Origin of the sequence: Roseobacter sp. OBYS 0001, from assembly GCF_019654895.1 — a bacterium.
In the GTDB taxonomy this organism is placed as follows: domain Bacteria; phylum Pseudomonadota; class Alphaproteobacteria; order Rhodobacterales; family Rhodobacteraceae; genus Roseobacter; species Roseobacter litoralis.
Genome location: NZ_BPES01000019.1, coordinates 1 through 56,300, shown reverse-complemented (window position 1 = coordinate 56,300; position 56,300 = coordinate 1). Strand labels below are relative to the sequence as shown.

52 protein-coding genes and 1 riboswitch (1 of these 53 running past the window's edge) are annotated in these 56,300 nt (G+C 58.5%); of the genes, 24 read left to right on the top strand and 28 right to left on the bottom strand.

Annotated features, from left to right (window positions below; genetic code table 11):
- Positions 1–157: the 3' portion of a DUF1467 family protein gene (locus K5Q35_RS21700; RefSeq protein WP_220801332.1), read on the top strand. It extends 140 nt beyond the left edge of the window; 157 of the gene's 297 nt are visible here — the last part of the coding sequence; its start codon lies off the left edge, out of view; the stop codon is at positions 155–157.
- On the opposite strand, the gene K5Q35_RS21695 is transcribed toward K5Q35_RS21700, so the two are convergent.
- The 4 genes from K5Q35_RS21695 to trpS form a co-directional block, all read right to left on the bottom strand.
- Positions 93–812: an EI24 domain-containing protein gene (locus tag K5Q35_RS21695; protein ID WP_220801331.1), complete on the bottom strand. Its 720-nt coding sequence runs from the start codon at positions 810–812 to the stop codon at positions 93–95. The genes K5Q35_RS21700 and K5Q35_RS21695 overlap by 65 nt on opposite strands.
- The gene (locus tag K5Q35_RS21690; RefSeq protein ID WP_220801330.1) at positions 809–1,387 is read right to left on the bottom strand and encodes a nitroreductase; all 579 of its coding nucleotides are present in this window, start codon (positions 1,385–1,387) and stop codon (positions 809–811) included. The genes K5Q35_RS21695 and K5Q35_RS21690 overlap by 4 nt, the downstream gene beginning before the upstream one ends.
- 14 nt (positions 1,388–1,401) lie before the next feature.
- Positions 1,402–2,502: a class II histone deacetylase gene (locus K5Q35_RS21685; RefSeq protein ID WP_220801329.1), complete on the bottom strand. Its 1,101-nt coding sequence runs from the start codon at positions 2,500–2,502 to the stop codon at positions 1,402–1,404.
- Positions 2,503–2,626: 124 nt separating this feature from the next.
- Positions 2,627–3,640, bottom strand: coding sequence for a tryptophan--tRNA ligase (gene trpS, locus K5Q35_RS21680; protein WP_013963425.1), 1,014 nt, complete (start codon positions 3,638–3,640; stop codon positions 2,627–2,629).
- Between the two features lie 80 nt (positions 3,641–3,720).
- Here trpS and K5Q35_RS21675 point away from each other — a divergent pair, with 80 nt between their 5' ends.
- Positions 3,721–4,407: a rhomboid family intramembrane serine protease gene (locus tag K5Q35_RS21675; RefSeq protein WP_013963424.1), complete on the top strand. Its 687-nt coding sequence runs from the start codon at positions 3,721–3,723 to the stop codon at positions 4,405–4,407.
- Here the strand turns inward: K5Q35_RS21675 and murJ are convergent.
- The 3 genes from murJ to K5Q35_RS21660 are packed head-to-tail and all read right to left on the bottom strand — an operon-like array spanning position 4,382 to position 9,901.
- Positions 4,382–5,947: a murein biosynthesis integral membrane protein MurJ gene (gene murJ / locus K5Q35_RS21670; protein ID WP_220801328.1), complete on the bottom strand. Its 1,566-nt coding sequence runs from the start codon at positions 5,945–5,947 to the stop codon at positions 4,382–4,384. The two genes, K5Q35_RS21675 and murJ, sit on opposite strands and share 26 nt — an antisense overlap.
- Positions 5,944–8,721 carry a [protein-PII] uridylyltransferase gene (locus K5Q35_RS21665; RefSeq protein ID WP_220801327.1) on the bottom strand — a complete coding sequence of 926 codons (2,778 nt, stop codon included), beginning with the start codon at positions 8,719–8,721 and terminating at the stop codon, positions 5,944–5,946. The genes murJ and K5Q35_RS21665 overlap by 4 nt, the downstream gene beginning before the upstream one ends.
- A gap of 10 nt (positions 8,722–8,731) precedes the next feature.
- On the bottom strand, positions 8,732–9,901 hold the full coding sequence (locus K5Q35_RS21660; protein ID WP_013963421.1) for a penicillin-binding protein activator: 1,170 nt from the start codon (positions 9,899–9,901) through the stop codon (positions 8,732–8,734).
- 85 nt (positions 9,902–9,986) lie between these two features.
- On the opposite strand from K5Q35_RS21660, the gene rsmI reads away from it, so the two are divergent.
- From rsmI to gshB, 3 genes are all read left to right on the top strand, one after another.
- Entirely contained in the window at positions 9,987–10,844 is an 858-nt protein-coding gene (gene rsmI / locus K5Q35_RS21655; protein WP_013963420.1) for a 16S rRNA (cytidine(1402)-2'-O)-methyltransferase, read from the top strand.
- Positions 10,845–10,848: 4 nt separating this feature from the next.
- Positions 10,849–11,229, top strand: coding sequence for a YraN family protein (locus K5Q35_RS21650; protein ID WP_259650631.1), 381 nt, complete (start codon positions 10,849–10,851; stop codon positions 11,227–11,229).
- A gap of 72 nt (positions 11,230–11,301) precedes the next feature.
- The gene (gene gshB, locus K5Q35_RS21645) at positions 11,302–12,243 is read left to right on the top strand and encodes a glutathione synthase (protein ID WP_013963418.1); all 942 of its coding nucleotides are present in this window, start codon (positions 11,302–11,304) and stop codon (positions 12,241–12,243) included.
- A 4-nt stretch (positions 12,244–12,247) separates the two neighbouring features.
- On the opposite strand, the gene K5Q35_RS21640 is transcribed toward gshB, so the two are convergent.
- The 4 genes from K5Q35_RS21640 to cobU form a co-directional block, all read right to left on the bottom strand.
- Positions 12,248–13,762 carry a YifB family Mg chelatase-like AAA ATPase gene (locus K5Q35_RS21640; protein WP_220801326.1) on the bottom strand — a complete coding sequence of 505 codons (1,515 nt, stop codon included), beginning with the start codon at positions 13,760–13,762 and terminating at the stop codon, positions 12,248–12,250.
- A 64-nt stretch (positions 13,763–13,826) separates the two neighbouring features.
- Complete coding sequence (locus K5Q35_RS21635) at positions 13,827–14,510, bottom strand: glutathione S-transferase (RefSeq protein ID WP_220801325.1); 684 nt, start codon at positions 14,508–14,510, stop codon at positions 13,827–13,829.
- A gap of 59 nt (positions 14,511–14,569) precedes the next feature.
- A complete protein-coding gene (locus K5Q35_RS21630) occupies positions 14,570–15,151 on the bottom strand; it encodes a histidine phosphatase family protein (RefSeq protein ID WP_220801324.1) in 582 nt (193 codons plus the stop codon).
- Complete coding sequence (gene cobU / locus K5Q35_RS21625; protein WP_220801323.1) at positions 15,148–15,669, bottom strand: bifunctional adenosylcobinamide kinase/adenosylcobinamide-phosphate guanylyltransferase; 522 nt, start codon at positions 15,667–15,669, stop codon at positions 15,148–15,150. Before cobU ends, K5Q35_RS21630 begins: the two co-directional genes overlap by 4 nt.
- A gap of 97 nt (positions 15,670–15,766) precedes the next feature.
- Here cobU and K5Q35_RS21620 point away from each other — a divergent pair, with 97 nt between their 5' ends.
- From K5Q35_RS21620 to K5Q35_RS21595, 6 genes are all read left to right on the top strand, one after another.
- The gene (locus K5Q35_RS21620) at positions 15,767–16,645 is read left to right on the top strand and encodes an RNA polymerase factor sigma-32 (RefSeq protein WP_013963413.1); all 879 of its coding nucleotides are present in this window, start codon (positions 15,767–15,769) and stop codon (positions 16,643–16,645) included.
- Entirely contained in the window at positions 16,645–17,460 is an 816-nt protein-coding gene (locus K5Q35_RS21615) for a ChaN family lipoprotein (protein ID WP_220801322.1), read from the top strand. Before K5Q35_RS21620 ends, K5Q35_RS21615 begins: the two co-directional genes overlap by 1 nt.
- A 69-nt stretch (positions 17,461–17,529) precedes the next feature.
- On the top strand, positions 17,530–18,723 hold the full coding sequence (gene coaBC / locus K5Q35_RS21610) for a bifunctional phosphopantothenoylcysteine decarboxylase/phosphopantothenate--cysteine ligase CoaBC (RefSeq protein ID WP_220801321.1): 1,194 nt from the start codon (positions 17,530–17,532) through the stop codon (positions 18,721–18,723).
- A 12-nt stretch (positions 18,724–18,735) separates the two neighbouring features.
- Positions 18,736–19,188: a dUTP diphosphatase gene (dut, locus tag K5Q35_RS21605; RefSeq protein ID WP_220801320.1), complete on the top strand. Its 453-nt coding sequence runs from the start codon at positions 18,736–18,738 to the stop codon at positions 19,186–19,188.
- Positions 19,188–20,249, top strand: a complete 1,062-nt coding sequence (locus K5Q35_RS21600) for a molybdopterin-synthase adenylyltransferase MoeB (protein ID WP_220801319.1) — start codon at positions 19,188–19,190, stop codon at positions 20,247–20,249. The genes dut and K5Q35_RS21600 overlap by 1 nt, the downstream gene beginning before the upstream one ends.
- A gap of 60 nt (positions 20,250–20,309) precedes the next feature.
- Positions 20,310–22,325, top strand: coding sequence for a M3 family metallopeptidase (locus K5Q35_RS21595; protein ID WP_220801318.1), 2,016 nt, complete (start codon positions 20,310–20,312; stop codon positions 22,323–22,325).
- 3 nt (positions 22,326–22,328) lie between these two features.
- On the opposite strand, the gene K5Q35_RS21590 is transcribed toward K5Q35_RS21595, so the two are convergent.
- The 8 genes from K5Q35_RS21590 to K5Q35_RS21555 all read right to left on the bottom strand — a co-directional run bounded on the left by K5Q35_RS21590 (position 22,329) and on the right by K5Q35_RS21555 (position 31,645).
- Positions 22,329–23,261, bottom strand: a complete 933-nt coding sequence (locus K5Q35_RS21590; protein ID WP_220801317.1) for a glyoxylate/hydroxypyruvate reductase A — start codon at positions 23,259–23,261, stop codon at positions 22,329–22,331.
- 21 nt (positions 23,262–23,282) lie between these two features.
- On the bottom strand, positions 23,283–24,422 hold the full coding sequence (gene rodA, locus K5Q35_RS21585) for a rod shape-determining protein RodA (RefSeq protein ID WP_013963406.1): 1,140 nt from the start codon (positions 24,420–24,422) through the stop codon (positions 23,283–23,285).
- Entirely contained in the window at positions 24,419–26,362 is a 1,944-nt protein-coding gene (gene mrdA, locus K5Q35_RS21580) for a penicillin-binding protein 2 (RefSeq protein WP_013963405.1), read from the bottom strand. Before mrdA ends, rodA begins: the two co-directional genes overlap by 4 nt.
- A 31-nt stretch (positions 26,363–26,393) precedes the next feature.
- Positions 26,394–26,933, bottom strand: coding sequence for a rod shape-determining protein MreD (locus tag K5Q35_RS21575; RefSeq protein WP_220801316.1), 540 nt, complete (start codon positions 26,931–26,933; stop codon positions 26,394–26,396).
- Entirely contained in the window at positions 26,930–27,814 is an 885-nt protein-coding gene (gene mreC / locus K5Q35_RS21570) for a rod shape-determining protein MreC (RefSeq protein WP_013963403.1), read from the bottom strand. The genes K5Q35_RS21575 and mreC overlap by 4 nt, the downstream gene beginning before the upstream one ends.
- A gap of 74 nt (positions 27,815–27,888) precedes the next feature.
- The gene (locus K5Q35_RS21565; RefSeq protein ID WP_013963402.1) at positions 27,889–28,935 is read right to left on the bottom strand and encodes a rod shape-determining protein; all 1,047 of its coding nucleotides are present in this window, start codon (positions 28,933–28,935) and stop codon (positions 27,889–27,891) included.
- Between the two features lie 173 nt (positions 28,936–29,108).
- The gene (locus K5Q35_RS21560) at positions 29,109–29,945 is read right to left on the bottom strand and encodes an amino acid ABC transporter substrate-binding protein (RefSeq protein ID WP_220801315.1); all 837 of its coding nucleotides are present in this window, start codon (positions 29,943–29,945) and stop codon (positions 29,109–29,111) included.
- Between the two features lie 131 nt (positions 29,946–30,076).
- Positions 30,077–31,645 carry a 2-isopropylmalate synthase gene (locus K5Q35_RS21555; RefSeq protein WP_044025410.1) on the bottom strand — a complete coding sequence of 523 codons (1,569 nt, stop codon included), beginning with the start codon at positions 31,643–31,645 and terminating at the stop codon, positions 30,077–30,079.
- A 257-nt stretch (positions 31,646–31,902) separates the two neighbouring features.
- On the opposite strand from K5Q35_RS21555, the gene K5Q35_RS21550 reads away from it, so the two are divergent.
- Entirely contained in the window at positions 31,903–32,568 is a 666-nt protein-coding gene (locus tag K5Q35_RS21550) for an SDR family NAD(P)-dependent oxidoreductase (protein WP_220801314.1), read from the top strand.
- Positions 32,562–34,091, top strand: coding sequence for a cryptochrome/photolyase family protein (locus K5Q35_RS21545; protein ID WP_308443360.1), 1,530 nt, complete (start codon positions 32,562–32,564; stop codon positions 34,089–34,091). Before K5Q35_RS21550 ends, K5Q35_RS21545 begins: the two co-directional genes overlap by 7 nt.
- Positions 34,092–34,243: 152 nt before the next feature.
- Here the strand turns inward: K5Q35_RS21545 and K5Q35_RS21540 are convergent, their stop codons facing one another.
- Positions 34,244–35,632, bottom strand: a complete 1,389-nt coding sequence (locus K5Q35_RS21540) for an MORN repeat-containing protein (protein WP_013963397.1) — start codon at positions 35,630–35,632, stop codon at positions 34,244–34,246.
- A gap of 175 nt (positions 35,633–35,807) precedes the next feature.
- Between K5Q35_RS21540 and K5Q35_RS21535 the strand changes: the two genes are divergently transcribed.
- Both K5Q35_RS21535 and K5Q35_RS21530 read left to right on the top strand, forming a co-directional pair.
- A complete protein-coding gene (locus K5Q35_RS21535; RefSeq protein WP_220801312.1) occupies positions 35,808–37,466 on the top strand; it encodes an NAD+ synthase in 1,659 nt (552 codons plus the stop codon).
- A 105-nt stretch (positions 37,467–37,571) separates the two neighbouring features.
- On the top strand, positions 37,572–38,381 hold the full coding sequence (locus K5Q35_RS21530; RefSeq protein ID WP_220801311.1) for a PHB depolymerase family esterase: 810 nt from the start codon (positions 37,572–37,574) through the stop codon (positions 38,379–38,381).
- Between the two features lie 19 nt (positions 38,382–38,400).
- Here the strand turns inward: K5Q35_RS21530 and K5Q35_RS21525 are convergent, their stop codons facing one another.
- Positions 38,401–39,330: an MBL fold metallo-hydrolase gene (locus tag K5Q35_RS21525; RefSeq protein ID WP_013963394.1), complete on the bottom strand. Its 930-nt coding sequence runs from the start codon at positions 39,328–39,330 to the stop codon at positions 38,401–38,403.
- A gap of 176 nt (positions 39,331–39,506) precedes the next feature.
- Here K5Q35_RS21525 and gltX point away from each other — a divergent pair, with 176 nt between their 5' ends.
- Positions 39,507–40,832: a glutamate--tRNA ligase gene (gene gltX, locus K5Q35_RS21520; RefSeq protein WP_013963393.1), complete on the top strand. Its 1,326-nt coding sequence runs from the start codon at positions 39,507–39,509 to the stop codon at positions 40,830–40,832.
- Positions 40,833–40,850: 18 nt separating this feature from the next.
- Positions 40,851–42,257 (top strand): MATE family efflux transporter, encoded by a 1,407-nt coding sequence (locus K5Q35_RS21515; RefSeq protein ID WP_220801310.1) that lies wholly within the window; start codon positions 40,851–40,853, stop codon positions 42,255–42,257.
- On the opposite strand, the gene K5Q35_RS21510 is transcribed toward K5Q35_RS21515, so the two are convergent.
- Positions 42,204–42,794 (bottom strand): gamma-glutamylcyclotransferase family protein, encoded by a 591-nt coding sequence (locus K5Q35_RS21510; RefSeq protein ID WP_220801309.1) that lies wholly within the window; start codon positions 42,792–42,794, stop codon positions 42,204–42,206. The two genes, K5Q35_RS21515 and K5Q35_RS21510, sit on opposite strands and share 54 nt — an antisense overlap.
- A gap of 96 nt (positions 42,795–42,890) precedes the next feature.
- A riboswitch (glycine riboswitch) is annotated at positions 42,891–42,979 on the top strand.
- Positions 42,980–43,134: 155 nt separating this feature from the next.
- Between K5Q35_RS21510 and gcvT the strand changes: the two genes are divergently transcribed.
- From gcvT to gcvP, 3 genes are read left to right on the top strand one after another with little or no spacing between them, the layout of a single operon-like run.
- A complete protein-coding gene (gcvT, locus tag K5Q35_RS21505) occupies positions 43,135–44,259 on the top strand; it encodes a glycine cleavage system aminomethyltransferase GcvT (RefSeq protein ID WP_220801308.1) in 1,125 nt (374 codons plus the stop codon).
- 17 nt (positions 44,260–44,276) lie between these two features.
- Positions 44,277–44,636 (top strand): glycine cleavage system protein GcvH, encoded by a 360-nt coding sequence (gene gcvH, locus K5Q35_RS21500; protein WP_013963389.1) that lies wholly within the window; start codon positions 44,277–44,279, stop codon positions 44,634–44,636.
- 51 nt (positions 44,637–44,687) lie between these two features.
- On the top strand, positions 44,688–47,537 hold the full coding sequence (gene gcvP, locus K5Q35_RS21495) for an aminomethyl-transferring glycine dehydrogenase (protein WP_220801307.1): 2,850 nt from the start codon (positions 44,688–44,690) through the stop codon (positions 47,535–47,537).
- 46 nt (positions 47,538–47,583) lie between these two features.
- On the opposite strand, the gene K5Q35_RS21490 is transcribed toward gcvP, so the two are convergent.
- On the bottom strand, positions 47,584–50,100 hold the full coding sequence (locus tag K5Q35_RS21490) for an ABC transporter permease (RefSeq protein WP_220801306.1): 2,517 nt from the start codon (positions 50,098–50,100) through the stop codon (positions 47,584–47,586).
- Entirely contained in the window at positions 50,097–50,786 is a 690-nt protein-coding gene (locus tag K5Q35_RS21485) for an ABC transporter ATP-binding protein (RefSeq protein WP_220801305.1), read from the bottom strand. Before K5Q35_RS21485 ends, K5Q35_RS21490 begins: the two co-directional genes overlap by 4 nt.
- A 51-nt stretch (positions 50,787–50,837) precedes the next feature.
- On the opposite strand from K5Q35_RS21485, the gene K5Q35_RS21480 reads away from it, so the two are divergent.
- Positions 50,838–51,476, top strand: coding sequence for an arylesterase (locus K5Q35_RS21480; protein ID WP_220801304.1), 639 nt, complete (start codon positions 50,838–50,840; stop codon positions 51,474–51,476).
- 62 nt (positions 51,477–51,538) lie between these two features.
- Here K5Q35_RS21480 and K5Q35_RS21475 read toward each other — a convergent pair whose 3' ends face one another.
- Together K5Q35_RS21475 and K5Q35_RS21470 are read right to left on the bottom strand one after the other, a co-directional pair.
- Positions 51,539–51,745, bottom strand: a complete 207-nt coding sequence (locus K5Q35_RS21475) for a cold-shock protein (RefSeq protein ID WP_013963384.1) — start codon at positions 51,743–51,745, stop codon at positions 51,539–51,541.
- Between the two features lie 379 nt (positions 51,746–52,124).
- Positions 52,125–52,589: a hypothetical protein gene (locus K5Q35_RS21470; RefSeq protein ID WP_220801303.1), complete on the bottom strand. Its 465-nt coding sequence runs from the start codon at positions 52,587–52,589 to the stop codon at positions 52,125–52,127.
- Positions 52,590–52,997: 408 nt separating this feature from the next.
- On the opposite strand from K5Q35_RS21470, the gene K5Q35_RS21465 reads away from it, so the two are divergent.
- Positions 52,998–53,261: a hypothetical protein gene (locus K5Q35_RS21465; protein ID WP_148264391.1), complete on the top strand. Its 264-nt coding sequence runs from the start codon at positions 52,998–53,000 to the stop codon at positions 53,259–53,261.
- Positions 53,262–53,337: 76 nt separating this feature from the next.
- Here K5Q35_RS21465 and K5Q35_RS21460 read toward each other — a convergent pair whose 3' ends face one another.
- Positions 53,338–53,544, bottom strand: coding sequence for a cold-shock protein (locus K5Q35_RS21460; RefSeq protein WP_013963380.1), 207 nt, complete (start codon positions 53,542–53,544; stop codon positions 53,338–53,340).
- 525 nt (positions 53,545–54,069) lie between these two features.
- Positions 54,070–54,597 (bottom strand): lipocalin family protein, encoded by a 528-nt coding sequence (locus K5Q35_RS21455; RefSeq protein ID WP_220801302.1) that lies wholly within the window; start codon positions 54,595–54,597, stop codon positions 54,070–54,072.
- 177 nt (positions 54,598–54,774) lie between these two features.
- Between K5Q35_RS21455 and K5Q35_RS21450 the strand changes: the two genes are divergently transcribed.
- The gene (locus K5Q35_RS21450; RefSeq protein ID WP_220801301.1) at positions 54,775–55,164 is read left to right on the top strand and encodes a BrnA antitoxin family protein; all 390 of its coding nucleotides are present in this window, start codon (positions 54,775–54,777) and stop codon (positions 55,162–55,164) included.
- Between the two features lie 82 nt (positions 55,165–55,246).
- A complete protein-coding gene (locus K5Q35_RS21445) occupies positions 55,247–55,717 on the top strand; it encodes a DUF2938 domain-containing protein (protein ID WP_220801300.1) in 471 nt (156 codons plus the stop codon).
- The last annotated feature ends 583 nt before the right edge of the window (positions 55,718–56,300 follow it).

Here is a 56,300-nt window from a genome sequence, read left to right as displayed (position 1 = left end):
TAACATTGGCAAAAAGGCCAAAATCACCACTGTGCTCAGCCTTATACTGTGGGCGATTATTACCACGATTGTCTTGTCTGAGGTGATTACCGTCAGGGATCTGGACTGGTTTGGACGTATGGCCCCTGAGGCGACAGGCGGTGAAACAGATGGGTGAAGGTTGCGGCCCCCAGAATTGGGATGATCAGGTTCAATAGGGGCACGGACAGCGGGATCGCCATCAGAAACCCCGCCGCCCATATCCGCAGCATATAGCGGGATCGCAACACTTTGGCCTGTTGCCGCCCGACGCGCCTAATGGCGGCCAGCGTGAAGTATTCACGCCCCAGCAGGAAGCCGTTCAAGCCCCAAAAGATAAACGGTGCCAAGGGGACGAAGAACAGATAAAGCACCAGCGCGCAGATATTGGCCACGATCAGAACGCCAAGGAAACTGAAGGTATCACGCACTGCATCCGCCAGAGGCACGTTTTGCGCGGGCCCAAGGTTCGGATAGTGTTTGTCCTCAACAGCCTGCGCGACCGTATCCAGAAACATGGACGTAATGGCTGACGCGACCGGGATCATCAAAAAGATCGACAAGACGGCGACCGCGACAACAGCGCCCCAGCTGACCAGATCATTCAGCCATGTCACCTCACCGATCAGCGGCAGGCTCGCTTCTTCACCGACAAGCCCGCCCATGAGCCAGACAAAAAGCGCCGAGGCCCCGATCAGCAGCGCGATGGTCAGCCCGATCCCGGTCAGCAACACATTGCGAAAGCGCGCATCGGTCATCTGGGCTAATGCGGCAAAGAAAGAGTCAAAGATCATTCCGGCATCCAGGATGTAATGGCGTCCAGATCTGGGCGCGGGCGATCGGGTGGCGTCGATGTTTCGGTGGCAATATGGATCAAACCGGCAATACGTTCGTGATCCGCCAGCGCAAAGGCTTCGCGCATGAAGGCACGGTCGTGACTGGGCCAGCCCGACAGCCAATTGGCCCCCCAACCCGCAGACAGCGCTGCATTCAACAAGGCGAGGCAGACCGCCCCGGCGGAATATGTTTGTTCAAGTGCCGGTATTTTCTCGGACGGTTTCGGGCTTTCGATCACTGCCACGGCCAGATGCCCCTGATCGAATTGCGAGCGACCCTTGGCGATCTGATCTGCGTCCAGCCCCAAGGCCTCCCCCCGCCGCTGCGCGATCTCTGCCAAACGTGCCATGGCCGGTTTTTCGATCACGATGAAACGCCAGGGCTCCAGTTTGCCATGATCCGGCGTGCGTGCCGCGGCCTGCAACAAAGGGCGCAGTTGGGCGCGATCCGGCGCGGGGGCCTGCAGGGTCTTGGCAGGTCTTGACCGGCGCGTCAGCAAAAAGTCCAGTGCATTGGGGTTTGGGTTGGGCATGAGAGTCCTGCAGGTTAGAGTTGGCTGGCCAGATGGTCGATTTCACCCCTGATGAAGGCATCAAAGCGGGCGCTCGGTTGGCGCACGCGCAAGGTCTCGGCCAAGGGGTCAGGGGCCGTCTTATCACTCCCCGAAAGCGCTTCGAGCGTGGCATGGCCGCAGAACGGCACGTAAACCTCGGAATAGCCGCCTTCATGCGCGAGCACTAAGCGACCGTCACAGTGTTCCTGCGCGGCGGCTTTGATGCGTTCGGTCATCTTGCGGAAGGTGTCCGCCGTGGCCAGCATCCGCGCGAGGGGATCAATGGCGCTCGCGTCATACCCACAGGCGACGACGATCAGATCGGGTTTGAACGCCGCGATTTGTGGCAGAACAATCGTGTCCATTACATGCAGGTATCCGGTATGCCCGGTGCCGGCGATCAGGGGCACATTCAGGTTGTACCCCGAACCATCGCCCTTGCCGCGATCTGCGATACCTCCGGTGTCGAGCGGGTAGTTGCCCTCCTGATGCACAGAGATCGTCAGCACGTCCGGGCGGTCATAATAGATCGCTTCGGTGCCATTGCCGTGGTGCACATCCCAGTCCAGAACAACGACACGTTTCGCAAACCCCTTGGCCTGTGCGGCCTCAATCGCGATGGCGATATTGGCCAGCAGGCAGAACCCGTTTGGATAGTCGGGCAGGCAGTGATGGCCCGGTGGGCGCGACAAGGCATAGGCGTTTTCCAGATCGCCGCTCACAACCGCATCAACGGCGGCGACAACCAGCCCGGCAGAAAGGGACGCGATCTCATACCCTCCGGCGGCAAAGGGTGTGCGTCGGCCAAGTTCACCGCCACCTGCGTCTGACATGCGTTTGAATTCATCAAGGTACGAGGCCGGATGCACGCGCAGTAAATCCTCACGCGTCGCCAGTGGTGCACGGCGCACATCCAGATCATCCGACAGGCCCGTGACATCCATCAGGTTCTTCAGGCGGCGCTTTGCTTCCTGTGTTTCGGGCAGGCCGGTCGCGTTCAGCGGCTGCACCAGCCCCCCAATCGGCAGGGTTGAGGCATAGTTCCCACCTGCATGCCAAAAACACTGCTCGTCCCAGAAAAAGCCGGTGCTCATATCTCTCTCTCGTTCATTGTCCGCAAGCAGAGTGAAGCAGGGAAACACAAATGTCCACGCGCCATTTTCTGCGCAGCCGCAGTTGCCAACACGCCCGTTTGGCCGGTCATAAAGACTGGCGCGATTAGCGCACCATGCCCATGATCTCGTAAGTCTTGCTCAGGATCGGGGCTGTGATTTCGCGCGCCTGAGCGGCACCCTTGGCAAGGATGCGGTCGATCTCTGCCGGATCATCCATCAAGCGCGCCATTTCATGAGAAATGGGCGATAGCTTTGACACTGCAAGCTCGGCCAACTGCGGCTTGAAGGTCCCGAATTGCTGCCCGCCGACTTCCGCCAGCACGTCTTCCACGGTCTGGTCGTTCAGGGCTGCGTATATGTTTACAAGATTGCGCGCTTCGGGGCGATCTTTCAGCCCGTCGATTTCCGACGGCAAGGCATCCGGGTCGGTTTTGGCTTTGCGGATCTTCTTGGCAATTGAGTCCGCGTCATCGGTCATATTGATCCGGCTGGCATCCGATGGATCGGATTTCGACATTTTCTTGGACCCGTCGCGCAGGGACATGACGCGGGTTGCCGCCCCTTCGATCACGGGTTCGGTTAGCGGAAAGAAGTCAACGCCGTAGTCATGGTTGAACTTGGCGGCAATATCGCGCGTCAGTTCAAGATGCTGCTTCTGATCCTCGCCCACCGGGACATGCGTGGCATGATAGATCAGAATATCAGCCGCCATCAGAGCCGGGTAGCCAAACAGACCGAGCGATGCATTCTGCGCGTTTTTGCCCGCCTTGTCCTTGAACTGCGTCATGCGCTGCATCCATCCCATGCGGGCCACGCAGTTGAATACCCAGCCGAGTTGTGCGTGTTCGGGCACCTGACTTTGATTGATAAGGATCGACTTTTCAGGGCTGATGCCAGAAGCGATCAGGCCTGCGGCCAACTCGCGCGTGTTATGTACAAGGTCTTTGGGGTCCTGCCAGACGGTGATCGCATGCAGATCAACCATACAATAAACACAAGGATACTCATCCTGCATCGAGACAAAACGCTTGATCGCGCCAAGGTAATTGCCCAAGGTCAGACCGCCCGACGGCTGGATGCCGGAAAACACACGGGGGGCGAAGGTAGGGCTGGTCATGATAGGCGTCCGTTCTCGCTGGCAATGAAGTCTGCGCTGGCTTACCCATGAGCCAGAGCATCGTCAAGGAACCCCGCACTATGAACGACCCGCAGAACGCGCCGCCCGTCAACCCATTGCCCCCTGTTGTCATGTTGTTGTGTCTGGCGCTGGTGGTGCCGGAGATCGTGTTCCTGCTCGGGGCGCAGGGTTGGATCGGCGGACCGGAGGCGATTGGATGGCGCCTGAGTGCCGTGCAGCAATATGCCTTCTCGGGGGATATTTTCGACTGGATGATGACCAATGGCCGCTGGGTGCCAGAGCATTTGGTGCGCTTTGTCACCTATGCTTTTGTGCATGGCTCCTTCACTGCGACGCTTTTCTCGGCTGTGCTGATGCTCGCCTTGGGCAAGCTCGTGGGCGAAGCGATGGGGCAGGTGGCGGTGCTTGTGCTATATTTCGGCGGCAGCATTTTCGGGGCCTTGATCTATGCGCTGTTTCTCAATGACCCCGCGTGGCTGATCGGCGGCTTTCCGGCAGTGTATGGGTTGATCGGTGGATATACATTTTTGATGTGGCAGCGGCTTGCAGATACAGGCGGGCCGCAATTTCGCGCCTTTAGCCTGATCGGGATTTTGCTGGGTCTTCAGTTGGTTTTTGGGGCGTTGTTTGGCCCAACGACGGAATGGGTGGCGGATCTGGCGGGTTTTGTGTTCGGGTTCTGTGCGTCGGTTTTGCTGGTGCCGGGGGGGCTGGCGCGGGTTATTTATCACTTTCGGCGCGACTAGGGCTGCGGCGCATCGCGGCCTTGAATTCGGCCAGCCGGAACGCACCCAGCACCTGACCCGACCCGAAATAGGTCACCATGCCAACCCCGATCAGCGCACATAGCGCGAGGGCCCGCCACCATGGCAGGCTCAAGTAAGGCGCAAGCCCGGCTGCAGCGCCCCACAACACAAAACCCATGATCACGGAGGCCCCGACCATGCGCCAGATGCGCCCATGAAAGCGGGCATCAAAGCGGGCCACGTCCCCGTAGCTGCGCGCGCCGTACCACAATAGAAACACCATCGCCCATGCCGCGCTGGTCGTGGCAATCGCCGGGGCAAACCAGCCAATCAGCGGGGCAAGCCCGATGGCAAGGGCGGCGTTAATCACCATGGACACCAGCGCGTAGTGGAACGGTCTGCGTGTGTCTTCGCGGGCGAAAAAGACGGGCTGCATTATCTTTTGCAGCACAAATGCGGGCAGCCCAAGGCCGTATATGGCGACGGCCACCGCAATCGCGGCTGAATCGCTTGCAGTGGCGGCACCGCGTTCAAACAGGACCGACACCAGCGGCAAGGGGATCACGATCAGCGCTACTGCCGAGGGGATGGTGAGGGCCAGCGCGATTTCGCCCGCGCGGCTCAGGGCAATTCTGGCACCAGCGTCATCGTTCGACTTCAGACGTCTGGACAGATCGGGGAGCAGTACAACGCCCACGGCAATACCAACGACACCCAAGGGGAGTTGATACAAGCGGTCCGCCGCAAAGAGCCAACTGACCGCCTTGTCGAAATAGCTCGCCACCTGTTGTCCGACGAGCAGGTTGATCTGCACCACCCCGCCCGCGAGTGCTGCGGGGATCGCGACGCGCACAAGTCTGCGCATCTCTGGCGTCAGGCGGGGCCAGCGGAACGAGATGTTGAAACCCGCGCGTTTGACCGCAACCCAGAGCAGCACAAATTGTGCAACGCCCGCTACAGGAATAGCCCAGATCAAAGCCCGCGCCACATCGCCGCCAAGGGCTGCCGCCGCGGCCATGGCGAGGATCAGCAAAACGTTCAGCAAAACGGGCGCCGCTGCGGCGGCGGCAAACCTGCCCGCCGCATTCAGCATGCCAGACAGAAGTGCCGCCAATGAAATGAACAGGATGTAGGGGAACACAACGCGCCCGAATTCGACGGACAGGCCGAACTGTTCCTGCCCGGCAAAACCAGAGGCCAGCGCGTAAATCAGCCATGGCATCGTGGCCAGTGCAAGCACCGTCAGACCGATCAGAATGGTGGCCAGCCCCGCAAAGGCATCCGAGGCAAAGCCATCGGCATCTTCACCCCCTTCGACCTTTTTCGAAAACATCGGCACAAAGGCCATGTTGAACGCCCCTTCGGCAAAGAAGCGGCGGAACATATTGGGCAGGCGAAACGCCACCACATAAGCCTGATAAAGCGGCCCCGTGCCCAGATAGGCAAGGATCATCGCATCGCGCACAAAGCCGAAAACCCGGCTCATCAGGGTCCAGCCGCCAACTGTGAAAAAGCCCGACAGGAGCCGAATGGGTTTCAACTCTCGGCCCTTTCGACGCCCTGCTCAATCGCGGTGCGCAGGCGGCGTTCCAGCGTGCGCTGTTTGCTCGCCGAATAGTATTTCAGCCCGAACATGTCCTTGACGTAAAAGGTATCTACGACCTGTTCACCATAGGTCGCGATGACAGCATTCGCGATATAGACGTTGGATTCCGCCAAGGTACGCGCCAGATCATGCAGCAGGCCGGGCCTGTCGCGTGTGTCAACTTCGATGATAGTATAGATTTCCGAGCCTTCATTATCAAAGGTGATATGGGTCGGCACCTTAAACGCGCGCTCGCGTTTCTTGACCTTGTCGCGGGATTTCATCGCCTCGGTCGTGACGACTTCGCCCATGAGCGTGCGTTCAATCATCTTGCGCAGACGCGGCAGGCGGGTGGCATCATATGGATTGCCATCCGCGTCCTGTATCCAATAGGCGTCGGTCACAAGGCCATCTTTGGTGGTATAGCTGCGCGCATCCACGACGTTGGCGCCAACCAGCGCCAATGCGCCAGCCAGACGAGCGAAAATACCGGGGTGATCGGACATCACAAAGCAGGCGCGCGTGGCGTCCCGGTCTTCATCCGGGTGCAGGTTGATCTTGATCTCATCATCGCCGACATCGCGCAGCATCTCTGCGAATACCTTGTGTGCCGTGACATGCAAACCCTGCCAATATGGATCATAGTGGCGCCCTGTCTCGACTTGAAGATCTTTGCGCGGCCAGTCGCTGAGCACTTCGCGCAGCGCGCGTTTTGCCTCTGCCCCACGGTTTTCGCGGTTCAACTCTTCCAGACCGGTATCCAGCGCGCGTCTGGTTTGCCGATAAAGCGCGCGGATCAGAACGGCCTTCCAGTTGTTCCACGTATTCGGCCCAACGCCGCGAATATCACAGACCGTGAGCACGCACAGCAGATCGAGCCGTTTGACGGTTTGCACAGCCTTGGCAAAATCCCGAACGGTGCGCGGGTCAGCGATATCGCGTTTTTGCGCCATGTCGGACATCAACAGGTGATAGCGCACGAGCCATTCGACGGTGTCTGTATCTGCTTTGCCCAGACCCAATCGCGGTGCGATCTTGCGGGCCATCTGCGCGCCAAGGATCGAATGATCCTCTGATCGGCCCTTGCCGATGTCATGCAGCAGCAAGGCGGTATAAAGCACCTTGCGATCCACGCCTTCCTTCAGGATGGATGAGGCGACGGGCAGGTCTTCTTCCAACTCGCCCCGCTCAATCTGGCTGAGGTTCTTGATGCACTGAATGATGTGTTCGTCGACCGTGTAGCTGTGATACATGTTGAATTGCATCATGGCCACGATCGGCTCAAATTCCGGCAGAAATGCTGATAAAACGCCCAGTTCGTTCATCCGGCGCAGCGCGCGTTCTGGGTTGCCATGTTTGAGCAGCAGATCAAAGAAAATGCGCCGCGCTTCGGGTGTTGTACGCATATCCTCGTCAATCATATCGAGGTTCGCCTTGACCAGCCGCATGGCGTCGGGGTGGATCAGCATGCCCGTGCGCAAGGCTTCTTCAAACAAACGCAGCAGGTTGAGTTTATCTGACAGGAAATCGGTTTCATCTTCGATGGCGATCCGATTGTTGACGACCACATAGCCCTTTTTGATTTTGGGGCGCCTGCGAAAGATGCGCTCAAGCAAGGGTTCCGCTTTGACGTGGTCCGCTTCGAGTTTGGTCAGGAAAATGCGCGTCAGATCGCCGACTTCGGTGGCATGCAAAAAGAACTCCTGCATGAAAATCTCGACTTCGCGCCGGCCTTTTGCGTCTTGGTATCCCATCGCGTCGGCAACTTGCACCTGCATGTCAAAGGTCAGCTGTTCCGTGGCGCGTCCGGCCTGCAGATGCAGATGGCTGCGCACTGCCCAGAGGAAGTTTTCCGCTGAGATGAATTGTTCGAATTCCTCGGCAGAGAAAACGCCCAAGCCCACGAGATCGGCGGCATCATTCACGCCATGAATATGTTTGGCGATCCAGAAGAGAGACTGCAGATCGCGCAAGCCCCCTTTGCCCTCTTTCACGTTCGGTTCAACCACATATCGCTGGCCGTATTTCACGTGCCGCGCCTCGCGTTCGGAGAGCTTCGCCTCAATAAATTCTTTGCCCGACCCGGCAAACAGTTCTGTGCGCAACCGCGCGGCAAAGGTCTGTGCGAGCGCCTTGTCACCTGCAAGAAACCGGTGTTCCAGCATTGCGGTCTGGATCGTGAAATCCTGCGCACCCAGGCGAATGCAGTCCTTTATCGTGCGGCTGGAATGGCCAACCTTCAGCTTCAGATCCCACAGAATATAGAGCATTGATTCAATCACGCTCTCCGCCCAGGCGGTGATCTTATAAGGCGTCAGGAACAGCAGATCGACGTCCGAAAACGGTGCCATCTCGCCACGCCCGTAGCCGCCCACGGCAATAACCGCCAGATGTTCGCTGGCGGTGGGATTGGGTTTTGGGTGTAGGATATCCGTTGCGACAACAAGTGCCGCGTTCACTAGTTGATCGGTCAGATAGGTATAAGACCGGGTCAGGCGGCGCGCCTCGAATGGCGCTTGGGCAAAACCTTCTGCAATCTCGGCGCGCCCGGAGACTTGCGCCTGACGCAATAAGTCGACTGCGCTTTTGCGAATGTCTGTAGGGCTGCCAGCCGTTTTGACGGCCTCGCTGAGCGCTTTATCAAAGGCCGATCTGTCAAAGATGCATTCCGGGGGACAGATCAGTTGCGGCGGTTCCAGATGGTCTGCCGAAAGAGCAGTCACGGTCATTTAATGTGCCTCAGAACCCTGCGCCGCCAAAGCGCTGCGGTGCGGGGCTTAGGATCTTGACCTGCGCCTCACTGATTGTCGCAACAGCCAACCCGCGCGTGTTTGTCCCATCAGGGTTCAGACGGAAAATGCCGCTCGCACCGCGAAAACCTGCGCCTTGGGTCAATGCCGCGGCTGTCAGCGTGTCGCCTTGTCCCTGACTGGCCAGCGCACCGATTGCGGCAATTGCATCAAAAGCCAGACCTCCGATAGGGTGCGGGGCTGCGCCATAGGCCGCTTGATACTGACCACTGAATGCCGAAGTGGCCCCTTGATCAGGTATCGCAAACCAGCCGTTCTGGACACCGGGCAGGCTCAATGTCTGGGCCGGGATATCCCAGCGGGTCAGGCCCATGAATTGGGTGACCTCGGATGAAACGCCCGCTTCCGGCAGCAATTGCGACAACAATGGCAAGGCGGTTGCTGTATCCGTGGTAAGGAACAGCGCATCCGCCCCATTATCAGTCACAGCGGCGCGGATTGCAGGGATCGCAGCAATCACGTCCTGTTGGGACAGGGCGTATTCGACCGTTCCTACAACGCTCGCACCCTGTGCTGTCACCGCCTGCTGGATCGCGTTTTTGCCCTGCGCGCCTGCGGCGTCTTTGCCAGCGACCACGACAAACCGCTGCTTGCCCTGGGAAACGGCATAGCTGGCCATCCGGTCAGCCGTGTTGCGGAATGTTTGCCCGAGGACAAATAGGTTGCCACCGGCAATTGCTGCGTTGTTTGAAAACGACAGAACGCTGACGCCTTTGCCTGCAACCGCGCGGCCTGCCGCATTGGAGGGAGCGGCATAGACCGGGCCGATAATGATCTGCGCGCCCTCGTTTACGGCCTTTTCGGCATTTGCTGCTGCAAGTGACGCATCGGCTGCGGTGGGATAGACGCGCAGATCAATGGTCACCCCATTCAGGTCACGCATGGCCAGCCGCGCTGCGTTTTCGAGGCTGCGCGCTATGGATTCGGTCGCGCCGTCACCGGTTCCGCTCGGCACCAGCAGTGCCACCTGCACCGGATCCCCCGACGCCACGCCCGAGTTGGTGACCGGTAAGGTGTCGCAAGCGGCCAGCGTCAACGCCAGCAATGGCAAGGTCAAAACACGCAGTCCCTTGCGGGCGGAACGGAAAACGGCAAACATAAGGCGATACTCCAGACAAGGTGCGCCCGCGACAGGCGCGCATCAGATACCGCGATCATAGTCGTCACGAAAGGCGGGTCCAGCGTTGAATTTTCAAAAGGTGTCTTTGGCAGCCGGGCTCTACTTTGTCGGCGTGCCGATCGGGACGGCGCGCGATATTACGCTCAGGGCGCTGGATGTGCTGGCGAGTGCGGATGTTCTGGCCGCCGAAGACACGCGCAGCCTGCGACGGTTGATGGAGATACACGCTGTGCCATTGGCCGGACGGCAGGTGATTTCATTGCACGATCACACGGGTGGTGGGACCTCCACGCGTCTGATCGAGGCAATAACAGCGGGTGCATCGGTAGCCTATGCATCAGAAGCGGGAATGCCCTTGATCGCAGACCCCGGTTTCGAGCTTGGGCGCGCGGCCCATGCCGCAGAGCAGATGGTGACCTGCGCGCCCGGGCCGTCAGCCGTTTTAACGGCCCTTGTGCTTGCTGGGTTGCCGACAGATGCGTTTTTCTTTGCCGGGTTTATGCCCAATGCCAAAGCGGCGCGGCGGCGCGGGTTGGAAGACTTGCGCGATATTCCCGCCACATTGGTGTTTTACGAATCGCCCAAACGACTGGCTGCGTTTCTTTTGGACGCCGCCGACGTGCTGGGCGGTGAGCGGCAGGCGTCGGTGTGTCGCGAAATCACAAAGAAGTTCGAAGAGACCCGAAAGGGAACGCTATCGCAATTGGCCTCTGATTACGTGGATCAAAAGGTCAAAGGTGAAATCGTCGTTCTTATTGATCGAAACCGTTCAGAGAAAATTACGGACTCCGATTTAGAATTGGATCTGACAAAGGCGCTGGCGGCTCATTCCATGCGGGACGCCGTGGATTTGGTGGCCAAAGCGCACAGTATCCCGCGCCGACAAGTCTATCAGATGGCGCTGGCATTGAACGAAGGATAAAATTTTGCCCCGTAGCGACGCAAAGGTTCATGCCGGACGCATGGCATACCACGCGGGCTTGTCGGCGGAGGCATCGGTCATCCGCGAATATGAAACCCAAGGCTACACATTCGAGGCACAAAGGTGGCGGGGGCAAGGGGGTGAAATTGATCTTATCTTGCGCAAATGCGGCGTGGTTGTGTTCGTCGAAGTGAAGAAAAGCAGATCTTTTGAGGCCGCTGCACTGCGCATTTCCTTGAAGCAGAAGCAACGTATCTTTGCCGCCGCTGAAGAGTTCGTGACGACAGAACCAAAGGGGTTGTTGACGGATATGCGCTTTGATGTGGCGTTGGTAAATGCCACGGGTGCTGTGCAAATACTGGAAAATGCGCTGTCTGAGGGCTGAAAACTCCGCTGCTCCCCATTGCGTAGCTGAGCGTGCTGCGCCATTTAAGCTTCACAAACTCAAGGAGCTGCCATGAAAATCGCCTTCCAGATGGATCCAATTGATGCGGTTGATATCAACGCAGACAGTTCATTTCGCCTCGCTGAAGAGGCGCAGGCGCGCGGTCATACGTTGTTTTTCTACACACCGGACCATCTGGCCTATCAGGAAGGGCGCATAACTGCCAAAGGTCAGGACCTGCAGGTCCAGCGTGTTCAGGGCGCGCACGCAACACTGGGTGACATGCGTGAGGTGAACCTCGCTGATTTCGACGTGGTTTGGCTGCGGCAGGATCCGCCCTTTGACATGAATTACATCACATCGACCCATTTGCTGGATCGATTGGCGAGCACGACTCTGGTGGTGAATGACCCTTTCTGGGTGCGTAATTATCCTGAAAAACTGTTGGTTCTGGATTTCCCGGATTTGACTCCGCCGACCACGATCGCGCGCGATCTGGACACGATCAAGGCGTTCAAAGAAAAGCACCGGGATGTCATTCTCAAGCCACTCTATGGAAATGGCGGTGCGGGCGTTTTCCGTCTGGATGCGAACGACCGGAACCTCACGTCTTTGCACGAACTCTTCACCGGATTTTCCCGCGAACCGCTGATCGTGCAGAAATTCCTGCCCGATGTCTCAAACGGGGATAAACGTGTGATCCTTGTTGATGGAGAACCCGTTGGGGCGATCAACCGTGTGCCCGCTGCCGGTGAGACGCGTTCGAACATGCATGTGGGCGGGCGTCCTGAAAAGGTGGGGCTGACCGCGCGCGACAAGGAGATATGCGCCGCCATCGGTCCGCTTTTGAAAGAAAAGGGTCAGGTGTTTGTCGGCATAGACGTGATCGGCGATTACCTGACCGAGATCAATGTGACGTCCCCGACCGGCATTCAGGAACTCGAACGGTTTGATCAGGTAAACATCGCAGCACAAATCTGGCAGGCGATTGAGGCCAAAGCCGCGGCGCGCTGACCCTCTAGGAATTGATGCGGTAGCTGATCGCTTCGGCCACATGCGGTTTGCGCACGTCCGTCGCATGATCGAGATCGGCAATGGTCCGCGCAACCCGCATGACCCGGTGATAGCCGCGCGCTGACATCCGGAATTTCTCGGCCGCGCGCAGCAACAGATCACGCCCTTCCGCATCAGGGGCTGCAATTTCTTCCAGCGCTTCGCCTTCGATATCCGCGTTGGAGCGCATGCCGTCATAGGCCTCAAAACGCGCGGACTGGCGGTCATGTGCGGCTGCTACGCGCTCGGCAACTGTTTCGGAGGTATCGCCGTTTGCAGGCAAATCGAGGTCCTCGTAGCTGACAGGCGGAACATCAACACGCAAATCAAACCGGTCTAGCAGAGGTCCCGAGATGCGCCCCATGTAGTCCTCACCGCAGGTCGGCACACGGGCGCAGGCGCGTTCCGCATCCGTCATATAGCCGCATTTGCAGGGGTTCGCCGCCGCGATCAGCATGAATTTGCACGGGTATTTCACATGCGCATTGGCGCGTGACACCATGATGTTGCCGGTCTCAAGCGGCTGGCGCAGGGTTTCCAGCACATTGCGCGGAAATTCGGGCAACTCGTCCATGAACAATACCCCGTTGTGCGCAAGTGAGACTTCGCCCGGCTTTGCAAGCCGCCCGCCACCGATGATCGCCGCGGTGGAAGACGTATGATGCGGGTCGCGAAACGGGCGTTGGCGGGAAATGCCACCCTCGTCCAGCAGGCCAGCGATGGAATGTACAATCGACGTTTCCAGCGCTTCCTGCGCGCTCAAGGGGGGCAGAATGCCGGGCAGACGCCGCGACAGCATGGATTTCCCTGAACCCGGCGGGCCAACCATCAGCATATGATGCCGCCCGGCGGCAGCGATTTCCAGCGCGCGTTTTGCGCGTTCCTGACCGCGCACGTCGCGTAATTCGAGCGTCTTGTCCGGGGCAATCACTTCGCCGGGTTGCGAATCTGCGATCGTGTTCTGACCGTTGAAATGACGCACGACATCGCCCAGTGATTTGGCGGCGATGATCCGCGCACCACTGACCCAGGCCGCTTCCTTGCCGCACTCGGCAGGACAGAGCAATACGTGCTGTTCTTCTGCAGCTGTCATGGCCGCGGGCAGGGCACCGGTAACAGGCACCAGCTTGCCGTCGAGTGAAAGCTCTCCCAAAGAGACGACGGACAGGATCACGTCATGGGGAATGATGCTCAACTCTGCCAAAAGCGCCAATGCAATGGGCAGATCGAAATGGCCACCCTCTTTTGGCAGGTCGGCGGGGCTGAGGTTGATCGTCACTTTTTTGGAGGGAAAGGCGATGGCCATGCTCGCCAGAGCCGCGCGCACACGTTCCTTGGCTTCGGATACGGCCTTGTCCGGAAGCCCCACGATGCTGAATCCCGGCAGACCAGGCGCCAGCGCGCATTGAACTTCGACCGGGCAGGCTTCGACACCGCGAAAAGCAACAGAGTAGGTAAGCGACACAGATATCCCCGACATTAGCGTGTTATGGTTAACGGCTACGTCAGGTATGTTTACGAAAGGTTAAAGCCTTGCAGCGTTTCTAGCCGACAGGCCAGGCTTTTGTACCGGTACCGGCAGGATAGGGGAAAGGATCATAGGTGATTTCAAGCCCAGCCGCCCGCCACGCGCGAAAAGCCGGATCACGCAAAGTGCGGATGCAATAGGCATGGGCCTGTTCAGACACGGGCAAGTCATATCCGATAATACGCGCGGCGACGGGGGCAAAGAAAACATCCGCAAGGCAATATCTGTCGAACAGCCAACCGTCGTCGCGTCCGGCTATCTCGAATGCGCCTTTCCAAAGCTCTTGCAGCCGGGCCAGATCACCCCGCACAGCGTCACTCGCAAGGAAACCCGTATTCACATGTTGCAGTTGCATCGGGCATTCTGTCCGCAGCGCGGCAAAGCCAGAAGCCATTTCTGCGCAAAGCCACCGTGCACGCATTCTGGCGCTGGGATCGTCCGGCCAAAGACCGGCGTCGGGGTGCCGCTCTGCCAGTGTTTCCGCCATGGCGAGGCTTTCGCCCACGACATCGCCTTCGGGAGTTTGCAGAACGGGTGCCAAGCGTGCGGGTGACAGATGGGCAAGGTCCTGTGCCATTGTACCTGCATAGAGCCCGACCACGTGGGTGCGATGCGCAAGGCCAAAGTTTTCCAACATGAGCCAGCCGCGCAATGACCAGCTTGAAAAAGTCCGGTCGCCGATAAAAAGATCATATGTCATGGCATCAGGCTAAGGCCTACAGGCAATGGCACGCCAATTCTTTTTCGTGGCAAAGGGGATCACGGAAGGTGATTGATGTACGGCACAGGGTCGGTTTTGCACGCCCGGTTGATCTTGGTCACTGAAAAATTGTCGATCTTATGGGAAAGGGTTTCATAAGCTGAGATTTTCAAGGCATGTTGCAGTTGGGTCAGGATCACGCCGAAATGCGCCACTGCGATAATATCACGTCCGGGGTATGCATTGCTGATCCGTGCGACTGCGCCATGGACGCGGGCGGCGGCATCGTTCCAGCTTTCGCCGCCCGGTGCCGTGACGTGACCCGGGTTTTCCCAGAAGTTCCGGCTTAAATCCGGGTCCCGCGCGGCGACATCATCAAAATGCATCCCATCCCAAATGCCAAAATGCATCTCGCGCAGATGCGGATCATGGGGCAGTCTGTGATGTGAGGTGGCTTGCAGTGCATGGGCGGTATCGCGGGCGCGGGCCAGATCCGAGGAAACGAGCACGGCATCAGATGGCAGATGCGCGCGCAGCCGGGCGATTTGATCGCTGTCTGAAAGGTCAGCCGGAACGTCACGCCATCCGACGAAGGACTTGGCATGGGTGGGGCCATGGCGGACCCAGTGCCAGGTGGTCATGTCAGTGTCCCTTTCAATAGTTGAGGCAAGCCTGCAGTGACCAAGATTGCAGTGTCCGCTTGGGCCGCCAGCGCAATGTTCAACCTGCCTTGCGCTTCGCGAAACTCGCGAGCCATCGCGTTATCTGGCACGATTCCCTGACCGACTTCGTTTGAGACGACGACAATGGGCGCATTGCAGTCGCTGAGTGCGCTTAAAAGCTCGGTTTGCGCCAACTGCAGGTTTTGCCCATCCATCATTTGATTGGTCAGCCACATGGTCGCGCAATCGATCAAGACACCTTGAGACGCCGTCAGAGCTGAAAGCGGTTGTCTAAGGTCTGACTCTGCCTCGATATTGAGCCATCGGCTGTCCCTCCGCTTTTTGTGAAGATTTATTTTAAATTTTATTTCGTCGTCAAAAACGCGCGACGTCGCCAGATAAACAGGATCTAAGCCACTGCATAACAAATGATTTTCAGCCCATAGTGATTTTCCGGAGGCGGCACCGCCTAGGACAAAGGACAGTTTTGGCAACATTTTATAAACCTTTGAAGTGAACCAATCGTCTGTAAAGTGCGTATCTATATCAAATGTACACGGCAAGGTGTGCTTCATCTGACTGGGAGATGTCGCTATGGCTTTGGACTCTACAAGAGATATGGCACTGTCGCGTAAGGCGATGAAAGCTGAATTGTTGGACGCGGAGACGGAGCTGAGGTTGGCTTACGCGTGGCGCGACGAACGCTGCGAAAAGTCATTGCACCGTCTAATCACAGCCTACATGCGCCTCGCAATTTCCATGGCGTCCAAATTCAAGCGCTATGGCGCGCCCATGAACGACCTGATTCAGGAAGCAGGTCTGGGGCTGATGAAGGCGGCGGATAAGTTCGATCCAGATCGGGGCGTGCGGTTTTCCACTTACGCAGTCTGGTGGATCAAGGCGTCGATTCAGGACTATGTGATGCGTAACTGGTCAATGGTGCGAACAGGATCGACTTCTTCGCAAAAGTCGCTTTTTTTCAATATGCGTCGTGTGCAGGCCCGGTTGGAACGCGAAAGCGCAGCCTCCGGTGAGCCGTTGGACCGCCACCAGCTACGGCAGATGATTTCCACCGAAATTGGCGTGCCTTTGCATGACGTTGAGATGATGGAAGGTCGGCTGTCGGGTTCGGATTACTCGCTGAATGCGACGCAGTCGACCGAAGATGAGGGCCGCGAGTGGATTGATGCGCTGGAAGACGACAGCGCGCAGGCGGCTGAAACCGTTGAGCACCATCATGATACGGAGCAGTTGCGCGCGTGGTTGCTGCAAGCAATGAACGACCTGAACGAGCGTGAGCGGTTTATTGTGCGGGAGCGCAAATTGCGTGATGCGCCGCGTACGTTGGAGAGCCTTGGTCAAGAGCTGAGCCTGAGTAAAGAGCGTGTACGTCAGCTTGAGGCAGCCGCTTTTGGCAAGATGCGTAAGAACTTGGAAAACCAGTCTCGCGAGGTTTTGTATTTCCTCGACTGATGTCAATTAGCATTTTCCGGAAGAGCGTCTGCGCCGTTGTGTTGGCAGCGACGGCGTCAGTAAGCGCGGCTTCCGAGCCGCCATCAGAGGCGCGCGACGCAGATGTCGTGTTCCTCGGGGAGCAACATGACAACCCAACGCATCATGAGGTGCAGGCCTCATGGGTTGAGAAACTGGGCGCAAGCGCGCTGGTTTTCGAAATGCTGGCCACTGATCAAGCGGCAAAGATCAGCAGCGACAACCGGAGCGATCAGGTCGCGTTGGAAAACGTGCTTGACTGGGATGCGTCTGGCTGGCCCGACTTTGCGATGTATTTCCCGATATTTACCGCCGCTCCGAACGCCGCTGTTTTCGGGGCAGGCGTGCCCCGTGCCGAACTGCGCGACGCGATGAGCAAGGACCTGAACGGTATTCTCGGCGGCGCCGCAGTTCAGCGTTTTGGACTCGACCAACCGCTACCGCCCGCGCAACAACAGGCCCGTGAAGCGCTACAGCGTGCTGCGCATTGCGATGCATTGCCTGAGGATCTGCTGCCCAAGATGGTCACTGTCCAGCGGCTGCGGGATGCTGCCTTGGCGCAGGCGGCTTTGCAGGCGTTTGAGCAGTACGGCGGACCTGTCGTCGTCATTACGGGCAACGGTCACGCACGAACCGATTGGGGTGCGCCGTTTATCCTCCAGCAGGCAGCGCCCGATCTTGCGGTATTCAGCCTTGGTCAGGGTGAGGCAGGCCGAACGCCGGACGGGTCGTTCGCCGCGGTCATCGATGGGCCTGCCGTTGATCGTGGCAATCCATGTGATGCTTTCGCAAAATAATGTGGGCTGGTGGAAGCCTGCATCCCGGCTTAAGGTCGCGGCGTAGGATTTTATGATCAAAGGTTCAGTATGCTGAACGACAAACACATTCTGCTGATCATCGGCGGTGGGATCGCGGCTTTCAAATCGCTCGATCTGATCAGGCGCTTGCGTGAGCATGGTGCTACGATCACGCCGGTTTTGACCAAAGCCGCGGAAGAATTCGTGACACCACTCTCCGTGTCTGCACTGGCGGGTGCGAAAGTCTATCGCGACCTCTTTGATCTGACGGATGAAGCCGAAATGGGTCATATCCAGCTCAGCCGCGTTGCCGACCTTGTCGTGGTGGCGCCCGCAACGGCGGATCTGATGGCCAAGATGGCGCAAGGTCTCGCCAATGATCTGGCGAGCACCCTGTTGTTGGCAACAGATACGGACGTGATGATCGCGCCTGCCATGAATGTTCGCATGTGGGAGCATCCGGCGACGCAACGCAATTCCAGCCAATTGCGCGCCGATGGAGTTCATTTCGTGGGGCCGGTTTCGGGCGATATGGCCTGTGGGGAACACGGTCCCGGACGCATGTCCGAACCGATGGATATTCTGGCCGATATTACAGCGCATTTTCAGGCAGGACCCCTGACGGGCAAACGCATTCTGGTAACATCGGGTCCGACGCATGAACCGATCGACCCGGTCCGCTATATTGCAAACCGCTCTTCGGGCGCGCAGGGTGCGGCCATCGCCAAAGCACTGCACGTCTTGGGCGCAAAGGTTTCATTCATAACCGGCCCGGCGGATGTGCCGCCCCCTGCGGGCGTCGATGTGGTGCGGGTTGAGACTGCGCAGCAAATGTTGGACGCGGTGCGTCAGGCCCTGCCTGCGGATGCGGCAGTCTTCGCGGCAGCCGTGGCGGATTGGCGTGTGGCCTCTGCCAGTGACAGTAAGCTCAAGAAAACGAGCGGCGCATTGCCGGTGCTGACCTTCGCAGAGAACCCGGATATCCTGTACAGCATTTCGCATTCAGAGGACCAGCGCCCGAAACTTGTTGTTGGTTTTGCCGCCGAAACCGATGACGTGGTAGCAAACGCGACGACAAAGCGGCTGCGCAAAGGCTGTGACTGGATCGTTGCAAATGATGTATCGCCCTCGACTGGGATCATGGGGGGGCAGGAAAACGCCGTGACCCTGATAGATGAAAAGGGCGCGGAGACTTGGCCCAGAATGTCCAAAGATGCGGTGTCACAACGCCTCGCCGCATTGATCGCAGAGCGGTTGACGTAGGGGGCCGAAGGTTTGGTATCACTCGAACTGAAATGGGCTCAAGGTGCCGATGTAACGGTGCCATTGCCCGCCTATGAAACGTCTGGTGCCGCGGGCGCTGACATCCGCGCAAACATTCCTGATGGGCCGATCATACTGGCACCCGGTGCGCGCGCGCTTGTGCCAACAGGTCTGCGCATGGCCATTCCGCAGGGCTATGAGGTTCAGATCAGACCCCGTTCGGGCCTCGCGCTGAAGCACGGGATCACACTGGTCAACAGCCCCGGTACAATTGACAGCGACTACCGGGGGGCGGTCGGTGTGATCATGCAGAACCTTGGGGATGCCGCGTTTGAAATTACCCATGGGATGCGGATCGCGCAAATGGTGGTCGCGCCCGTTGTTCAGGCTAGCTTTGCATTGTCCGAAAGCCTGAGCGAAACCGATCGTGGTTCCGGCGGTTTTGGGTCCACAGGAGGCGATTGATGCTATTGGTTTTTGGGCTGTGCGCCGTTTTGTGGGGTATCGGCAGCCTCATGGGTGCACCGCGTTCCGCCCGCGCGATGATGATCGGCATTTTGTATGTTGGTGTTCTGGCAATGCACATCGTGTTGCCAGATGCTCATCCCCTGCGTTTGGCCACAGGTGAAAGCCCGGCGCTATGGTTGCTGATCGGTGGCTTCGCGCTGATGATCTTTTCATACCGTCAGGTGATCACGAGGCTGCGCACGCGCGCGCAAGCGGTCGAAAAACAGAGCGACGACGCCCTCGACAGACCCTTGTTTAATGACAGCGAATTGAACCGCTACGCGCGGCACATGGTCCTGCGTGAAATCGGCGGGCCGGGGCAAAAACGGCTGAAAGAAGCGAAGGTTCTGGTCATCGGTGCGGGCGGGCTTGGTTCGCCTATATTGCAATATCTGGCGGCCAGTGGCGTGGGGACGATTGGCGTTATTGATAATGATGTGGTCGAGAACGCCAACCTGCAACGGCAAGTCATTCATCGCGATGCCTCCATCGGCACGGCCAAGGTATTTTCCGCGCAGGCGGAAATGACGGCGCAAAACCCCTATGTCGAGGTGCGCCCCTACAACCGCCGCCTGACTGCGGATATTGCTGATGCGTTGTTTGAGGATTACGACCTCGTTCTGGACGGGACGGATAATTTCGACACGCGCTATCTGGTGAATGAAACAGCTGTCAAAGCCGGTACCCCCCTGATTTCAGGCGCATTAAGCCAGTGGGAAGGGCAGCTCAGCGTTTTTGATCCCGCCTATGGAGCGCCATGCTATCGCTGCGTTTTTGACAGCGCGCCCGCACCCGAGTTGGCCCCGTCCTGTGCCGAGGCAGGCGTGCTTGGCCCATTGCCGGGGGTCATCGGCACGATGATGGCGGTTGAGGCGATCAAGCTTATCACGGACGCGGGGACACCTTTGCGGGGGCAGATGCTGATCTATGACGCACTTTATGGTGAAAGCCGCACGATTGCCATCAAGCCGCGCAGCGACTGCCCGAGCTGCGGGTCGCTGCAGGCGAAAGCGTCCTGATACACACGGTTGCTCTGGCGCCAGATGCGCCCTAGCTATTCAAGAAAACGGAGAGCCATGATGACGAATCCATTGCTGCAAGACTGGGCGACGCCCTTTCAGATCGCGCCCTTTGATGCCATTTCTGACGGAGATTTCGCGCCGGCGCTGGACACAGCACTTGCGGAGCATCGCAGCGAGATTGAAGCCATCGCGTCAGCCGCCGAGCCGCCCAGCTTTGCCAATACCATCGAGGCACTGGAGGCCGCAGGCACGGATCTCGACAAGGTATTATCGGTGTTTTTCACCGTCGCAGGCGCCGACAGCAACCCGATGCGCGAGGACCTGCAGCGCCAGTTTTCACCCAAACTCGCCGCACATTTTTCGGAGATTTCCAGTAACAAGGCCCTGTTCAGCAGGGTCAACGCGTTGTGGGAAACCCGCAAAACGCTGGGCCTTGGGCCTGAACAGGACCGTGTTTTGATGCTCACCCACCGTGGGTTTATGCGCGCCGGGGCTGCACTGACCGGTACGGAAGACGCCCGCATGAAGGAAATCAAGGCGCGCCTTGCCGTTCTGGGAACCGAGTTCACGCAAAACCTTTTGGCGGATGAGCGCGCGTGGTTCATGCCGCTTGCCGAAGCCGATCTTGAGGGCTTGCCCGAATTCGTGGTGGACACCGCGCGCGCCGCGGGCACCGAGAAAGATGCCGACGGCCCGGTTGTGACCCTGTCGCGGTCGCTCATCGTTCCGTTTTTGCAGTTTTCCCCACGGCGCGATCTCAGGAAAACCGCCTTTGAAGCCTGGGCTGCACGTGGTGCAAATGGGGGGCAGACGGATAACCGCGCCATCGCAGCAGAGATCCTGTCCTTGCGAGAAGAGCGCGCAAAGCTCTTGGGCTATGCCTCCTTTGCGGATTTCAAGCTTGAAACCGAAATGGCCAAAACGCCCGCTGCCGTACGTGATTTGTTGATGTCGGTGTGGGAACCCGCGCGTGCGCAGGCGGATGCCGACGCCGCGCGCTTGGCTGAGATGATGCGCGAGGATGGCGTCAATGATGAATTGGCGCCGTGGGACTGGCGTTATTATGCGGAAAAACGGCGGGCTGCAGAACATGATCTGGATGAGGCAGAGCTCAAACCATACTTCCAGCTTGACCGTATGATCGCCGCCAGCTTTGCCTGTGCAGAGCGGCTATTCGGGTTGCAGTTCAAGCCATTGGACATACCGCTTTACCACCCGGATTGCCGTGCTTGGGAAGTGACTCGCAATGGCGAACATGTAGCAGTCTTTATTGGTGATTATTTCGCCCGTGGGTCCAAAAGATCGGGCGCTTGGTGTTCTGCGATGCGCGCGCAAGCGAAATTCCCCAAACCGCAGGCACCGATCGTCATTAACGTATGCAATTTCGCCAAGGGCGAGCCAGCGCTGTTGTCTTATGATGACGCGCGCACGCTGTTTCACGAATTTGGCCATGCGCTGCACCAGATGCTGTCAAATGTGACCTATGAAAGCATTTCTGGCACCTCAGTGGCGCGCGACTTTGTTGAGCTTCCCAGCCAGCTTTACGAACACTGGCTGGATGTCCCGGAGGTACTGTCGGAGTTTGCCGTTCATGCGGAGACCGGCGCGCCCATTCCATCCGACATGCTCCAGAAAGTGCTGGATGCCTCGACGTTTGATATGGGGTTTCAAACCGTGGAATATGTCGCTTCGGCTCTTGTCGATCTGGCGTTTCACGAAGGCCCCGCACCTGCAGACCCGATGGAAAAGCAGCGCGCGGTTCTTGATGGTATTGGTATGCCGCCAGCGATTACGATGCGCCACGCCACGCCGCATTTTGCCCATGTTTTTGCCGGTGATGGGTATTCCAGCGGGTATTACAGCTATATGTGGTCGGAAGTGATGGATGCGGACGCCTTTGCCGCCTTCGAAGAAGCGGGCGGTGCGTTTGACCCTGAACGTGCTTCGGCACTTGAACGGCACATATTGTCCACGGGCGGCAGTTCAGACGCGGCAGAGCTTTACATCGCCTTCCGGGGTCGGTTGCCGGGGGTGGATGCGCTGCTCAAAGGGCGCGGGCTGGCCGCTGAATAGCGCTCAATAGCCCCGCGCACGGTCAACGAGGTTGAAAAACGGCTCGCCTTTTTCACCGCGGGCGATGTTGCTGGCGATTTCTTTGGCGGAAGTCACCGGACGGGTTGCCGCCGCGATATGTGGTGTCACCGTCACATTAGGATGCGCCCAAAACGGGTGATCCTGTGGCAGTGGTTCTGTGCTGAACACATCCAGAGTGGCATGCGCGACCTGACCGCTGTCAAGGGCTTCGATCAACGCCGCATCCTCGATCAACGGCCCGCGTCCGGGGTTGAGGATAAACGCGCCCTTGGGCAATTGGGCCAGCGTTTGACGGTTCAGCGTATTCTCGGTTTCGGCTGTGTCCGGCAGTAAAAGAACCAGTATTTCGCCTGTCGCCAAAGCATCGCACAGGCCGTCTGATCCGTGGAAGGTCTCGATGCCATCGAGTTTTTTGGCCGATCTGCTCCAACCGCTGACGCGAAAGTTCATGCGGCGCAATTGGTTGCCGACCGCCGTGCCCAATGAACCCAGTCCCAGAATGCAGACCTGTCTTTCCTGTGCCAGCGGGTTGGAATGCCACTCCCATTTGCGCTGCGGATTCACGATATGGCTGTCCATGCCCAGATGATACCGCATGACATGACCGACGACCCATTCGACCATGGATTGGGTCATGCCCGGATCAACCATCTTGATCAGCGGAAAGCTGAGCGTGTCGTTTGTCACGATGCGCTCGACACCGGCCCAAAGGCTCAAAACAGCTTTGGTGTTTTTATAGGGTGAGAAATCCTGCAGCGTCGATGTGGGGGCATAAACGATATAGTCCACATCGTCCGGTGGAGCGTTTGTCACGAGCTCGGCGTTCAGGTCTGCCTCGGTAAAGGCCTTGTTGAGCGCCCGGCTGTAATTGTGCCAGTCCTCATTGCTGGCGGCGAACAATACGGTCAGGGTCATGTCAGTCCTTTTGTCTGGCCTTTATCTGGGGCGGTGCACATGCGCACTTTGCGTCAGCCCGAAGGCAAGCATCAAAACCAGCATGGCGGACCCGCCAAAGCTCACCAGAGGGAGCGGGACCCCGACAACCGGCGCAAGCCCCATGACCATCGACATGTTGACGGCAAAGAACAAGAAGAAGTTCAGCGCAATTCCGAGGGTCAGCAGAGACGAAAATCGGTCTTTGTTCAGCATGGCGGACCAGACGCAAAAGACAATGATCAACGTGTAAAGCGCGAGCAATGAAATCGCGCCGATAAAGCCGAATTCTTCCGCCAGCGTGGTAAAGATAAAGTCCGTGTGTTTTTCGGGCAAAAAGTTCAGACGGCTTTGTGTCCCCTGCATGAAACCGCGCCCGGTCCAGCCCCCGGAACCAAGCGCGATCTTGGATTGCGTGATGTGGTATCCCGCGCCCAGGGGGTCAGTACTGGGGTCCAGAAAGGTATCAATCCGGCGGAACTGATAGTTTTCGATCAGCTGCCACGGTGTGCCGCGGGACTGAAAAACAGCGGTCACAAGGGCCACACCGCTGGCCGTAACGGCCGCAAAATAGGCCCAGTGCACACCGGCCAGAAACATCAAACCGCCCCCGGCGGCCAGCAGCAGAATTGACGTGCCCAGATCGGGTTGACGCAAAACCAGAAGAACAGGGATTATTATGATGATGACCGGTAAAAGCACCCAAAGGGGGCGCGATGTTTTCTTGGCTGGCAGCCAGTCATAATAGGCAGCCAGCAACATCACCAATGTGATTTTCATCAATTCGGAGGGCTGCAGTCGCATGAAGCCAAGGTCAATCCACCGCTGCGCGCCCATGCCCACGGTGCCGAAAAGCTCCACCGCAATCAGCAAAACAAGCGTGCCCAGATAGGCAAGACCCGACAGGCTGCGCCAAAACCAGATGGGAACCATGGCCACCATCAGCATGAGGGCGAAACCGACGACGAACCGCTTCATCTGCGGCTCGGCCCATGGGGAGAAGGACCCGCCCGCAACCGAGTAGAGCATCAAGAACCCGACGCCTGCAACAGTGGCCAGCAGGATCGCGACAGGCCAGTTGAGGTGCAAAATCTTGCGCAACCCCACCGGCGTGGATTTGACGTTATGTTCAAGATAGCTCATGCCTGATCGCGCCCGCTTATTGCGGCCTGTGGCTGAATGCTGCGTAGCTGTTGTTGCAGGGTTCCGATGCGTTCGCGGTCCTTGGCCGGATAGGCTTCGAGCGGTGGTGTGCCGCCGTAAAGCGCTTGCAACGTGATATCGCGGGCAATAGGCGCTGCGGCTTTCGACCCACCACCGCCGTGTTCGACGATGACAGCAACCGCGTATTTGGGGGTGTCATATGGGGCGAAATTCACAAACAATGCATGATCGCGGCGTTCCCACGGCAGGTCCTCATTGCGGATCACGCCTGCGCGGCGTTCTGCGGCGGTGATGTTGCGCACCTGACTTGTCCCGGTTTTACCGGCCATGCGCATTTCTTCTTCGATCACGCGCGACCCATACGCGGTGCCCCGCCGGTCATTGACGACGGCAAACATGGCTCTGCGCATCTTGCGCAGGTTGTTCTCGTTCATGCCCAGGCTTTCGCCACCGCGATCAGGTTCTTCGACGCCGTCAATTGATTTGATCAGCCGCGGAGATACCGCCCGCCCGGTGGCAATTCGCGCGGTCATGACCGCAAGTTGCAGCGGAGAGGCCAGCAAAAACCCTTGTCCGATGGACGCATTGACCGTGTCACCCACCCGCCAAGACTGACCCTGATAGATCTGTTTCCATTCCATCGTTGGCATCAGGCCGGAGGCGACGGCTGACATGGGAACATCGTGCTTTACACCTAGACCAAAACGATTGGCCATTGCCGTGATCTTTTCGATACCGACCTTGATCGCCAGATCATAGTAATAGACATCGCATGATTTCTTGAGAGAATCCTGCAGATCGACCCATCCGTGGCCTGCGCGTTTCCAGCAGTGGAACCGGCGACCTGACACCTCAAGATGCCCCGGACAATAAGCGGTTTCATCCGGGCCGATCAACCCGGCCTCCAAAGCGGCCATGGCGGTGATCATCTTGAATGTGGAACCCGGTGGATACAGCCCCTGCACGGTCTTGCTGGCCAGGGGGCGGTATTTGTTGCCCGTCAGCGCCCCGTAGTCCTTTTGTGAAATGCCGCGCACAAACAAGTTGGGATCAAATGTCGGGGCAGAGGCGCACGCCACAAGATCGCCGTTGTCGCAGTCGATGATCACGGCGCTCGCGCTTTCGCCGGTCAGGCGTGCCTGCACGTATCCCTGCAAGGCCGCATCAACAGTGAGCTGGATATCCGACCCGGCAGTTCCTTCTTGCCGGTCAAGTTCACGCATCACGCGCCCTGTCGCATTGACCTCGACCCGTTTGGCCCCGGCTCTCCCCCGCATGAGCGGTTCAAGTTTTGTCTCTACCCCTACTTTCCCGATTTGGAAGCGGGGGATCATCAGAACGGGTTCTGGGTCTGTGATCTTTGATAGATCATAGTCGGACACAGGGCCCACGTACCCTAAGACATGAGCAAAATCAGAACCCTGCGGATAGACACGGCTCAGTCCCACCTCGGGGGTGATGCCCGGCAAGGCGGGTGCATTCACGGAAACGCGGCTGATTTCTTCCCAAGTCACATCTGACGCGACGGTCACGGGCAGAAAAGGAGCTGACCTGCGCATTTCGTCTTTGATGCGGGCAATCGCACTGTCGTCAAGGGCGATGATCCGGGATAATTGTTCCAGTGATGCATCCACATCGCCAGCGTCTTCCTTGATGATGACGATGCGATAGGATGGTGCGTTTTGCGCAAGCCGCACCCCGTTTCTGTCAAAGACCTCCCCGCGGGAAGGTGGGATGAGGCGAACGTTGATGCGGTTTTCCTCGGCCAGAAGGCGGAATTCGTCGGCCTGCTCGACCTGCAGATACCGCATGCGCGCGGCCAACCCGCCAATAAACAGCAATTGCGCCCCGCCCAAAAGCGCAGCGCGCCGCGACAGGTGCCGGTGGCTGAAATCTGTTTCTGCCCGTGTCCGTTTCACATCAGACCCCTTGGTTCATGTCTTGCGTTTGTCATCCCCGCCGGCCTCTCGCATCAAGATCGCCGGGGGCGGTTTTCTGCACGCCCAGCACGCTATGGGTTATCCCGACCACGATGGGGTAGAACAGCATGGTCATGACAAGTTCGAAGACTGATAGCGTAAAACCCGGGGGATCGACAAATGTCACCATCAATGCAAGCCGATACGCAATCGCCACCGTGGTCATCATGATGCAAACGCTCAGCCATTCATTGGCAAAACTGCCATCGCGCAATCCAAGCGCGCGGGACTTCAGGCTTTCGCAGGCCAGCAGAGCAAAGAGCGCCCATAACCCCGGCGGTCTAAAAAGCAACAGATCAGCAAGCAAGAACAGTACCGCCAGCGCGATACTCGGCACATATTCCGGCCGTCGCAGTGACCAGGCAAAGGCGAAGGCCAGTATCAGATCCGGGCCAACCCATTGGCGTGGCGTGGTTTCCAAAGGCAGCAGATGGAAAAACAGAATGACGCAAACGATCAGACCAAACGTCAGCCGCATGCCCCAAACGCGCGTGGTGGTTTGCTCGCTCATTGTGTGGCCTCGGCAACAGGAAGCTGGGGCCCAATGATCCTGGCATTGTCAGAGACAGTTGTTTTGCCGTGGTGGCGCAGCACGCGCAGGAACTCCAGGCGCTGATAATCAGCCGCCATGATGACACGTAATTTGCCGGTCGGGTCGGCCGCAACCTGACCGATCAGAAGCCCGGCGGGAAACACGCCACCGTCACCGGAGCTGATGACCCTGTGGCCGGGCTTTACCAGATCGCTGTCTTCGAGAAAGTCGATGAAGGGCGCGGCGGAATTGTCACCGGAGATGATTACACGCTGGCCTGAGGGTTGGATGATGGCGGGGATGCGGCTTGAGGCATCTGTCAGCAGGATCACACGCGCAGTTTTGTCCCCCACGCCGGAAATGCGACCGACTAGGCCAATGCCATCCATCGTCGCCCAGCCATCCACCAGCCCATCCCGACTGCCTACGTTGATGAGGACGGATTGCCGGAAAGGCGAGCCGCTGTCCGCCAGAACCACGCCGGTGATATAGGTCAGGCGCGGGTCCAGACGCACGTTGTTGAGATCAAGAAGTCGCGCGTTTTCCTGTTCCAGCTGAAGCGCAGCTTCTTTCCAAGCTTGCATGCGGCGCAGTTCAGAGCGCAATTCGCGGTTTTGCTGCGCCAGCCGTTGATAACTTTGAAAGTCCTGAAACAGGTTGACGGTGCCAGTGACCGGGGCCATCGCCCACGTCAGATTTGGTACAAATGTATCTGTCACCTGTGCGCGAAACCGCTCAACCCGCGGGCTGTCGATCCGCCACAACAGGAACGTCCCGAGAAGACACAGGATCAGGATGCTGATCAATAACCGGCGCAGCGGGCCGGTAAAGTCGTTCGCGTTTGACCTGTCCTTTGCCATTCGGCGTCGGTCTCCTGCCCCCATTTGGAGCAGGGCATGCCTGCCTCTGACGGGGTGCGGTTAATGCGTTGCGATCAACTGTCGTAGTCGATGGCGTGACGCAGCTGTTTCTCGTATTCTAAGGCCTTACCGGTGCCCAAAGCCACGCAATTCAGTGACTCGTCCGCAATTGAGACGGCAAGGCCTGTTTGCTCACGCAGCGCCAGGTCGAGATCCCCCAGCAATGCGCCACCGCCGGTCAGCATCACGCCACGATCCACAATATCCGCAGCGAGATCAGGCGGTGTTGTTTCAAGCGCTGTCATCACAGCCTCGCAGATCTGCTGGACGGGTTCAGCCAGCGCCTCGGCGATCTGCGCCTGCGTCACTTCTATTTCTTTTGGTACACCATTCAACAAATCACGCCCCCGGATCTGCATTGACGTCCCACGCCCGTCATCGGGCATTCTTGCCGTGCCAATGGACGTCTTGATGCGTTCTGCCGTGGTTTCACCGACCAGCAGGTTCTGCTGACGGCGCAAATAGCTGATGATCGCTTCGTCCATGCGATCCCCGCCGACGCGCACAGAGCGCGCATAGACAATATCGCCCAGCGACAGGACCGCGACCTCGGTCGTACCACCACCGATGTCCACGACCATGTTGCCCGTGGGGTCCGTGATCGGCATGCCAGCACCAATGGCCGCCGCGATCGGCTCTGCGATAAGCCCCGCCCGACGTGCGCCAGCACTCAGAACAGACTGGCGGATAGCGCGTTTTTCAACCGGCGTTGCACCATGGGGGACGCAGACGATGATTTTGGGTTTGGAGAAAGTGGAACGTTTGTGCACTTTGCGGATGAAGTGTTTGATCATTTCTTCGGCAGTGTCGAAATCGGCGATCACACCTTCGCGCATCGGGCGAATCGCCTCAATGCTGCCGGGTGTACGCCCCAGCATCAACTTGGCATCCTCGCCCACCGCGAGCACTTTTTTCACGCCATCCTTAACGTGATAGGCGACCACCGAAGGCTCCGACAGAATAATCCCACGGCCTTTGACGTAAACCAACGTGTTTGCAGTGCCGAGGTCGATCGCCATATCTGACGAAAAAAGACCACGAAAACTATCGAATAGTGCCATGACGCTTATAACCTTGCCCGAATCTGATTTATCCGAGCCCAGCGGCCCGGTTGTCCTGTGTTATATGCTTAGCCGCGATATGGTGAAAGGGGCGTTAACGATGTTCTAGGCATCATCTTGCTTTTTGAAGAAAATGATGAACGCCCCTGTTTTATCGCATCAGGTCGTGCGGGTCAGGGCAGGGTTGGCGATAAAAGAAACATCGACTGAAGGCCTAAACCCGGTTTCACATTGGGCAGTGCGCGCGCGAATGCCTGTTCCATTGCGCCTTCGGTAAACAATTCTGACAACCCGCGATCGACAACAAGACGAAACTCAGTATCACCGCGTGCCATGGCGAGCCCCTGCTTTTCCACCGTCAATAGTTGGTCGAAAACCTTCAGGTCATCCGCCACTTCGCTTTGCGCGACCATGTTCATCAAGATGGACTGGTCCGCAAAATAGGCTGTGATTTCATCCTGCTCCAGCGCGGCCATGCCCGTCGGGTGATCATCGAAGACTACGACTTCCGCCGCGATATCCGCCGCATTCAGTGAGTTTTGCAATGCATCAAGCGTGGTCGTGGCGGAACGCACGCCAACCTTCATTCCGGCCAGCTCATCCAGCGATTCAGGCCCGTCTTTCTTGAGCACAACCACAGTTCCATCGACATACACCGGCACGGAAAAATCAACCAATTCGCGGCGCTCAAGCGTGATTGTGGCGGCACCACACAGCAGGTCGATATTGCCATTCGCAACTTCCTCAAATCGGTTTTCCGCAGTCACTGGTCGGAAGACGATTTCCATATCGGGCAGTTCGACCGCTGCTGCAATCTTTGACGCCAATACATAGCAGACGGTGGGCGTGTATCCTTTGGGTTCGTTTTCGCCCAAGTAGGACAGCGGGGCTGCGTCGGTCCGAAAGCCGATGACCAGTTGTCCGTTTTCTTTAATTCGCTCAAGTGTTTGGGCTTGGGCGGCGGCGGGCATGAGGATTGCTGCGATCAAAGCTGCAAAGAGAGGGCGCATGATAAGTATCCTGTTTGAGGTTGTTGTTTATGTTTTTTTTGCAACCTTATCAGATAACAAGACAAGATACCGCCGGAAAATCGACGGTATCTGTTTTTTATCGTATCAGGCGCGCAATCTTGCCGAAACGCTCAGCCCACGTCCTTGTAGCTGATCTCACGGGTGTCCTTACCGGCTTTTTCACGACGCACCAGCAGACGGTTCAAAGCATGGATGTAGGCGCGTGCTGAGGCAACCACAGTGTCCGTATCGGCCGACTGCCCCGTCACGATACGGCCGTCTTCTTCCATGCGCACGGAAACGGTTGCCTGCGCGTCCGTCCCTTCGGTCACCGCGTGCACCTGATAGAGCTGAAGGCGTGCCGAATGTGCAACCAGTGCCTTGATCGCATTGAACGACGCATCAACCGGGCCGTCCCCGGTTTGCGTGGTAGATTCTTCAACGCCATCTATATTCAAGACAAGGTCGGCCTGCTGCGGGCCATCAGTACCGCATACAACGCGCAACGACACCAATTGGATTCGGTCGTTTTCCGGGTCTGTCGCCGTACGCATCAAAGCGATCAGATCGTCGTCATAGATCTCTTTTTTGCGGTCGGCCAACTCCTTGAAGCGCACAAAGACGTCCTTGAGCTGGTTGTCGCCCAATTCAAAACCGAGGTTCTCCAGTTTGGAGCGCAACGCTGCCCGCCCTGAATGTTTGCCCATCACGATATTGGTTTCGGTCAGGCCAACATCCTCGGGGCGCATGATCTCAAAGGTTTCCGCGTTCTTGAGCATGCCGTCCTGATGGATGCCGGATTCATGCGCAAAAGCGTTCTTGCCGACAATCGCCTTGTTGAACTGCACCGGAAACCCGGACACAGCAGCGACACGGCGCGAGATATTCATGATCTTGGTGGCGTCAATGCCCGTATGAAACGGCATGATGTCATTGCGCACTTTCAGGGCCATCACGACCTCTTCAAGCGCTGTATTCCCCGCCCGTTCGCCGAGGCCGTTTATCGTGCATTCGATCTGGCGCGCGCCCGCTTCGACGGCGGCAAGGCTGTTGGCCGTGGCCATGCCCAGATCATTGTGGCAGTGGGTTGCAAATGTGATCGTGTCTGCCCCCGGCACGCGTTCAAGCAACATCGAAATCAGGGCCGCCGACTCGCGCGGGGCCGTATAACCGACGGTGTCGGGGATATTGATTGTGGTGGCCCCGCATTTGATGGCGATTTCCACCACCCGGCAGAGGTAATCCTCTTCGGTGCGGGTGGCATCCATAGGCGACCACTGCACATTGTCACACAGGTTGCGCGCATGGGTCACAGTCTGTTCGATCCGTTCGGCCATCTGGTCCATATCAAGGTTCGGAATGGCGCGGTGGAGGGGGGATGTCCCGATGAAGGTGTGAATGCGGGGGCGTTTGGCGTGTTTCACGGCCTCCCAACATCTGTCGATATCCCCGATCTGGGCGCGCGCGAGACCACAAATCACCGATGTTTTGGCGTTGCGCGCAATTTCAGACACGGCAGCAAAATCGCCCTCTGATGCAATAGGAAAGCCCGCTTCGATGATGTCGACGCCCATTTCATCAAGCAGCCCGGCGATTTCAAGCTTTTCCGAATGGGTCATGGTCGCACCCGGGCTTTGTTCGCCGTCGCGCAATGTCGTGTCAAAGATCAATACGTGATCCTGTTTTGTCGTATCTGTCATGGTGTATCTTTCGTTCTGTGCTTTAATCCGTGGCGCGCAACACATCCCTCTGAGCGGGCGCGCCGGAGGGCACGCTCAGAGGCGGATTAGCAGCAGTAGGGCAGCCGGGGCACGCAGGATGCATGCGGTCAAAGTGATATGTTCTGACTGTACCATGGATCGAATTTATACAGCAGCTTCACGAAATGGAAAGAGGCTTTGTCGCAGGTGCGATGAACGGGGTTGAAGCATCGCCTGAGCCTTCTAGGTCGCTGGGAATGAGAAATACTTTAATACTCGGTGCGTCCGGCGGGATTGGGGCGGCACTTACGGCTGCTGCTACCAATCGCGGAGACGCCGTAACCGGTCTTTCGCGCAGTCGCGATGGCTTTGACATCACAAATTCCACTTCGGTGGCGCAGCATCTGGGTTCCGTCAGTGCACCCTATGATCTGATCGTGGTGGCGACGGGAGCATTGGAAATCGACGGCGCAGCCCCGGAAAAATCGGTGAAAAACCTGGATGCCAAGGCGATGCTGGATCAGTTTGCCTTGAATGCGGTCGGGCCGGCACTGGTGTTGAGCCATGCTGCGCGATTACTGCCGCGCGACCGTCCGGCGGTTTGCGCCGTGCTCTCCGCGCGGGTCGGCTCCATCGGGGATAACAAAGTGGGCGGATGGATCAGCTATCGCAGCGCGAAGGCGGCGGTCAATCAGGTGGTGCGCACGGCGTCCATCGAATTGGCGCGCACGCATCCGCATTCCGTTTGTGTGGCCCTGCATCCCGGCACGGTCCAGACGGCATTTACGGAAAAATATCTGGGTCGGCATCCGTCGGTCTCTGCCGCTGAGGCGGCAGACAACTTGTTGCGCGTCGTGGATGGCTTGTCCCCGGCGCAGACGGGTCGGTTTTTCGACTGGGCGGGCAAAGAGGTTCCGTGGTGAGCCGTCTCGTTCTGGTGCTGGGGGACCAGCTGTCTGAAAGCCTCAGCGCGTTGCAGGCGGCCGATAAATCGACGGATATGGTCGTGATGTCCGAGGTTGCGGATGAAACCTCCTATGTGCAGCACCACCCGAAAAAGATCGCGCTGATCTTTGCGGCCATGCGGAAATTCGCGCAACACTTGCGTGATGAAGGTTGGAACGTTGCCTATGCGCAGCTGGATGACAGCGAAAACGCGGGGTCCATCGTTGGTGAGCTGTTGCGCCGGGCAGAGCAAACCGGGGCGCAAACCGTACTGGCAACAGAGCCGGGAGAGTGGCGCCTGATCGGGCACCTCAAAGAGGCACCGTTGCGGGTTGAGATGCTGCCAGATGGCCGATTTCTTGCGTCCCATCAGGAGTTTGAGGATTGGGCCGACGGGCGCAAGCAATTACGGATGGAGTATTTCTATCGCGAGATGCGGCGCAAAACGGGCCTGCTGATGGAGGGGGCTCAACCCAGCGGCGGCAAGTGGAATTTCGATCACGACAACCGCAAACCGGCACCCGATGAGATCACCTTTGAAGGGCCTTTACGGTTTGAGCCGGATGAAACCGTGCAAGAGGTTCTGGATCTGGTGGAGGTGCGGTTTTCAAACCATTTTGGCGCGCTGCGCCCGTTCTGGTTTGCAACATCCCGCGCCGAAGCGCTGCAACAGCTGGATCATTTCATATCGAAAGGCTTGCCAAAATTCGGAGATTTTCAGGATGCGATGCTGAATGACAATCGGTTCTTGTATCACGGTCTGATCTCAACCTCGCTGAACATCGGGTTGTTGACACCGCTTGAGGTTTGTACAGCCGCCGCGCGCGCCTATGAGCAGGGCGATGCCCCGATCAACGCGGTGGAAGGGTTCATCCGGCAGATCATCGGGTGGCGCGAATACGTGCGCGGCATCTATTTTCTGGAAGGGCCCGACTATACCAGCCGCAACGTGCTGGGCCAGACGCGCGATTTACCTGACGTGTATTGGGGCGGCAAGACGAGTATGAATTGCATGGCAAAAGCCGTGGGCCAAACCCGCGAAGAGGCCTATGCCCATCATATCCAGCGCTTGATGATCACCGGGAATTTTGGGCTGCTGGCCGGGATTGATCCGCAACAGATGCATGAGTGGTATCTCGCGGTTTACGCAGATGCCTTTGAGTGGGTCGAGGCCCCGAACACGGTCGGCATGAGCCAGTTTGCTGATGGCGGTATCATCGCGTCCAAACCCTACGTGAGCAGCGGCGCTTATATCAATCGCATGTCCGACTATTGCAAGTCCTGCAGCTATAAGGTGGCACAAAAGACGGGCGACACGGCCTGTCCGTTCAACTTGCTGTACTGGCATTTTCTGGATCGTCACCGCCCTCGGTTTTCGGGCAATGCGCGTATGGGGAACATGTATCGCACCTGGGATCGGATGGACGCGGAAAAGCGCGAGACCGTGATCGCCGAAGCGGATGCGTTATTGGACCGGCTTGATGCGGGTGAAGCCATTTGACCGGCGTGCGCATGGCACGATCCGTGCGTGCCAACAGGTTTCTGGCGACGCGTTGCTGTGAAAGAACCCGCGCCAGTTGCCGGAATATGAGCGTGTGGTCGGATGATCTGGCCGTGTTTGAAACGCGTCATAAGGGTCGCGCGGACCGCCATTCAGCCGCCGTCGGTCAGGATGCCGTTTTCCCACTCTCCGGAATTTTCCTCGCCGGTTGCATAGCGCATGGTGCCTGTCCCCTGACGTTTTCCTGCGCGAAACATGCCCTCGTAGACATCGCCGTTTTCATAGGTTGCGACACCGATCCCTTCGATTTCGCCGCTGGCCCAAGCCCCTTCATAGGTGAAACCGGATGGCATGACGATCTTGCCTTGTCCGTCCCGCTGCCCACCTGAGAAGCCGCCGGTGTAGATGGTGCCATCGGGATAGGTGGCAGTGCCTTGCCCGTGGCGTTGCCCGTCCAGCCACTCTCCGTCATAGCGATAGCCACTTGCATCGGTGATCACACCTTGGCCGTGATTGCGGGCATTGCGAAAATTGCCTTCGTACACCACGCCATTGGCGTAGACGGCCTTGCCGATGCCGTCGATGACGCCATCTTTCCATTCGCCTTCATAGGTAGAACCATCCGGATAGGTGATCAGCCCTTGCCCATCTGCCTGCCCTGCGGACAATGATCCCACATAGACCGAACCGTCAGGATAGGTAACGCGGCCTTCGCCTTCGATCTCGCCTGCAACCCATGATCCGACATATGTGTATCCATCCTGTGCCGTGAAAGTCCCCTGACCCTCGCGCAGATCATTGGCAAACTCGCCCTCATAGATATCGGCATTTGCATAGGTTACCTTGCCAATGCCCTCGCGACGCCCCGCGACCAGTTGCCCCTCGTAGACATCGCCATTGGCCTGCGTCAGCTTGCCTGTGCCGTCAATCTGACCGTCGCGCCACAGGCCCACATAGATCAGGCCATCGGGCATGGTCAGCGTACCTTCGCCTTCGCGCTTTCCATTCGCGACACGGCCCTCATAGACAGCACCATCAGGGTAGGTGATCGTGCCCAGCCCCTGTTTGACGCCATCGACCCAGTCGCCTTTGTACTCATATCCGCCGGGGCTTTGCATCGTGCCTTTGCCATGATGTTTCGCGTTGCGAAAACTGCCCTCATAGCGCACACCATTTGCATAAAGCGCGATGCCGCGTCCCATAATGGCACCGGCGAGCCACTCGCCTTCATAGGTGCCGCCATCAGCAAAGGTGATGCGGCCAAAGCCCTCCGGTTTTCCTTTGGCAAAAAGGCCCTCATAGACGGAACCATTCGGAAAACGGGCAATACCTTCGCCTTTGATTTCCCCGTCAACCCATTGCCCGGTATATTCATAGCCGTTGGGCAATTTGTAGGTGCCTGTGCCGTGCTGCACGCCGCCCTTGAATGTTCCCTCGTATACCCCGCCGTCTTCGTACTGCTTGGTTTGTGTTTCACCGTCCTGCGCCAGAAGGGGCAGGGGCAATAGGGCAAGGCAAAAGCTCAGGCGGCGAAGTGTCATGATTACCCTTTATCATCTGGAAAACTGCGTCGGGATGTCGTGGGGCAATTTAAGCAATGGGCAGGGCGGGGGCAACGCCCTTTTGCCGCAATAGGCGGGGTTGGGCTTTCATCGGGCGTGTGATCTGCTACATGGGTCAAAATCAGGCAGGCGGGCAGGCAAAAGGGCCTTAACCATGGCGGATCGTTTTCGAATTACTCTGGGCCAGATGAACCCGACGGTTGGCGATTTGGCCGGCAATGCGGCAATCGCGCGTGAAGTCTGGGCGGCAGGCAAAGCGGCCGGGGCCGATCTTGTTGCGCTGCCTGAGATGTTTATCGCAGGCTACAATGCGCAGGATCTGGTTATGAAGCCCGCGTTTCAACTCGATGCGATGCGCCACATCGAGGCACTGGCACAAGACTGTGCAGATGGGCCGACGTTGGCCATCGGAAGCCCGTGGGTCGAAGGCACCAAGTTATATAACGCGTATCTGATCCTGAAGGGCGGCAAAATCGTCAGTCAGGTGCTCAAGCACCATCTGCCCAACGAGACCGTCTTTGACGAGGTGCGCATTTTCGATGCTGGACCGCTTGGTGGTCCTTATTCCGTAGGCAATTCACGCGTTGGCAGCCCGATTTGCGAAGACGCCTGGCACGAGGATGTGGCGGAAACGCTGGCAGAAACCGGGGCTGAGTTTTTGCTGGTGCCAAACGGGTCACCCTATTATCGCGGCAAGTTCGAAACCCGCCTGAACCATATGGTCGCGCGCGTCATCGAAACCGAATTGCCGTTGATTTACCTCAATATGGTGGGCGGGCAGGACGACCAGGTGTTTGACGGGGCCAGCTTTGGGCTGAACCCCGGCGGCAATCTGGCTGTGCAACTGCCTGCTTTTGACGAGGCGGTCGCACATGTCGATCTGGAACGCGGGCCTGAGGGCTGGCGGATTGTCGAAGGGGAAAAGGCCCATCACCCGGATGCGTGGGAGCAGGATTACCGCGTGATGGTTCAGGCGCTGCGGGATTATTGTCGCAAGACAGGGTTTGGCAAAGTGCTCTTGGGCCTGTCAGGCGGGGTCGACTCCGCATTGGTCGCGACCATAGCGGTCGATGCTTTGGGGGCGCAGAACGTACGCTGCGTGATGCTGCCGTCGGAGTACACCTCAGCGGAATCGCTCGAAGATGCAGAGGCCGTCGCGAAAGCACTGGGGTGTCACTATGATTACGTTCCGATCACGGAGGGGCGCGCTGCCGTTGAGCAGACATTGGCACCGCTCTTTGAGGGGCATGACGCGGACCTGACCGAGGAAAACATCCAGTCCCGCCTGCGGGGGTTGTTGTTGATGGCCATGTCCAACAAGTTCGGCGAAATGCTCTTGACGACGGGGAATAAGTCCGAAGTGGCCGTTGGTTATGCGACCATCTATGGCGACATGGCGGGGGGGTATAATCCGATCAAGGACCTCTACAAGACCCGCGTGTTTGAGACCTGCCGCTGGCGCAACAAGAACCACCGCAGTTGGATGGAAGGCCCGGATGGTGAAGTGATCACGCCGCGCGTGATTGACAAACCGCCCTCCGCCGAGCTGCGTGAAGATCAAAAAGACAGTGACAGCCTGCCTGATTACCCGGAACTGGACCGGCTGCTTGAGATACTGGTCGACCGGAACGGCTCGATCGAAGACTGTGTCGCCGCAGGCAGTGACGCCGAGACGGCCAAAAAGATTGAGCATCTGATTTACATCAGTGAATACAAACGTTTCCAGTCCGCACCGGGCGCGCGGCTGACCAAAGGGGCGTTCTGGCTGGATCGTCGCTATCCGATTGTGAACAGGTGGCGTGATCGGGGCTGAAAGCAGCCCCTGATCCCGTCACATGTGACGCGAAACGCAAAACTGTGATTTGCCAAAGGGCCTTTCCACCTGTTTTGAACACCACATCAATAAGGAATGGGTTTTATGGTTTTGCGTGGTCTTTTTCTTTTGGCAATTACGGTCTTTGCCTTGCCTGCGGCGGCCTGTGGGCCTGACAGCGATTGCATGATTGGTGAGCGGCACTACCGCATTGCATTGCCGCAAGGCTATGACGCAAGCGTTCCGGTGCCTGCCATCGTCTTTGCGCATGGCTATCGTGGCTCAGCGCGGGGCGTTATGCGGAACCGGTCCCTGCGCGGTTTGGCGTCCGATCTTGGGGCGGCGCTGATTGCGGTCAAATCAGGCGATCAGGACTGGGTGATCCCCAATGCCCCGCGACACCTTGATACAGACGGCGCGGCCGAATTTGCCTATTTTGATGCGGTGCTGAGCGACGCCGCGACCCGGTTTGCCCTTGATAGGGATCGCATTATCGCCACCGGGTTCAGCGCCGGGGGCATGATGGTTTGGAATCTCGCCTGCGCGCGGCCTGAAATGTTCGCGGGATTTGTGCCGATTGCGGGGACATATTGGCTGAAGCCGCCTGAAACCTGTGCGGCACCCGCCGCGAGCATCGTCCACATTCACGGGGATCAGGATAAGACCGTCCCGCTGCTTGGCCGCCCGATTGGTCCCACGAAACAAGGGAAAGTGCCTGCTGCGCTGAATATGTACGAGGCGTTTGGGGAGTTCGGCAATGCTGAGGCCGCGCAATATGATGGGTTAAGTTGTAAAGAACAGCGTAACGATGACGGTGAACTTCTGGCGTTCTGCCTGTTCAAGGGCGGGCATTCGTTTCGCACCGAACACTTGCGCCATGGCTGGGAGCAATTGCAAAAAGCAGGGCAGCTGTAAAAGCCACCCTGCAATTGGCTCAAAGCATCAGTTGGTAGCTGTGGGGCACATAAGTGAACCCGCTGTCCTTGGTTTCGACATAACCGACGCCGGGCCATGGCATGTGATAGCCCACAAATGCGACTTTATCGGCGGCAAGCATGTCCAGAATTTTGCGGCGCATCGCGGCGGCGGCCGGTTTATCCATGTCGAATTTCACTTCCCAATCCGGATGCCCGAGGGACCAGATGTAGTGGTTGGCGAAATCCGCACCGAGGTAAATCTGCGTACCTTCGCTTTCGACCATATAATTCATATGACCGGGCGTGTGACCGAACGCGCCCATTGCCGTCAGCCCTGAGGCAACTGAACCACCATCTTCAAGAAAGGTCATCTTCTCGGCGAAGGGAACAACCTTGGATTTAAAGCGGTCATTGTCTTGTGCGGCCCATGCGTCATATTCGACGCGCCCGGTCACATAACGCGCATTGGTGAAGGTCGGGCTGCCATCCTCAAGCGTCATGCCGCCAATATGATCGCCGTGCATGTGGGTCAAAACGACCACATCAATCTGATCCGCAGTGTAGCCAGCCGCTTCGAGTGCTGCAACCGTGCCAACGCCGGAGAGGCCGGTGTCAAACAACACCAATTCACTGCCGGTATTAACCACGGTTGGTGTAAAGAAAAACTGCGCCTTGTCGGTGGGCAGGTTTGCAGCGGCGGAGACGCTGTCAAAGGTCTCTTTGTCCACGTTCAGGCCAAAAATGCTGTGCGGATCATCGCGCGGCACGGTGCCGGCCAACAGCGTGGTGACATCAAACCCGCCGACCTTGAGCCGTTGGAACGGCGACATTTGCGCGCCAGTGATTGGAGCCGCTGCATAGCTGGTCCCGACCGTAGCGGCAGCAAGCGGCAAGGCGGCAGCACTGGCCAGTGCAGCGCGGCGTGAAATTTTAGGGGTGTGCGACATCAAGGTTCTCCCGGTTTTGTCATTGATCCCAGATATAGGGCAGAATGTCGCGGGGGCCATTGTTTTCGCATGGAATGACCTTCACAATTTCGCGTAGAAGTTGACAGAGGCGCTGTACCGGGTTGCTGGACAAATACATGGCCCTGTGACAACACCGCGCCAACAGGAGACAGCAAATGACCACCACCCGTTTCGCCCCGTCGCCCACAGGCTACATCCATATCGGTAACCTGCGCACGGCTTTGATGAATTACCTGATTGCGCGCAAAGCGGGCGGAACGTTCATCCTGCGGATTGACGACACCGATCCGGAAAGGTCGAAAGAAGAATATGTAGACGGGATCAAGCAGGACCTTGAATGGCTCGGCCTGCACTGGGATCGCATCGAGCGTCAATCGCTGCGCCTTGACCAATACGCTGATGCCGCTGACAAATTGCGGGACATGGGACGGTTTTACGAAGCGTTCGAAACACCGACCGAACTGGATCTCAAGCGCAAGAAACAGCTGAATATGGGCAAGCCGCCCGTTTATGACAGGGCCGCACTGGCATTGTCGGATGCCGAAAAAGACGCCTTGCGCACTGAGCGTGGTGCAGGTGTGTGGCGGTTTAAACTGGACCGCGAGCGGATCGAATGGGCGGATGGCATTCTGGGGGACATCTCGATTGATGCGGCTTCTGTATCCGACCCGGTGCTTATTCGCGGCGATGGTCAAATCCTGTACACGCTGGCTTCGGTGGTCGATGACACGGAGATGGGCGTCACGAATGTGGTGCGCGGTTCGGATCATGTAACCAATACCGCGACACAAATTCAGATCATCAACGCGCTTGGCGGCACGGTTCCTGCATTTGCGCATCACTCGTTGCTGACCGGCCCGCAGGGCGAGGCTTTGTCCAAACGTCTGGGCACGCTGGCGCTGCGTGATCTGCGTGAAAGCGGTGTTCAACCTGCTGCACTGCTCAGCCTGATGGCGCGGCTTGGCTCCAGCGACCCGGTCGAGTTGCACACCGACATGGCAGACCTGATCGAGGGCTTTGACATATCGCGCTTTGGCTCGGCGCCGACCAAATTCGATGCCGACGACCTTTATCCACTGACTGCGCGCTATCTGGCGGGCTTGTCTCTGGCGGATGTTGCAGAGGAGATATCTGCGGCGGGCGTCCCTGACGACATGGCCGCACAGTTCTGGGACGTGACGCGCGAGAATATCACCACGCTCAAGGACATTGCCCCATGGTGGGTGATGATGCGCGATGGTGCAGAACCGCAGATCGACGACGAAGACCGCGAATTTGTCGCCGATGCGCTGGCGCTTTTGCCGGACGGCGCTTTTGATGCGACGACTTGGGGCACATGGACCGGTGCCGTGAAAGAAAAAACCGGGCGTAAAGGGCGCGGGTTGTTCATGCCGCTGCGCAAAGCTCTGACCGGTCAAAGCCACGGGCCGGACATGTCGATGCTCATGCCCTTGTTGCAAACCGTTAAGGCCCGCGAATGAGCTGTTCGCCTTTAGCGTATGGCTGAGGCACAGGCGAAGTTTCTCAAGGGGAGCCTGTTTCGCCACATATCGGTGATGTCCCTGACTTCATCCGTGGGGTTAATGGCGATTTTCGCCGTTGATTTCATCGACATGATTTTTATCGCGATGTTGGGAAAGGCCGAACTGGCCGCCGCCGTGGGGTATGCGGCGACGGTGCTGTTTTTTACCACGTCTTTCGGGATTGGGATGGCGATTGCCGCGGGGGCACTGGTGGCGCGCGCCCTTGGTGCAGGTGATGCGGCGCTCGCGTCAGAGCGCAAGACCCACGCGCTGACCTATGGGGTCGTCTTCGGCACCGCATTTGCAGCGCTGGTCTGGATGAACCTTGCCCCGATTGTGGACCTGCTGGGGGCAAAGGGGCGCACGGCTGACCTTGCGGTGCAGTATTTGCGAATTGTTGTGCCAAGCCTGCCATTCCTGATGATTGGCATGATGGGCGGGGCGATCCTGCGCGCGCATGGTGATGCCCGCCGGGCGATGATGGCGACGATTTACGGCGGTTTGGTCAACGCGGTGCTGGACCCGATCCTGATCTTTGGCCTCGATCTTGAATTGACCGGTGCCGCATTGGCGTCGGTTGCGGCGCGCATTGTCATTGCGGTCACAGCGCTGATGCCGATTATCCGGCACTATGGCGGGGTCGGGCGGCCGCGTTCGCGCGGTTTGTTGCGGGATCTCCCGCCGATTGCCGCCATTGCCTTTCCCGCGATTCTGACACAGCTTGCCACTCCAGTGGGGCAAGCCATTGTGACCCGCGCCATGGCCGATTTCGGCGAGATGGCGGTTGCCGGGATGGCGATTGTCGGGCGTCTCAGCCCGCTGGCGTTCGGCGTGATCTTTGCACTATCAGGTGCTGTCGGGCCGATCCTTGGGCAGAATTACGGCGCGCGCAACTTTGAACGTGTGCAATCCGGCCTGACATCTGCCTTGCTGTTTACGGGGCTTGTCATCGTAGTTGTGTCATCTGTGCTGTTTGCGCTGCGCGATCCGATTGCGGATCTGTTTATGGCAACGGGGGTCACGCGTGATCTTGTCTTTTTGTTTTGCGGGCCGCTGTCGCTGCTGTTCTTTTTCAACGGCGTTTTGTTCGTGGCCAATGCGACATTTAACAATCTGGGGCATCCATTCTATTCGACCTTCCTTAATTGGGGGCGCAATACTGTAGGCATGATCCCTCTGGTGCTGTTGGGGTCCAGCTTTTTCGGAGCGCAGGGCGTTTTGGTCGGGCAGGCCGTGGGTGGTGTGATCTTTGGTGTGCTTGCATGGTGGCTTGCGCGGCGTGTGATCGCGCGTGCGCCTCAGGAAATCGCCGCAGCAGAGGCGAAACCCTCAGAATTTGGGAGGCAGGGCCGCCTCATGTCGCTCTTGTACCTGCGCCGATAGACGATCAAGATTCTCATCGACCAGAGCGGTTTGTGCCCTTGTCAGTCTCTGGTGGCGCGGATAGATCGGGTCGTCGCGGTCATTGAGGATAGGTGTATGCCAGTTGTCGGTTGTGTCAAAGAAATGCTGCACACCGGATGCGCCATAAACCTCGTGGAACCCCTGAACAACGACATCAAGATAGCTGAGCAGAATGCTGTGGCTTTTGTTGTCTGTCATATCCTCCGGGGCCACGGCATAGACTGCGATCTCGGGTTCGTGTGAGAGGTCGTGATCAACATCGCGTGAGGCCTGCAGGCGGGCATACCCGCCCTCGCGCGCATCAAGGGCCGCCCAATCCGCGCCCGGGACATGGGCGATCAGCCCGTCGATACTATGGCCCGGTGCTGGCACGCCAGTCAGCAGAACAACACCGTAGCGGGGCGTTGCAACCCATGCCCTGCGCCATCCGCGCAGTGTTGCGGGCTGCGGGTTCGGATAGTCGTGGCTTTTTGTGTTCACAAGGCTGCCGTAGCCAAAGAAGTAGGGGTCGTTCATCTATGTCTCTTTGGTGTTACCCCGCACAGTCAATCATGGGTATCGCTGCTTCACAAGGGGACTTGACCAACACACATGGGGCGGCATAGCGTGACGTCATCCACTACGGGAGAACCGGCATAAATGCTGGTGCCGAAGGAGCAACCGCCCCGGAAACTCTCAGGCCAAAGGACCGTCGTGGTGTAAGAACTCTGGAGAGAGATGCGCAGGACGCATCCGCCGAAGGGATAACGATCTCAGGCGAAAAGACAGAGGGGGCATTCAGGCGCAGGTCTCGGAGCTGCGCGCGGAATGCCGTTGTATTGCTTCATGCAGCACCGGCGACGATTAAGGGGACCGGATGGCAGATCAGAAGCGGACGCCACTTTTTGAGTTACATGCAGAGCTGAGTGCGAAAATGGTGCCTTTTGCAGGGTACGAGATGCCTGTTCAATATCCGATGGGGGTCATGAAAGAGCATCTGCACACGCGCGGCCATGCAGGGCTTTTTGATGTCAGCCATATGGGGCAGGTCCTATTGTCCGGCCCGTCCTGGGAAGCGGTTGCGCTTGCCTTTGAGGCTTTGGTCCCGATGGATGTGCTCGGTCTTGCGGATGGGCGGCAACGCTATGGCTTTTTCACCAATGAGGCAGGCGGCATCGAGGATGATCTGATGTTTGCGCGCCGCGGCGATTCGTTGTTCGTGGTGATAAATGCGGGCTGCAAGGACGCTGATCTGGCCCTGATGCGCGCGGGTTTGCCGGATGACATCACCCTGAGCGAACTGAGCGACCGGGCCTTGATTGCTTTGCAGGGTCCGGCGGCGGGCAGTGTGATCACGTCTCTGGATGAGCGGGCCGAAGCGATGCGCTTCATGGACACATGCGAGTTGTCGTTATGCGGACATGCGGTCTGGGCCTCCCGATCTGGCTATACTGGTGAGGACGGATTTGAAATCTCCGTACAAGCGGACGAAGCGGTCTCTCTGGCGCGGCGGCTTATTAACGACGCAGAGGTAGCACCCATCGGACTTGGGGCGCGGGATTCCCTGCGGCTGGAAGCGGGCTTGTGCCTTTATGGCAATGATATCGATGCCGCGACAGGTCCGGTTGGTGCCGGGTTGTCTTGGGCCATTCAGAAAGTGCGGCGTCAGGGCGGCGCGCGCGCTGGCGGCTTTCCCGGCAGTGAAGCGATTTTTGACGAAATGGCGGGGGGCCCGGCGACAAAACGGGTCGGATTGCGCCCCGAAGGACGCGCGCCCATGCGTCAGGGCGTGGCGCTTTTTGCTACCGCCGAAGGGGGCGCGCAGATCGGGTCGGTCACCTCGGGCGGTTTTGGCCCGTCAGTGCAGGGGCCGATTGCCATGGGATATGTCGATACCGATTTTGCCAACATCGGCACCGCGCTTTGGGGCGAGGTGCGCGGCAAGCGCATGGGCGTCGAGGTCGTTGACCTGCCGTTTGTCCCAGCAGGTTTTAAACGTTAGAAAAAAGGAAACAGATTATGAAATTCACAGAAGAGCACGAATGGTTGCGCCCCGAAGGTGACGAGATCATCGTGGGAATTACGACACATGCCGCCGAACAATTGGGCGATGTGGTGTTTCTGGAACTGCCCGAAGAGGGCACAACTGTCAGCAAGGACGAAGAAGTCGTTGTGATCGAAAGCGTCAAGGCGGCCAGTGATATTCTGGCCCCGATTGATGGCGAGATTACTGAGGTGAATACGGCGCTGGCGGACAATCCCGGTGCGGTCAATGAAGACCCGCAGGGAGAGGCATGGTTTTTCAAGATGAAAGCCAGCGACCCATCCCAGATGGACGATTTCATGGATGAAGCAGGGTATCAGGCGTTTATCGCCTGAACTGCTGCACCCGATGCGCATGACCCCTGCCAGCAGAAAGAGAATGACCCCATGAGTTTCACGCCGATAGACTATCTGCCCTATGATTTTGCCAACCGGCGCCATATTGGCCCATCCCCTGCGGAAATGACGCAGATGCTGGAGGTGACGGGTGCCGCGAACCTTGATGCGCTGATGGATGATACGCTGCCCGCAGCGATCCGCCAGAAAGAGCCATTGGCCTTTGGCAAGGCGATGTCGGAACGTGAGGTGCTGGAGCATTTGCGCCGGGTCGCGTCGAAGAACGAGGTGCTGACGTCGCTGATCGGGCAGGGATACTATGGCACGGTCACACCGCCCGCGATCCAGCGCAACATCCTTGAAAACCCGGCGTGGTATACAGCCTATACCCCCTATCAGCCCGAGATTTCGCAAGGCCGCCTCGAAGCGCTTTTAAACTTCCAGACCATGGTTTCCGATCTGACCGGGCTTGAGGTCGCCAACGCATCCCTTCTGGATGAGGCCACCGCCTGTGCCGAGGCGATGACCATGGCGCAGCGGGTGTCGAAATCCAAGTCCAAGGCGTTCTTTGTGGATCGGGATTGCCACCCGCAGAACATCGCCGTAATGCAAACCCGCGCCGCCCCCTTGGGCATTGAGATTATCGTCGGCAACCCTGACAAGATGGACGCCGAAGCCGTCTTTGGCGCGATCTTTCAGTATCCCGGCACCTATGGTCATGTGAACGATTTCACCGACCATATGGCGGCGTTGCATGCCCATAAGGCGATCGGTGTTGTATCTGCTGATCCACTGGCGCTGACGCTGTTGAAAGAACCCGGCGCCATGGGCGCGGATATCGCCGTCGGCTCAACCCAGCGGTTTGGGGTGCCCGAGGGCTATGGCGGGCCGCATGCGGCCTATATGGCCTGCCGGGATGCGTATAAACGCGCCATGCCGGGGCGGATTGTCGGCGTTTCGGTCGATAGTCACGGGCACCGAGCCTACCGGTTGTCGCTGCAAACGCGCGAGCAACACATTCGGCGCGAAAAGGCCACGTCCAATGTCTGCACGGCACAGGCGCTGTTGGCGGTCATGGCCTCCATGTATGCGGTTTTCCACGGACCCGAAGGCTTGCGCGCCATCGCGCAGCGCATCCACCGAAAGGCCGTGCGCCTTGCAAAAGGGCTGGAAGAGGCAGGGTTCACTGTCGACCCGCAAGCGTTTTTCGACACGATCACGGTGGACGTGGGGCCGTTGCAGGCGGCGGTGATGAAATCGGCGGTGGATGAAGGGATCAACCTGCGGCGCGTGGGGGAAACCCGTGTGGGCATCAGCCTAAATGAACGCTGCCGTCCGGATACGCTTGAGGCGGTCTGGCGCGCCTTTGGCATTACGCGGGCCGATAATGATTTTCGGCCCGACTACCGTTTCCCCGAAGAAATGCTGCGCACGTCCGACTATCTGACGCACCCGATCTTTCACATGAACCGGGCTGAGACCGAGATGATGCGCTACATGCGTCGCCTGTCTGATCGGGATCTGGCGCTTGACCGGGCGATGATCCCGCTGGGCTCCTGTACGATGAAACTGAATTCTGCGGCAGAGATGATGCCGGTCAGCTGGCGCGATTTTTCGCTGCTGCATCCCTTTGCGCCGGTGGATCAGGCCAAAGGCTATACAGAGATGATTGACGATCTGAGCGCCAAGCTGTGCCAGATCACCGGCTATGACCAGATTTCGATGCAGCCGAATTCCGGCGCGCAGGGGGAATACGCCGGACTGCTGAGCATTGCGGGCTATCACCGCGCGAATGGGGAGGCGCATCGCAACATCTGCCTGATCCCGATGAGCGCGCATGGCACCAATCCTGCGTCGGCCCAGATGGTGGGCTGGACTGTCGTGCCGATCAAATCGGCGGACAATGGCGATATCGACATGGCAGATTTTGCCGCCAAGGCCGAGCACCATGCCGACAACCTTGCAGGCTGCATGATCACCTATCCCTCCACCCATGGGGTGTTCGAAGAGACCGTGACCGAGGTTACACGGATCACCCATCAGCACGGCGGTCAGGTCTATATCGACGGGGCGAATATGAACGCGATGGTGGGGCTGAGCCGTCCGGGCGATCTGGGCGGGGACGTGAGCCATTTGAACCTGCACAAGACCTTTTGTATCCCGCATGGCGGCGGTGGGCCGGGCATGGGACCGATTGGCGTCAAATCCCATCTTGCGCCTTTCTTGCCGGGGCATGAGATGACCGGCGGGGGGAAAGGGGCTGTTTCGGCAGCGCCATTCGGGTCGCCTTCGTTGTTGCCGATCAGCTGGGCCTATTGCCTGATGATGGGCGGGGATGGCCTGACGCAAGCGACGCGGGTTGCGATCCTGAACGCAAATTACATCGCCAAACGTCTTGAGGGCGCGTTTGACGTGCTCTACCGCGGGCCGACGGGACGGGTGGCGCATGAATGCGTGCTTGATGTGCGCCCCTTTGAAAAATCTGCCGGGGTGAGCGTCGAAGACATTGCAAAACGTCTGATCGACTGCGGGTTCCATGCGCCAACGATGAGCTGGCCTGTTTCAGGAACGTTGATGGTTGAGCCAACCGAGAGCGAAACCAAGGCAGAGCTGGACCGGTTCTGTGATGCCATGCTCGCCATCCGCGCCGAGATTGCCGAGATTGAGGCAGGCCGCATGGACGCCGCGAACAACCCGCTGAAAAACGCGCCCCACACTGTCGAAGACCTCGTCAGCGATTGGGAGCGCCCCTACAGCCGCGATCAGGGGTGTTTCCCGCCGGGCGCGTTCCGCGTGGACAAATACTGGCCGCCGGTCAACCGGGTCGACAATGTGTTCGGTGATCGGCATCTGGTTTGTACCTGCCCGCCCATGGAAGACTATGCGGAAGCTGCGGAGTAGCGGCTGGCTGCTTTGACAATGGCGCGGGGTGGGAGCTGCGGCTATGTCATTCCAGCGCGCGCAGGACGCGCGAGGGTTTGGCATTCAGTGGGGTCCAGGCAAAAGCCAGCCCCGCCAGCGTGGTGGTAAGAATACCGCCGAGCACGATGCCAATCGCAGAGGGCCAGATCACGATAAAGGATGTGTCGAGGATATAGACGCTGACCACCCAGCCGCCCAGCACCCCAGCAGCCAGCGCTACAAGCCCCGCGCCACCGCCCAGCAGCGCCGATCTCAAGGCGAAGCTTGCCAGAATGGAGCGGCGCGAGGCCCCCAGCGTTTTCAGAATGGCGGCTTCATAGACCCGCGCCCGCGTTCCGGCAGCAGCAGCGCCGATCAGCACCAGAAACCCTGTCAGCAGCGTCGCGGCGGCACCGTAAGAGGTGGCCGTCGCCAAGCCACCAAGCGCATCCGCGACCCGGTCGATGGCATCGCGCACGCGTATTGCGGTGATATTGGGGTAGCGCGAGGCAAGGTCACGCAGGATTTCAGCCTCCGCCGTTTCTTCGGCATAGACGGTTGAGATGGAGCTATGCGGTGCGCCTGCCAATGCACTGGGGTTCATGGCGAGGATGAAACCGATGCCTGCGGTGGAAAAATCAACCTCCCGGAAACTGGCGAGCGTGCCTGTGATGTCGCGCCCCAGAATATTGATCGTCATCGTATCGCCAAGGCGCAGCCCCATCTCTTCGGCCTCTTCGGCGGCAAAGCTGATCAGGGGCGGCCCGCTATAGTCATCGGCCCACCATTCCCCGGCTGTCAGCCGCGTGTTTTCGGGCATGGCAGCGGAATAGGTCACGCCACGGTCGCCCTGCAAGACCCAATGGTCCCCGGATGTTTCTGCCGCAGGCGCCCCATTGATCCGGGTGATGATCCCGCGCAGCATCGGGGCGGATTGAATGCGGCTGACGGCGGGGTCGCTTTCCAGCCTGTCGGTGTATCCATCTATCTGGTCTTTCTGGATGTCGACAAAGAAATAGCTTGGCGCGACGTCGGGCAGGTTGCCCGTGATGGCATTGCGCAGGTTGCCATCAATCTGCCCCACCGCTGCAAGGACTGACAGCCCAAGGCCCAGCGACAGGACGACCGAGGTGGCACCTTCCTTGGGGCCAGAAATGGCCGACAACGCCCAGCGGAGCCTTGGCTTGCCGCGTGACAGGGCCTTGCCCCGTTTCGACAGAACCCGGATCAGGAATGCGGCCCCGGTCAGCAGCACCAGTGCGCCCGCGATACCCCCGGCGGTCAGCAGCGTCAGCCACCATGTGCCCGAGAACCACCCGGCCACGCCCAAGAGCACTGCAAGCGCCAGCAACGTGATCGCGATATAGCGGGGGGCCGGCAGTTTCTGGCCGGTGCTGAGCGCGTCGCGAAACAGGGTGGCGGCGCGGACTTCCTCGGCGCGTGCGAGGGGCCAAAGAGTAAAAATGAATGCGGTCAACAGCCCGTAAACCGCCGCTTCAAACAAGGGGGCGGGGTAGATGGCGAATGCGGCGGGGATGGGCAATTGCGCAGCAATCAGCGGGGCGAGAGCAACAGGGATCAGCGCCCCGAGGAGGAGGCCCAGCATAACGCCGAGGACCGAAAGCGCACCGATCTGCAGAAAATACGTCAGGAATATCGTTTTGCGTTCTGCACCAAGGGTGCGCAAGGTGGCGATCACGCTGGTCTTTTGCGACAGATAGGCCTGCACGGCCGACGACACGCCCACACCCCCGACGGCAAGGCCCGACAGCCCGATCAGCACGAGGAATGCGCCGAGGCGGTCCACGAATTCCGAGATGCCCGGCGCGCCGTTGCGCGCGTCGGTCCAGCGCACGCCGGTTTCGGCAAACGTGAGGGCGGCCTCGGTTTTGAGCTGCTCAAGGTCTTTGCCGGGGTCTACCGCCAGTCGGTATTTGGTGGAAAAGAGCGTGCCGGGGGCCAGCAGGGACGAGTTTTCAAGGCTCGTGGTCAAGACGATGGTGCGCGGCCCGAGGGCAAAGCCACCCGCAGCCCCATCCGGTTCGCGGGTCAGCACGGCGGAGAGGTGAAATTCCTGTGTGCCAAGCGCAAAGCGATCCCCAACGGACAGGTCGAGACGGTCCATCAGGACACGTTCCATCACCGCGCCGGGCAAATCCCCGTGGGTGCCCAACGCGTCACCAATCGATATCTGCGGCTCCAGCCCCACGGTCCCGATAAGGGGATAGGCGCTATCGACCGCCTTGATTTGCGTCAGCGCGCGGCTGTCACCGACGACCGCCATGGAGCGAAAATCGGCGATTTCCGAGACAGCGCGGGCGGCGTTTTGCATCCATGCGCGTTCGTCCTCTGATGCAAAGCGGTAGGTGAAATCAAGCTCTGCGTCCCCGCCGAGCAGTGCTGCTCCTTCGCGGGCCAGACCAGCCTCAATGCTGACGCGCACGGTGCCTATGGCGGCAATCGCGGCCACACCCAGTGCCAGACAGGCCAGAAAGATGCGAAACCCCTGCAAGCCACCGCGCAATTCACGCCGGGCAAACCGCGCTGCGACCGCCAGGCTCATTGTGCTGCCTGTTCCATCGGGTCAATCTGTCCGTCGGACAGGCGTATAATCCGATCACAACGGTTCGCCAGCGTGGTGCTATGGGTCACGAGGATGAGCGTCGCGCCGTGCCGGTCGCGCAACCCGAACAGCAAGTCGATGATGGCCGCCCCATTTGCCCCGTCGAGGTTGCCTGTGGGTTCATCCGCCAGCAGGATATCAGGGCGCGGTGCGGCGGCGCGTGCCAGCGCCACACGTTGCTGTTCCCCGCCCGACATCTGCGCCGGATAGTGGTCGGCGCGATGGGCAAGGCCCACCACATCGAGTTCCGCGCGCGCCTTGTCATAGGCTTCGGGATCGGCGGCAAGTTCCAGCGGCGTTGCCACATTTTCCAGTGCCGTCATTGTCGGGATCAGGTGAAAGGACTGAAACACCACGCCCATATGCGCGCGCCGGAAACGGGCCAGCGCGTCTTCGTTCATGTCGCCCAGATCATGACCCAAAGCCGTGACGCGCCCCCCCGTGGGCCGTTCCAGCCCGCCCATCAGCATCAACAGCGAAGACTTCCCGGACCCGGATGGCCCGATCAGCCCAAGGCTTTCACCTTTGTGGACCTCAAAGCTAATCGAGCGCAGAATTTCCACAGGCCCTGCATTGCCATCCAGTGACAATGCTGCATTTGTGAGGCTGTAGATGGGGTCAGACATGAGGTACCACAGGTTGTTGACTTCCCTCTGGCATATGGAGCTTGGATCAGAATGCGCAAGTTAATAGGATGTTTTGTCGTTTGTTTTCCAACGTGGGGCGCTGCGGACGGCGTTGTGATTGCGGCCTTGGGCGATAGCCTGACGCAGGGGTATGGGCTGGTGCAGGAGGAGGGTTTCGTGCCGCAATTGCAGGATTGGCTGGACACGCAAGGCATCGCGGCGCGGGTGATCAATGCAGGTGTCTCGGGCGACACAACTGCTGGCGGGTTGTCGCGGGTGGCTTGGACACTCACACCGGAGGTGGATGCGATGATCGTGGCCTTGGGAGGCAATGATCTTTTGCGTGGGATTGACCCGGCCGAAAGCCGTCGCAATATCACTGGAATTCTGGAGGCTGCGGCAGCGCAGAATGTCGAGGTGTTGCTGGTGGGAATGCAGGCCCCGGGTAATTTTGGCCCGGATTTCAAAGCTGAATTTGACGCCATTTATCCGGAACTTGCGTCGGAATTCGGCGTTTTACATGCGGCGGATTTTTTTGAAGGGCTGTCCGTTGTCGGGGGCGATCCGGCGAGCGTCAGGACATTGATGCAGCCTGACGGAATTCACCCGAACGCAGGTGGAGTTGCGCGCATCGTTGAGGCGCTCGGGCCGGATGTGGCGGAACTGGTGACACAAGCCGGATCGCGATAGGCCCCGCTGCAAAAAGAAAACGGGCGCCGGAAAGCGCCCGAATGACCCGCTAGAAGTCTGCTTTACGCAATTGCAAGATCGCTGGCGCTTTCGCGGCCATCGCGGCTTGTTTCAATTTCAAACGTCACTTTCTGGTTGTCGGCCAGTCCGGTCAGACCTGCCCGCTCAACCGCGGAAATATGGACAAAAATGTCCTTCCCGCCATTGTCTGGCGCGATAAAGCCATAGCCTTTTGTGGTGTTGAACCATTTCACGGTGCCTGAAGCCATATCCGTGTCTCCTAAAGAAAACCTGCCCGCGGGATGCGGCAGCGCGGTTCAGCCAAAATCAATTGATAAACAGTGTCGTTTCAGGCAGGCCGAAAGCAGCAGTGGTCGTTTAATTCTCGCGTCACGGGCAAAAAGTTGGTTTTTTGTCGATCAATTTCAAGTTATTTCTTTAAGGCATAGCGAAAAATCTGGTTAATGGGCAAGTTCCCGCTGAGATAGCGTTTTTCCGGTTCATGTCGGTTGATGGGCATCCGAATGCATCAATGATTTCTTGGCCTTGACTTAGAATCACGACGGCAGGGTGTCGTCGGCAAAACCGATTGGTTCGAGGGGCCCGGTCCGAATGCGACGAGCGACATTCAGGCCGGGCGATCAGAGGTCATTCGCCATCCTCATCCATCAGGATTGGGGCTGTCGGCAGAGGGTTGGGCATTTTGTATTCAGGTTTGGCAGCCTGCTCCATCTCTTCTTTTGCGGCACGGGCCTGCTCTTCGGCGCGCGCGGCATCAGAGGCGGTCGCCTGCGCTACCCGCTCGGCCTTTTGCGCGAGGAAAACCGTGGCAGGGTCGCTTTCTGATTGTGCTTCTACCACGGATTTTGGCGACGGATACTGCACCTGCATATCATCACGAGCGCGCTTCAAAAGGCCGGTGAGATGTGCGCCGCCGGTGCCTGTGCCGTTTCCGGCGCCTTGCCCGGATTGATCTGATGCAAGGCCCGCATCCGCGCTGTTTGATGTCGTGGACACTGGCACAGCTGCCTGCCCTGAAACTGTGTTGCCATCCAGATTTGCACCGGTCGCTGGCTGCGGTGCATATGGATTGATAAGTGAAACTGCTGTCATTGTAGGCTCCGATACAATCTCTATTTCGGCGCCCGCCACCCGTTAAGCATTAAAGCTGCGTAAATATGAACAAGCAGTTAACAGCGGCAGTAATGGCGTGCAGTGGTTAACGCTTTGCTAAAATTTGAGACGTCACACGCTTTGCTGGTCGCGGGCCGAAATGCACAAGGACGTCGGTTGTCGGTAAACACCCTTCGGTTGAATTACTTTCCTGTATCATCATGGCCGGTTTGATATCATGTTATTAAAGGCTTTTTCATGCATTTAAACTATGCGAGGGTAGTGGAAATATGCAAAGCGCTCACTGCGGTGCGCGGCCAAATTAATTTTTCAGTTTGCGGTCTGGACTTTGGTCATTTTGGCCCCATCTTGAACCCTAAACTTTAAGTCGGGAGCGTCTACGTTAACATGACCAACATGGAAAATCTTGAGAATCACTTGGAAGAACATGAACGCCAACGGCAGGTCAATGAGGTTGCCCTGAAGGGATTGCAGCACGCTCAGACGCGGCGCGTTGCGCGTGGTTACGCCGTAATGGCCGCAGTGGTTGGCTATGGTGAAGGCGCGACAGGCGGTGGCTTGTTTGGAAAAGTAAGCCACTTTGCCAAGCTGTTCTGCATCGGCTTTGCGTTGCTGGCCCCTAGCTTGCTGGTGTGGCAGGTTCTGCTCTAAATTCGTGCAGCAATCGCGGTTTGTATGGGAAAGTCGGCATGGAATTGCCGACTTTTTTTGCGGAAGGTGCTTGTGGTCAGGCCAATGCGATATTCGTTGCGGATTGGCGCCCGTCGCGTCCATCTTCAATATCAAAAGTTACCTTTTGATTATCGGCCAGTCCTGTGAGACCAGCGCGCTCGACCGCCGAAATATGAACGAAAACGTCCTTTGATCCGCCATCGGGTGCGATAAAGCCGAAGCCTTTTGTTGTGTTAAACCATTTCACGGTGCCTGTGGCCATTTCCCGTGTCTCCTATATAGAATGCTATCCGCGTTCGTGCGATAACCTGGCGCAGTGTATCTGTATCGAATTCTGAGCGCCGTTACATGGAGAGCAGGTCGAAGAAGACGTGTTGTGCGCGTAAACCATAGCAGAATTTTGTCAAAAATGCAACCTGACGCCGTACGCAGGCAGCGCAACCGTTGGCAGTCTGCTTTCGTCGCGCCCTTGCAATCGTGCTGTGTGAAGTTGTTCACAGACGCATCCGTGCCCCCGTGCTTTCTTAGCGGTGAACAGTGTTGCTCTCGTGCTGCGTCAGGGCGGTGTGATGGGTTACATGTTCATTCGGCGGGCACGCGGCTCTCTTCCTCCGCGATGTCTTTTCAACTCAACGGGCCGGTCATGTACCGGCTCGTTTTTTGCGTTCCTGTGTCGGGGAGCGTGTTGTCGCAGCCGGGGAGGTGCGCTGGCAGGCTACGCGGCAAAGCGGGGCTTCGGTGCGTATGCGAGGGCCTGGCCCGCAGAATTCAACGATAAAACAAGCGATTACGGTGCATGCAGCGTCTCAATCAGCGCGTCGGGATCATAGCCGTTTTGACGCAGGATATCATTCGCCATGGCGCGCGTTTCGGGCGCTATTTGTGGGCTGCGGGCGAGAATCCAGCCGGCGCGCCCGTTTGGTACGCCCACGACGGCAGTCTGGTAGCTCTCATCGACCCATAAGACCCAATAGGGCGCGCGCAGGAAGGGGACCGTGTAAAACTGGACGGTCAGCTGCCCCGGTGCAACGACGCGAGCAGTCCCTTTGATCTGGTCAAGCGGTCCGGTGGGATCGCCCTGCCGGCACTGGTTCTGCACGGAAATTCTTTGATCATCAATGGCTTGGTAGGTGGCCGTGGTCGCGGTGCACCCTTCCTGAAAGGGCACGGGGTAGCGGGCGATCTCATACCATGTGCCCAGATAGCGCGCCGCGTCAAAGTCGGCCTGCGCGCTGATCGGCGCGTCGGTGTCGCGATACTGTGTCCCGCAGGCGGTCAGCAGGATGAGCGCGCATAAGGCAAGTCTGAAAGGCATGGAAACTCCGTCTCGTTGGGTGCCCAAGGTCTAGCGTAAAGGGCGTTCTTGCGACAGCCCAAAGCGGCATCGGTTCCCCGTCGGTATAACGTCGGTATCACGTCGGTGCGCGGCGTACGCAGGGCTCAGCCTTTGATAACGCTGCTCTGGCAGGCTTGCGCTCAAAGGAGACGACCCATGCCGCGCCTGACAAAAACCGAGCACATCGCCCGCCGCCGTTTGATGTACCACCTGTGGCGCGCGGATGAAGACACGCTGCCGCTGCGTGCGCTGCGCGAAGAGGTGCCGGACGCATGGCACATGATCGAGGCAGATATTGATTGCCACGAGCCGAAGGTGAAGACGACGCTGTACCTCGATCAATCCGTGGCCAAGATGTTCCGCGCCATGGGGCAGGGCTATCAGGGGCGGATCAACCGCATTCTGAACACATGGCTCGCGATGAAGATGGCGGGGCTGATGGAGGAGGAGACCGCGCTGGGCAACCGCCGCGCGCGGATCATCGCCGCAGAGCAGGAGAGCGGCGTCAGGCCCGGATGGGGCCCCGGCATGCGCGAGGATCCCTGAAGGGGGCTGGCCCTCAGGCGGGGCTGGTCAAATCAGGCGCAACCTGAAAGAACGCCTCTGGACCCGTGGGCGAGGCGCAAAGATGACTATAATGACAGAGGGTATCGTGATGGGGCTGGTGGCAACCGCTGCCATGGACCTTTGGGGGCTGCTGCTGAACCGGCTGGCCGGTCTGCCCCTGTCCAACTGGGGCCGTGCGGGGCGCTGGGTTGTGCAGGTCGCGCAGGGCCGCGTGTTTCACGACGATATTGGCGCTGTGGCCCCTATGCCGCGCGAGGTGCAGATCGGCTGGGCGTTTCATTATGCGGTGGGGGTGATTTACGGCGTGGCGCTGGCGGTGCTGATGGGGCCGGGCTGGCTGGCGGAGCCTACGTTTTTGCCCGCATGGGTGTTTTCGATTGTGATGATCGGCTTTGGCTGGTTCCTGATGCAACCGGCCATGGGGGCCGGGATCGCCGCCTCCAAAACACCCGCGCCGTGGCGCGCGCGAGCGCTTGGCCTTGCAGCACACACGGTCTTTGGCGCGGGTCTTTGGGTCGGGGCGATGGTTTGAGTTTTGGTCGTACGGGTTTCGGTGGAGACCCATGCCATATCGTCGGCGTTAGCGCCCTCAATCGCGGTGCGCAGGATCGGTAGGACGTTGCAAGGCTGCAGCGCAAATGGCGTTTTTGACTTAGGGCGCAAGATCGGCCTGAGTTTTCAACAAAAGCAGGTGCTCTAGATTGGCGCTTAATGGTTCGAGGAGCACATGAAAAGACGTTCGGTCAGCGCGGCACTAATGGTGCCGGCGGCTTCGATTGAGGGGGCAGTGTAAGAGAAAGCCGATGATGTTTATCACACACTGAAGTCTAAGGTCCGTTTGGGGTTAAAGTTACACGCGCCGGATTAGCGATAGACGCCGGGTTTGAGTTTGTTCATTACCTCGTCGACTTTGTTACTTTCGTTCGTAGTCAGATCAGGCATGGGCGCATCTCCTGGTCCACTTGGCGTCTCTGGGCGTCCGCCGCTGGTGTGATCAATGTGTTTCGCTTTTTGGTCGAATGCTAAGGCCATCGTTTGGTATGCTTCGTACAGCTTGCTGTTGACCTGCTCCCCTTTGAGTCCGCTAATTTACGTTAGCTCTGTTCGGGTTTTGG

What these genes read in the sequence shown, in the direction of transcription:
- K5Q35_RS21695 (WP_220801331.1), bottom strand. Translation starts at nt 812, where the DNA reads ATGATCTTTGACTCTTTCTTTGCCGCATTAGCCCAGATGACCGATGCG.
- K5Q35_RS21690 (WP_220801330.1), bottom strand. Translation starts at nt 1,387, where the DNA reads ATGCCCAACCCAAACCCCAATGCACTGGACTTTTTGCTGACGCGCCGG.
- K5Q35_RS21685 (WP_220801329.1), bottom strand. Translation starts at nt 2,502, where the DNA reads ATGAGCACCGGCTTTTTCTGGGACGAGCAGTGTTTTTGGCATGCAGGT.
- trpS (WP_013963425.1), bottom strand. Translation starts at nt 3,640, where the DNA reads ATGACCAGCCCTACCTTCGCCCCCCGTGTGTTTTCCGGCATCCAGCCG.
- K5Q35_RS21675 (WP_013963424.1), top strand. Translation starts at nt 3,721, where the DNA reads ATGAACGACCCGCAGAACGCGCCGCCCGTCAACCCATTGCCCCCTGTT.
- K5Q35_RS21665 (WP_220801327.1), bottom strand. Translation starts at nt 8,721, where the DNA reads ATGACCGTGACTGCTCTTTCGGCAGACCATCTGGAACCGCCGCAACTG.
- K5Q35_RS21660 (WP_013963421.1), bottom strand. Translation starts at nt 9,901, where the DNA reads ATGTTTGCCGTTTTCCGTTCCGCCCGCAAGGGACTGCGTGTTTTGACC.
- gshB (WP_013963418.1), top strand. Translation starts at nt 11,302, where the DNA reads ATGAAAATCGCCTTCCAGATGGATCCAATTGATGCGGTTGATATCAAC.
- K5Q35_RS21640 (WP_220801326.1), bottom strand. Translation starts at nt 13,762, where the DNA reads ATGTCGGGGATATCTGTGTCGCTTACCTACTCTGTTGCTTTTCGCGGT.
- K5Q35_RS21635 (WP_220801325.1), bottom strand. Translation starts at nt 14,510, where the DNA reads ATGACATATGATCTTTTTATCGGCGACCGGACTTTTTCAAGCTGGTCA.
- K5Q35_RS21630 (WP_220801324.1), bottom strand. Translation starts at nt 15,151, where the DNA reads ATGACCACCTGGCACTGGGTCCGCCATGGCCCCACCCATGCCAAGTCC.
- cobU (WP_220801323.1), bottom strand. Translation starts at nt 15,669, where the DNA reads ATGTTGCCAAAACTGTCCTTTGTCCTAGGCGGTGCCGCCTCCGGAAAA.
- K5Q35_RS21620 (WP_013963413.1), top strand. Translation starts at nt 15,767, where the DNA reads ATGGCTTTGGACTCTACAAGAGATATGGCACTGTCGCGTAAGGCGATG.
- K5Q35_RS21615 (WP_220801322.1), top strand. Translation starts at nt 16,645, where the DNA reads ATGTCAATTAGCATTTTCCGGAAGAGCGTCTGCGCCGTTGTGTTGGCA.
- coaBC (WP_220801321.1), top strand. Translation starts at nt 17,530, where the DNA reads ATGCTGAACGACAAACACATTCTGCTGATCATCGGCGGTGGGATCGCG.
- K5Q35_RS21600 (WP_220801319.1), top strand. Translation starts at nt 19,188, where the DNA reads ATGCTATTGGTTTTTGGGCTGTGCGCCGTTTTGTGGGGTATCGGCAGC.
- K5Q35_RS21595 (WP_220801318.1), top strand. Translation starts at nt 20,310, where the DNA reads ATGACGAATCCATTGCTGCAAGACTGGGCGACGCCCTTTCAGATCGCG.
- K5Q35_RS21590 (WP_220801317.1), bottom strand. Translation starts at nt 23,261, where the DNA reads ATGACCCTGACCGTATTGTTCGCCGCCAGCAATGAGGACTGGCACAAT.
- rodA (WP_013963406.1), bottom strand. Translation starts at nt 24,422, where the DNA reads ATGAGCTATCTTGAACATAACGTCAAATCCACGCCGGTGGGGTTGCGC.
- K5Q35_RS21575 (WP_220801316.1), bottom strand. Translation starts at nt 26,933, where the DNA reads ATGAGCGAGCAAACCACCACGCGCGTTTGGGGCATGCGGCTGACGTTT.
- mreC (WP_013963403.1), bottom strand. Translation starts at nt 27,814, where the DNA reads ATGGCAAAGGACAGGTCAAACGCGAACGACTTTACCGGCCCGCTGCGC.
- K5Q35_RS21565 (WP_013963402.1), bottom strand. Translation starts at nt 28,935, where the DNA reads ATGGCACTATTCGATAGTTTTCGTGGTCTTTTTTCGTCAGATATGGCG.
- K5Q35_RS21560 (WP_220801315.1), bottom strand. Translation starts at nt 29,945, where the DNA reads ATGCGCCCTCTCTTTGCAGCTTTGATCGCAGCAATCCTCATGCCCGCC.
- K5Q35_RS21555 (WP_044025410.1), bottom strand. Translation starts at nt 31,645, where the DNA reads ATGACAGATACGACAAAACAGGATCACGTATTGATCTTTGACACGACA.
- K5Q35_RS21550 (WP_220801314.1), top strand. Translation starts at nt 31,903, where the DNA reads ATGAGAAATACTTTAATACTCGGTGCGTCCGGCGGGATTGGGGCGGCA.
- K5Q35_RS21540 (WP_013963397.1), bottom strand. Translation starts at nt 35,632, where the DNA reads ATGACACTTCGCCGCCTGAGCTTTTGCCTTGCCCTATTGCCCCTGCCC.
- K5Q35_RS21535 (WP_220801312.1), top strand. Translation starts at nt 35,808, where the DNA reads ATGGCGGATCGTTTTCGAATTACTCTGGGCCAGATGAACCCGACGGTT.
- K5Q35_RS21530 (WP_220801311.1), top strand. Translation starts at nt 37,572, where the DNA reads ATGGTTTTGCGTGGTCTTTTTCTTTTGGCAATTACGGTCTTTGCCTTG.
- K5Q35_RS21525 (WP_013963394.1), bottom strand. Translation starts at nt 39,330, where the DNA reads ATGTCGCACACCCCTAAAATTTCACGCCGCGCTGCACTGGCCAGTGCT.
- gltX (WP_013963393.1), top strand. Translation starts at nt 39,507, where the DNA reads ATGACCACCACCCGTTTCGCCCCGTCGCCCACAGGCTACATCCATATC.
- K5Q35_RS21515 (WP_220801310.1), top strand. Translation starts at nt 40,851, where the DNA reads ATGGCTGAGGCACAGGCGAAGTTTCTCAAGGGGAGCCTGTTTCGCCAC.
- K5Q35_RS21510 (WP_220801309.1), bottom strand. Translation starts at nt 42,794, where the DNA reads ATGAACGACCCCTACTTCTTTGGCTACGGCAGCCTTGTGAACACAAAA.
- gcvT (WP_220801308.1), top strand. Translation starts at nt 43,135, where the DNA reads ATGGCAGATCAGAAGCGGACGCCACTTTTTGAGTTACATGCAGAGCTG.
- gcvH (WP_013963389.1), top strand. Translation starts at nt 44,277, where the DNA reads ATGAAATTCACAGAAGAGCACGAATGGTTGCGCCCCGAAGGTGACGAG.
- gcvP (WP_220801307.1), top strand. Translation starts at nt 44,688, where the DNA reads ATGAGTTTCACGCCGATAGACTATCTGCCCTATGATTTTGCCAACCGG.
- K5Q35_RS21490 (WP_220801306.1), bottom strand. Translation starts at nt 50,100, where the DNA reads ATGAGCCTGGCGGTCGCAGCGCGGTTTGCCCGGCGTGAATTGCGCGGT.
- K5Q35_RS21485 (WP_220801305.1), bottom strand. Translation starts at nt 50,786, where the DNA reads ATGTCTGACCCCATCTACAGCCTCACAAATGCAGCATTGTCACTGGAT.
- K5Q35_RS21480 (WP_220801304.1), top strand. Translation starts at nt 50,838, where the DNA reads ATGCGCAAGTTAATAGGATGTTTTGTCGTTTGTTTTCCAACGTGGGGC.
- K5Q35_RS21475 (WP_013963384.1), bottom strand. Translation starts at nt 51,745, where the DNA reads ATGGCTTCAGGCACCGTGAAATGGTTCAACACCACAAAAGGCTATGGC.
- K5Q35_RS21470 (WP_220801303.1), bottom strand. Translation starts at nt 52,589, where the DNA reads ATGACAGCAGTTTCACTTATCAATCCATATGCACCGCAGCCAGCGACC.
- K5Q35_RS21465 (WP_148264391.1), top strand. Translation starts at nt 52,998, where the DNA reads ATGACCAACATGGAAAATCTTGAGAATCACTTGGAAGAACATGAACGC.
- K5Q35_RS21460 (WP_013963380.1), bottom strand. Translation starts at nt 53,544, where the DNA reads ATGGCCACAGGCACCGTGAAATGGTTTAACACAACAAAAGGCTTCGGC.
- K5Q35_RS21455 (WP_220801302.1), bottom strand. Translation starts at nt 54,597, where the DNA reads ATGCCTTTCAGACTTGCCTTATGCGCGCTCATCCTGCTGACCGCCTGC.
- K5Q35_RS21450 (WP_220801301.1), top strand. Translation starts at nt 54,775, where the DNA reads ATGCCGCGCCTGACAAAAACCGAGCACATCGCCCGCCGCCGTTTGATG.
- K5Q35_RS21445 (WP_220801300.1), top strand. Translation starts at nt 55,247, where the DNA reads ATGACTATAATGACAGAGGGTATCGTGATGGGGCTGGTGGCAACCGCT.